This is a genomic window from Chromobacterium alticapitis, assembly GCF_002924365.1.
Taxonomy (GTDB): domain Bacteria; phylum Pseudomonadota; class Gammaproteobacteria; order Burkholderiales; family Chromobacteriaceae; genus Chromobacterium; species Chromobacterium alticapitis.
On record NZ_PQWB01000032.1, the window covers coordinates 63063 to 119739 of the forward strand.

Below are 56677 nucleotides of genomic sequence, written 5' to 3' on the forward strand. Positions count from 1 at the left end.
CATCAGCCACAGCACGTTGCGCCGTCCCAGCCGGTCCGCCAGCTTGCCCACCCAGGCGGACGACCATATCCCCACCATATAGAGCGAAAACACCCAGGCCAGCATGCTTTGGCTCAGATGAAACGGCGCGGCCAGCAGGCGGAAGCCAAGGTAGTTGTACAGGCTGACGAAACAACCCATCAGCAGAAAGGCCGCCAGAAACAGCCAGGGCAAACCGCCGTCGCGGAAGATGGCCGCCAGCTCGTCCCGCATGCGGCCGAAATCCTGCCGCCGCGGCTGGAAATGGCGCGATGGCGGCAGCCAGCGCCAGAACAGCCAGGCGCCGCCGCAGCCCAGCAGGGCCAAGGCCAGCACGGCGCCGCGCCAGCCGAAGTGATCGGCCAGCACCGCGGCCAGGAAACGGCCGCACATGCCGCCCAAGGCATTGCCGGCGATGTAGAGCCCCATGGAGTGGCCTAGCGACTTGCCGTCCACTTCCTCGCTCAGATACGCCATCGCCACGGCCGGCAAGCCGGCCAGCGCCGCGCCGAAGGCTGCGCGCAGCCAGAGAAATTGGCCAAAGCCGCCCACGAAGGCAGACAACAGCATCAGCAGCGCCCCCAAGGCCAGCGCGCCGTTCATCAAGCCGCGGCGGCCGCAGCGGTCGGACAGCAGGCTGGCCGGAATCAGGCTCAGCGCCAGCGCGCCGGTGGACATCGACACCACGCCGCTGGCCGCGGCCGGCGTCAGGCCGAAATCATGCGCGAACAGCGGCATCAGGGGCTGGGTGCCATACAGCATGGCGAAGGTGCAGAAACCGCCGACGAACATGGCGCGGGCGGTAGCATGGAAAGCCGGGGTGCCGGCTTGCAGCTTGCCCCTGGCTGCGGCCGAGGGCGCGGCGGTCGGCTGGGGCAGAGCGGCGGCGGAAACGGGGGCGGACACGGCGAATTCTCTTCAGACTGGCAACGCTGCCAGCTTAGGCTTGGCCTGACCCATGGTCCAATATATATTTCAATCAATATTGATACATAAAACATATCAAATGGAACTGCGACACCTGCGCTACTTCCTCGCCGTGGCCGAGGAGCTGCACTTCACCCGCGCCGCCGAGCGGCTGCACATCGGCCAGCCACCCCTGAGCCAGCAAATCCAGGCGCTGGAGGCCGAACTAGGCGTGACGCTGTTCCGCCGCCATCAGCGCAAAGTGGAGCTGACCGCAGCCGGCAGCCAATTCCTGCCGCGCGCGCGGCAAATCCTGGCCGACAGCGCCGCCGCGGTGGACGCCGCCCGCCGCGCCGCCGCCGGCGATATCGGCGAGTTGCGCATAGGCTTCACCTCCTCGCTGCCCTTGACGCCCATTCTGCATCGCAGCCTGCACCATTACCGCGAGGCCTATCCGGATGTGAAGCTGACGCTGCGCGAAATGTTCACCGCCGGCCAATTCGACGCGCTGGAAAAAAGGCGGCTGGACCTCGGCTTCGTCCGCTTCAACGGCCCGACGCCCAGTCCGCAAATCCGGGTGGAGGAATTGCATCGCGACCGCCTGCTGGCCGTCCTGCCCAGCGGCCATCCCCTGGCCGGCGAGCCCGCCATCGCGCTGCGGCAATTGGCCGACGCGCCGCTGATAGGCTACCCGCCGGACTCCGGCGCCGGCCTGCGCGACGTGATTCTGCAACTGGCGCGGCAAAACGGACTGGCGTTGAACGTGGTGCAGGAGGCGGGAGAGGCGATCACCCAGATCGGGCTGGTGGCGGCCGGCGTCGGCGCCGCCATCCTGCCCTCGCCGCTGGAGTGCGTGCAGATCCCCGCGGTGAGCTATGTGCCGCTGTCGGACGCGGACGCCTACCTGGCGATGGGCATCGCCACCCGCCGCGACGAGGACTCCCCGCTGGTGGCGAACTTCCTGGCCGGCGTAACGAGGGGCTAGCGGCCGCCTGTCACGATCGCCACTTTGCCGCTCATGCCTAGCTCCTGCGCAAAAACTGCTGATGCCAGCGGGTGCGCGCCGCGCGCGCCTCGCCGAACAATTGCCTCAAACCGGCCGCGTCGCCGTTTTCCAGCAAGGCCGCCAACCGGCTCAGCCCGGCCTGGTAGTCGGCCAGCTCCGCCAGCAGCGCCTCGCGGTTGGCCAGGCTGATGTCGGTCCACATTTCCGGATGGCTGCCGGCGATGCGGGTGAAATCGCGAAAGCCGGTGGCGGCGAAATCAAAACAGCGGCTGGCATCGGCCTTGGCCGCGACTTGGTCCACATAGGCGAAGGCCAATAAATGGGGAAGATGGCTGACGCTGGCGAACACGGCATCGTGCTCGGCCGGGCTCATGGCGTGGATTTCCGCGCCGCAGGCGCGCCACAGCTCGGCCACGGCGTGAGCCGCCTCGGGCAGCGTCTCATCCAGCGGCGTCAGCACCACGCGCCGGTTTTCGTACAAGCCATACTGGGCGGCGGAAGCGCCGGACAGATCCGAGCCGGCGATGGGATGAGCCGGCACGCACCACGGCAGGTGATCGGGCAGATGCTCGCGATACAGCGCCGCCACATCGCTCTTGGTGCTGCCGCCGTCGGTGACGATGGCGCCCGGCCGCAGCCCCGGCGCCAGCGCGCGCATCAGCGCGCCCATCTGGCCCACCGGCGCCGCCAGCAGCGCCATGTCGGCGCGATGCGCGACGGCGGCGATGTCCTGCGTGATCTCGTCGGCCACGCCCAGCGCCAGCGCGCTTTCCAGATTGGCCAGCGTGCGGCCCACGCCTATCACCCGGCGCACCCGGCCCGCCCGCTTGAGCGCCAGCGCGAACGAGCCGCCGATCAGGCCGACGCCCGCCACCACCAGCGTGTCTATCTGCTGCACCTGCATCCCCTTGTTCAGCCGCCACATCCGCGGCGCGAAGGCCTATCATAAACAATTTTGCCGCCCTGGCCAGTCCCGGAGACCACATGACCGCCACGCTGTACTGTTATTTCAAAGCGCCCTCCGAATCCGGCGAAACGCTGGACAAGCTGCGCGCGCTGCAAGCCGAGCTGGCCGCCGCCGGCTGGACCGGCGAACTGCTGCGCCGCTGCGACGACCCGCAGACCTGGATGGAGGTCTATCCCGGCCTGGCCGATCGCGAAGCGTTCCGCTCCGCCTGGCAGGCCGCCCGCCTGCGCCACGGGCTGGCCCTGCCCGCGCGCGAGGAATGGTTCCAGCCGCTGTAGACAAGAAAAAGGCCGGGCAAGCGCCCGGCCTAAAAACACGACTCACGAGAGAAACCGAAAACTCAACGCCCGGAAATGCGCCAGGCGACTCGGCATGCGGAGCACTATACCGAATGAAGCCGCGCCGCAAAAATCACTTGTTCTGCTATGCAAATCACTCTCAACCATTTTGCATCTCAAGCCGCGGACGCAGCGCCATCTTCTCCACCCATAGCGCGATCACGCCGTCTCCCGCCACGTTGCAGGCGGTGCCGAAGCTGTCCTGCGCCAGATAGAGCGCGATCATCAACGCCAGCGCGCCTTCGGGAAAACCCAGCACGCTGGACAAGATGCCCAGCGCCGACATCACGCCGCCGCCCGGCGCGCCCGGCGCCGCCACCATGGTCACGCCCAGCAGCAAGATGAACGGCAGCATCACGTCCCAGCCCGGCAGCGCCAGACCCTCAGTCATCAGCATGACGGCGGCGGCGCAGCAGACCAGCGTGATGGTGGAGCCGCACAGATGGATGGTGGCGCACAGCGGCATCACGAAGCTCGCCACCGGCCCCGCCACCCGCATGTCGCCGGCAGAACGCAGCGCCACCGGGATGGTGGCTGCCGAAGACATGGTGCCCAATGCCGTGAAATAGGCCGGCAACATGGCGCGCAGCAAGGAAAACGGATTACGGCCCAACAACAGCCCGCTCATGCCGTACAGCAGCGCCAGCCACACAGCGTGCAGGGCGATGGCCAGCAGCAGCACCACGGCGAAGGTCTTCAGCGTAGCGAAGGCGGTGCCCGCCGCCGCCATGTCGGCGAACACGCAAGCGATATAGGCCGGCAACAGCGGCACCAGCACTTTGGACAGCACTTTCTCGACGATGTCCTTGCCCTGCTCCGCCAGCTCGCGCAGCCGCGCCGCGCCGGTTGCGGAAATGCCCAGGCCGAACACGAAGGCCAGCGTCAGCGCCGTCATCACGTCGAACAAGGGCTTGATCTCCAGCTTGAACAGCGGCGCGGCCGCGCTTGCCGCAGCCGGCGCCTCGACCGCCGCGCCCACCCATTGCGGCAGCAGCGCCGAAGCCGCGCCGAACGCCAGCGAGCCGGACAGCACGGTGGAAGCGTATGCCAGGCCCACGGTCCAGCCCAACATGCGGCTGGAGCCGCTCTCCAGCGCAGCGATGCCGTGCATGATGTAGAACACGATGATCAGCGGGATCATGAAGCCGATGAATTGGCCGAACAGGCCCTTGAAAGTCAGCAGCAGCGACTGCAGCGCATCCGGCGCGTGCAGGCCGAGCGCCATGCCCAGCGCCATGCCGGCCAGTAATTTCAGAATCAATTTCAAAAGGCCACCTCTTAGTCTGTTTTATCAGCCCTTCGCCGCGCGCGGACAAAAGCCGCCCCTCCGGGCAGACGCCGGATGATTCGCGATCAGGGAGAAGCCCGCGCGGCGGCAGGTGAAACTCGACGCCGGTTCGTCCTCCGGCGCCAGGCTTCAGGCTTGTTGCAACAAGGCTTGCCGCAGCGATTGCAGCAAAGGGGATGGCATCCAGACGCGCTCGCCCAGGCGGGCCAGCGGCCAGATGCCCATTAGGCTATTGGAGAGAAAGGCCGCTTCCGCGTCAATCAAATCGCCAACGGAAAGTCGCGATTCAATAAATTCAAGTCCGAAATTAGAAACATTCTCCGTCAACCAATCCCGCACTGCGCCGTTCACGCCGCAGCGATCCAGCCTGGGCGTCAGGATCTGGCTGCCTCGCAGCAGGTAGATATTGCTCATGGCGCCTTCGACCAGCCAGCCGTCCTGGTCCAGCAGCAGCCCTTCCTGAATGGCCGGATCGCTCCACTCCGAGCGCGCCAGCACGCTTTCCAGCCGGTTCAAATGCTTGATCCCGGCCAGCGCCGGCTGCACAGACAGCCTCAGCTCGCACCAGCGAGCAACTACGCCCCGCTCGCCGTATTCGGCCGGATAGCCGGCCCAGGGCGCGGCGGAGACGACGCGCGTAGGCGCGCCCGCAGCCGACATCGCATAGCCGCGCGCGCCCGCGCCGCGGGTCAGCACGATCTTGCCCACCGCCAGCGCATGCTCGCGCCCCAAGGCCAGCAGCTCGTCCAGCAACAGCCCCTCGTCCGGCGCCTCCAGCCTCAGCCGCGCCGCGTCGTCGCAGAGCCGCGCGTACTGCCAGCGCCACATCCACGGCCGGCCATGGCGCAGCTGCAGCGTGCGGAACACGCCGTCGCCGTAGGCGAAGCCGCGGTCCAGGACCGATACCGCGTCCCCTGGCCGGCCGTTGACCAGCATGGCCATCAGGCCTGCTCCACGCCCAGCGCGCGCAGCAAGCCGCGCGCCTTGTGGCGGGTTTCCTGCAGCTCGCGCTCGGGGTCGGAATCGGCGACGATGCCGCCGCCGGCGCGAAAGCGCAACACGCTGCCCTCTTGCATGAAGGTTCGGATCAGGATATTGAAATCCATGCTGCCATCGCGGTTCAAATATCCCAGGCTGCCGGTGTAGGCGCGGCGCGCGCAGTTTTCCAGCTCGCGGATGATCTGCATGGTGCGCACCTTGGGACAGCCGGTGATGGTGCCGCCGGGGAACAGCGCGCGCAACACGTCCGCCGGCGCGATATCGTCGCGCAGCATGCCGCGGACATTGGATTCGATATGGTGGACATAGGCGTAGCTGGCCACCGCCATCAGCTCGTTCACCTCCACCGTGCCCGGCCGGCTGATGCGGCCCAGGTCGTTGCGCTCCAGGTCGATCAACATCACGTGCTCGGCCCGCTCCTTGACGCTGCTGATCAGCCGCTGCTTCAGCGCGGCATCCTCGATAGGATCTTGCGAGCGCGGATGGGTGCCGGCGATGGGCCGGGTTTCCGCCCAGCCGTCCTTCACCCGCACCAGGCGTTCCGGCGAGGAGCTGACGATCTGCGCGTCGCCGAAATCCGCCAATGCGGAAAACGGCGCCGGATTGGCGCGGCGCAGCGCGGCGAACAAGTCGGCCGCGGCGATGCCGTCGGCCAGCTGGGCGCGCCAGCCGCGCGAAATATTGACCTGAAACACATCGCCTTCGTAGATGTAGCGCTTGAGCCGCCGCACCGCGTCGGTATACCACTCGGGCGGATCCTCTTCCAATGCGGCCAGCGCCACCGGCGATGGCTGGAAGGACGGACGCCGGCTGACCAGCATCTCCAGCCGGTGCCAGTCGTCGGCGGTTTCGCCGACCAGCCAGGCTTCGTTTTTCACGCGGTCAACCAGCACTGCGGCCGGCGCGCGCGCCCACACCGCCAGCGGAAAGCTATCCGGCAACGCGTCCGGCACATGCGGCTCGAACTCGGAAAGCAGGTCATAGGCCAGGTAGACGAACCAGCCGCCGACAAAGGGCAGCCCATGCGGATTGGACACCGCGCGCGGCTGGAAGCCGCGGATCGTCTCAAGAAAGGCGTGCCCCTCGCCGCTGCGAAACACGCGCCGGTCCCGCTGCATCAGCAGCAGGTCCCAGCCGCTGTCGCCGGACGATTGCATCAGGTAGGGAAAATTCTCGCGATCCGAAACATGCAGCGCCAGCAAGTCGGGGATGAAGTCGAGTTTCTGCGTGAACATCGGGAATCCTGGGCCGGCAAGGCCCGGCACTGATTTGCGACTGCCGCCGGCCAGCCTTGCGCGCGGCGGCGGAAAAAAGAAAAACCGCTGCGAGTGTAGCGCAGCGGTTCGCTCTGTCAATCGAATGTTTCGACTGTCTTACACGCGCTTGAACACCAGAGTGCCGTTGGTGCCGCCGAAGCCGAAGGAGTTGGAAATGCCCACTTCGATCTTCATGTCGCGCGCGGTATTGGCCACGTAATCCAGATCGCAGCCGGCCTCGATGTCCTGCTCCACCATGTTGATGGTAGGCGGCGACACCTGGTTGTGGATAGCCAGGATGGTGTAGATCGCCTCCACGCCGCCTGCGCCGCCCAACAGGTGGCCGGTCATCGACTTGGTGGAGTTGACCACCAGCTTCTTGGCGTGATCGCCGAAAGCCATCTTGATGGCGGTCGTTTCGTTGGCGTCGCCCAGCGGCGTGGACGTGCCGTGCGCATTGACGTACTGCACCGCGTCGGCGTTGATGCCGGCGTCGCGCAGCGCGTTGCTCACGCCGCGGGCAGGACCCTCGGAGCTGGGAGCGGTGATGTGGTGCGCATCCGAGCTCATGCCGAAGCCTATCAGCTCGGCATAGATCTTGGCGCCGCGCTTCACCGCATGCTCGTACTCCTCCAGCACCAGCACGCCGGCGCCTTCGCCCATCACGAAACCATCGCGGCCCTTGTCCCAGGGGCGGGACGCGGCTTCCGGATCGTCGTTGCGGGTGGACATCGCCTTCATCGCGGCGAAGCCGCCTATGCCCAGGCGCGATACCGCGCCCTCGGCGCCGCCGGCCACCATCACGTCGGCGTCGCCGTACTGGATCAGCCGAGCAGCGTCGCCGATGCAGTGCGCGCCGGTGGTGCAGGCGGACACGATGCCATAGCTCGGCCCCTGATAGCCCTTCAGGATGGATACCTGGCCGGCGATCAGATTGATCAGCGAGCCGGGAATGAAGAACGGGCCGATCTTGCGCGGACCGCCTTCCATCAGCGCCACGCCGGTTTCCTCGATCAGCGGCAGGCCGCCGATGCCGGAGCCGATATTGACGCCGACGCGGGTCTTGTCCAGACCTGGGACGTCATCCAGGCCGGCGTCGGCGACGGCCTGCAGGGCCGCGGCGATGCCATAGTGGATGAACAGGTCGTTGCGACGCGCTTCCTTCGGCGAAATGTAGTCGCCGATATTGAAGTCCTTGACCTCGCCAGCGATCTGGCAGGCCATGTCGCTGGCGTCGAAACGGGTGATTTTGGCGATGCCGCTCTTGCCGGCCAACAGATTGGTCCAGCCGGTGGCGACGTCGTTGCCGACCGGGGACACGTGACCCAGGCCGGTGACTACTACTCTGCGTTTGGACACGAAGAATCTCCGTGAGAGATGGGAGGGCAGTCTCCCGATGAAACCACGCGCGGCTGACAAGCACAAGCCAGGTTCAAACGCGCGTTTGGAACCTTCTTAACAAAAGAACCTCTGCAGGCGAGCCGAAGCGCCACCACGCAGAGGTCCTGGTCCCGAAGAAAGGGATTACTTGTTCAGATGAGCGGTAACGTAGTCGATCGCTTGCTGAACGCTGGTGATCTTCTCTGCGTCTTCGTCCGGAATCTCGCACTCGAACTCTTCTTCCAGAGCCATGACCAGCTCAACGGTGTCGAGAGAATCGGCGCCCAGATCGTCAACGAAGGAGGATTCGTTTTTCACTTCGGCTTCGTTCACGCCCAGTTGTTCGGCGACGATCTTCTTAACGCGCGCTTCGATGTTTTCCATTTGTATAAACCCTTGACCTTTCTGATTCGGGATCACAAAACCCCGGTATTCTACAAAAAAAAATTAGAGCAGCCTACCTAAATCTTGCCTTAAATCGGGATTGCCCCGTTTTACGGCATCAGCATGCCACCGTTTACATGCAATGTCTGGCCCGTGATATACGCAGCCCGATCCGATGCCAAAAATACGACGGCATCGGCGATGTCTTTGGCGTCGCCCAGGCGGCCCAGGGCGATCTGCCCCACCAGCGCCTCGCGCTGCGCTTCCGGCAGCGCGCGGGTCATGTCGGTGTCGATGAAGCCCGGCGCCACGCAATTGACCGTGATGCCGCGGCTGCCGACTTCGCGCGCCATGGACTTGGTGAAGCCCATGATGCCCGCCTTGGCCGCCGCGTAGTTGGCCTGGCCGGCATTGCCCATCGCTCCCACCACGGAGGCGATGTTGACGATGCGGCCGCTGCGGGCTTTCATCATGCCGCGCATTACAGCCTTGGACGTCTTGAATACAGACTTCAGATTGGTGTCCATGATGGCGTCCCAATCCTCGTCCTTCATGCGCATCAGCAGGCCGTCGCGGGTGATGCCCGCGTTGTTGACCAGCACGGCTATGGCGCCGAATTCCTTCTCCACCGCCTCCACCAGCGCCTCGACCGCGCCTTGCTCGGTCACGTTCAGCACGCGGCCCGCGCCGCCCTTGCCGGACAGGCGCTCCTGAATGGCCGCCGCGCCGGATTCCGAGGTGGCGGTGCCGATGACGACAGCGCCTTCAGCCGCCAAAGCGTCGGCGATGGCCGCGCCTATGCCGCGCGAGGCGCCGGTCACCAGCGCTATTTTGCCCTGCAGACTCATAAGAGTATGTCTCCTTTTTATCGGCGCCCGCCCCGCGCGGAGCGCGGCGCCGCGAACCGGCCAGCCGCCGGTCCGCCTATTCTGTGCGTTTACAGCAGTTCGGCGCTTGCCGCTTCCAGCGCGGCGCGATCGGTCAACGTCAGGCACTTGACGTTGCCGTCAATGCGCTTGGCGAGACCCGCCAGCACCTTGCCCGGACCGCACTCGGCCATCAGCGTCACGCCGTCGCCGGCCAGCTTCTGGATGGTTTCGGTCCAGCGCACCGGCATATAGAGCTGGCGCGTCAGCGCATCCCGAATCTGATCCGGGTCGCCGTAACTGGCGACGTCGGCATTATGCAGCACCGGAATGGCCGGCACGTTAAGGTGCACATCCTTCAAGGCGGCGGCCAGACGCTCCGCGGCCGGGCGCATCAGCGAGCAATGCGAGGGCACGGATACCGGCAGCGGCAGCGCGCGCTTGGCGCCTCTGGCCTTGCATGCCTCCATGGCGCGCTCCACCGCGGCCTTGTGGCCAGCGATCACCACCTGGCCCGGCGAGTTGAAATTGACCGGCTCCACCACCTCGCCCTGAGCGGCTTCGGCGCAGGCGGCGCGGATGTCGTCGTCGGACAGATTCAGAATGGCGGCCATCGCGCCGGTGCCGGCAGGCACCGCGGCCTGCATCGCTTCGGCGCGCAGGCGAACCAGCTTGACCGCCTCGGCGAACGGCAGCGCGCCGGCGGCCACCAGGGCGGTGTATTCGCCCAGGCTATGACCGGCAACCACGGCCGGCTGCTTGCCGTTCAGGTCTTGCCAAGCCAGATAGGTGGCATAGCCGGCGGCCAGCATGATGGGCTGGGTATTCACGGTGGCATTGATGGCGTCGGCGTTGTCCGCCTGCAGCATGGCCCACAGATCTATCGACAGCGTGTCGGAAGCCTCTTGAAAGGTATGCTGCACGACCGGCAGGTCGGCGAAGCCGTCCATCATTTTCAGGCTCTGCGAGCCCTGGCCAGGAAACAGAAAAGCAAAAGTCATAGTCGACTCCACTGAATTCGACGCAAAGAATGACGCAAGACGCCCCCCGCTGCCAAGCCCGATCAGCAAAAAAACCGCTGATAATCGGCGAAATAGCAGCGAAACTCCGTTTTCGCATCACCCGCCTATCAAAAGATCAGCAGCGCGGCGCCCCAGGCGAAACCACCGCCTATGCCCTCGAGCAGCACGGTCTGGCCGCGCTGGATACGCCCATCTCTCACCGCGACATCCAACGCCAGCGGAATAGACGCCGCCGAGGTATTGCCCTGCTCCGGCAAGGTGACGATGACCTTGTCCATGGGCAGACCCAAATGTTTGGCAGTAGATTCGATGATGCGCAGATTGGCCTGGTGCGGCACCAGCCAATCGACGGCGCTCTTGTCCACCCCGGCCTCGGCCAGCGTGGACTGCGCGATCTCGGATAGCGACTTGACGGCGAATTTGAACACCGCCGGTCCGTCCATATGCAGATATGGAATACCCTGAATCTTGCCGCTGGAAATCTGCGCCGGCGTATTCAGCAAGCCCTGATAGCGGCCATCGGCAGCCAACTTGGCATGCAGAATGCCCGGCTCCTCGGATGCGCCCAGCACCACGGCGCCGGCGCCGTCGCCGAACAACACGCAAGTGCGGCGATCCTCCCAGTCCAGCACGCGCGACATGATCTCGGCCCCGACCACCAGCGCCTTCTTCGCCATGCCGCTCTTGATATAGGCGTTGGCGGTATTGAGCGCGTAGATGAAGCCGGCGCACACAGCCTGCACGTCGAAAGCGGGAATGCCGGGCAGACCCAGCTTCTCCTGCAAGATGCAGGCCGTGCTGGGGAAAATCATGTCCGGGGTGGTGGTGGCGACGATGATCAGATCGATCTCGTCCTTGGCGATGCCGGCGCTGGCGATGGCGGCCTCAGCCGCCCTCAGCGCCAGATCGCTGGTCTTGTGCTCATCGTCGGCAATATGGCGCGCGCGGATGCCAGTGCGAGAGACGATCCACTCGTCGCTGGTCTCCACGCGTTCGGCCAATTGCGCATTGGTGAGCACCTGGGACGGCAGAAAACTGCCGGTGCCGAGAATGCGGGAATAGCCCATGTATGTCAGTTCGCTTCTGCCTCGGATTGCTTGAGCTTGTCTAGTTGTGTGGCAACCCGTTCGGCAATGTGACCAATCACGTCGGAGCCGGCCTCCTCGCATGCCTGCGCCAACGCGTAACGGAATCCTGTGACATCGGCGCCGCCGTGGCTCTTCACCACGATGCCGCGCAGACCCAGCAAGCTGGCCCCGTTGTAGCGGCGCGGATCGATGCGCTTCTTGAAGAGCCCCAGCACCGGCAGCGCGGCCAGCGCGCACAAGCGCGTCCACCAGCTGCGGCTGAACTCTTCCTTCAGGAATACGGCAAACATGTGCGCCAGCCCCTCAGCTGTCTTCAGCGCCACATTGCCGGTAAAACCGTCGCAGACTACCACATCCACCGTGCCCTTGCAGATGTCGTCGCCTTCCACGTTGCCGTAGAAATTCAGCTCCGACTGGCGCAGCAGTTCGGCAGTCTTCTTGATGTTATCGTTGCCCTTGATGTCCTCGCTGCCGATATTCAGCAGACCGATGGAAGGGTTGGCCTTGCCTTGCAGGCCGGCCACCAGTTCGGAACCCATGATGCCGAACTGCAACAGTTGTTCTGGAGTGCAATCGACGTTGGCGCCCAGATCCAGCACGCAGGAAGTGCCCTTGACATTGGGCAGCAGCTTGGCGATGGCGGGACGGTCGATGCCCGGAATGGTCTTGAGGACGAAACGCGCGGTAGCCATCAACGCGCCGGTATTGCCGGCGGAAACAGCGGCCTGCGCCTTGCCTTCCTTGACCAGATTGATCGCCACCCGCATCGACGAATCCTTCTTATTCTTCAGGGCGAGCTGAGGCGCCTCGTCCATGCCCACCACTTGAGTGGCGTGCTGGATGAGGATGCGCTCACGCACGGCGCCCGCATGCAGGGCCAGTTCCGCCTCCAGGGCAGGCTGGTCTCCTACGAGAATGAGATGGGTGTCGGGGTGGTCTTGCAGGAATTGGATCGATGCCGGGACGGTAACCTTGAGGCCAACGTCACCGCCCATAGCATCAACCGCGACGGTGATAGTCATCAACGATTGCGGTAATAGTGCCTACTTAAGGATAGGATGCAAAGGACAGGAGCGAATTACTCGCCCTTGGTCTTCACAACCTTGCGGCCACGGTAAAAGCCGTTCGGGCTGATGTGGTGGCGCAGGTGGGCTTCACCGGTGCTGGCTTCAACTGCCAGGGCCGGGGCGGTCAGAAAATCGTGTGCACGATGCATGCCGCGCTTGGACGGGGACTTTTTGTTCTGTTGAACAGCCATGGTCGACTCCTAAGAAATTCAAGTAGATTCTAATGCGAATCCGGGTTACTCGGACTTGGGTCTCTTAAGCGCCGCCAGCACCGCAAACGGATTGGGCTTGTCAGCCTTGGCGAGCGAGAGAGTATCCCTGCCGCAGTCGTCGTGTTTCGGCGAATGCGGCAAGCCCATGATGATTTCGTCTTCGATCAGCGCAATAGCGTCGAGTTCGGGCTCGGCGAGAATCGCATCCAGCGTGTCGTCCTGTTCGCAGGCTTCTTCCAGTTTGTCCTGGCTTGTGAACAGCGTGAGCACCGAATCGGTGTCCAGGCTGAACGGCATGCCGTCCAGACAACGCTGGCAAGTGACGCTCAGCGCGGCGGTCAGACGAATGCGCAACGCGGGGCGCCGCACTTCATCGATGAAACCGTCGAGCTGGTACGACACTTCGCCGGAAGCGTCTGCTAGGTCGCTGCGAATGCGCTCGTCCAATTCGCCAACCGGCGCTTTGCCAGCCAGCGAACGCCCCTCCCGGGCGAACTTGAGCGGATCGATCAAAATCGGTTTAGACATAAACTCCGCATGGTACAATCCATTCCCCTGATTTGTCAAAAGAAACAAGGCAAGCCCGAGCCATCCGCCGCCGCCGCGCGGACGGAGCGCGCCGCGCGGCCGAAACCAGGCAAGAACCATGCACATCGTACTGGCATCCACCTCCCGCTACCGCCAAGAAATCATCGCCCGCCTGGGCCTGCCGTTCAGCGCCGAACCGCCCATCTGCGACGAAACGCCGCTTCCCGGCGAAACCGCGCTGGAAACCGCGGTGCGCCTGGCGCGCGTCAAGGCGCAGTCGCTGTCCGGCAAATACCCGAACGCGCTCATCATAGGGTCCGACCAGGTGGCGCTGCTGGACGGCAAGCAGATAGGCAAGCCCGGCAGCTTTGAAAACGGCGTGGAAATGCTCAAGTGGATGAGCGGCCGTACCGTGGTGTTTCATTCGGCGCTGGCGTTGCATAACAGCCACACTGGCAGACTGCAGGAATGCGTGGGCATCACCCGCGTGACTTTGCGTCAGCTGAGCGAAGCGCAAATCCGCAACTACCTCACCCGCGAGCCGGACGCGCTGCACTGCGCCGGCAGCGCCAAGAGCGAAGGCCTGGGCGGCGCGCTGCTGGAAAAAGTGGAATCTGACGATCCCAACGCGCTGATCGGCGTGCCGCTGTTCCAGCTGATCACCCTGCTGGCCAATGAAGGCGTGGAGGTGCTGAAATGAGCGGCACGCTGTTCCTGATCCCCGCCCCGCTGGGCGACGAAAACATCGCCTGGCTGCCGGAAGGCGAGCGCGCCAAGGTGATCCACATCACCCACTTCGTGGTCGAGGCGGAAAAAACCGCGCGCAAGCACCTGAAGGCGCTAGGCGTGACGACGCCGATCCGCGAGCTGGCCATGAGCACGCTGAACGAGCACACCAAGGAGGCGGACGTCGCCGCCTTGCTCGCGCCGCTGAAAGCCGGCCACGATGTCGGTCTGATCTCCGAAGCCGGCTGCCCGGCGGTGGCCGACCCCGGCGCGCAACTGGTGGCGCTGGCGCACCGCCACGGCATCCGCGTCGAACCGCTGATCGGCCCCTCGTCCATCCTGCTGGCCTTGATGGCCAGCGGCGCCAACGGCCAATGCTTCGCCTTCCACGGCTACCTGCCGGTGGACGCCGCGGAAAAGGCCAAACTGGTGAAGGAGCTGGAACAACGCTCGCGCAAGCACAACGAGACCCAGCTGTTCATCGAAACGCCGTACCGCAACAACGCGCTGCTGGCGCAGCTGCGCGAAACGCTGGCGCCCGCCACCCGGCTCGCGGTAGCCTGCGACTTGACGCTGCCGACGCAGACCATAGTCAGCCACCGGGTGCAGGACTGGCCCAAGGACGCGCCGGACCTGCACAAGCGCCCGGCCATCTTCGTGATCCACGCCGCCTGAGACGCGCAGCCATGTCCAAGACCACGCCCATCATCCACTCGCTGCTGGATACCGACCTCTACAAGTTCACCATGCTGCAAGTGGTGCTGCACCAATTCCCGGCCGCCCATGGCGAGTATGAATTCCGTTGCCGCAACCATCCGGACACGCCGCTATCCCTGCTGAAGGCGCAGTTGGAAGCGCAACTGGACATGCTGTGCCAGCTGCGCTTCCAGCAGGACGAGCTGGGCTATCTGCGCAGCCTGCGCTTCATCAAGAGCGATTTCGTCGATTATCTGGAATTGTTCCACCTGCAGCGCCGCTTCATCACCGTCAGCGAAGACGCGGGCCAGCTCGCCATCCATATCAAAGGCCCGATGGTGCAGGCGATGTTCTTCGAGATCTTCGTGCTGGCCATCGTCAATGAGCTGTACTTCCGCGCGCTGGACAGCGAAGCGGTGCGCCAGGAGGGCCGCCGCCGACTGGAGGCTAAGATAGACGCGCTGGAGCGCTTCCAGCGCGAAGAGGCCGCCGGCCAGCGCTTCCCGCTGCTGATAGCGGACTTCGGCACCCGCCGCCGCTTCAGCCGGGACTGGCAAGCCCACGTCGTGCAAAGGTTGAACCATGCCCTGCCGCAAGTGTTCCGCGGCACCAGCAACGTCTACCTGGCGCGCAAGTTCGGCATCACGCCCATAGGCACCATGGCGCATGAATTCTTCCAGGCCTTCCAGGCCCTGGGCGTGCGGCTCAGAGACTTTCAAAAAGCGGCGCTGGAATCCTGGGTGCAGGAATACCGCGGCGACCTGGGCATCGCCCTGACCGATGTGGTGGGCATGGATGCCTTCCTGGCGGATTTCGACCTGTACTTCGCCAAGCTGTTCGACGGCCTGCGCCACGACAGCGGCGACCCTTATGCATGGGGCGACAAGGCCCTCGCGCATTACCGCAAGCTGCGCATAGACCCGGCCAGCAAAATGCTGACCTTCAGCGACGGCCTCAGCGTGGACAGCGCGCTGGAGCTGCAGCGCCACTTCAGCCCGCACATCCAGGTCAGCTTCGGCATCGGCACCCACTTCACCAACGATATGGGGCTGGAGCCGCTGCAGATCGTGCTGAAGCTGGTCAGCTGCAACGGCCAGCCGGTGGCCAAGCTGTCGGACAGCCCCGGCAAGACCATGTGCAGCGACGAGACCTTCCTCGCCTACCTGCGCCAGGTCTTCAAGCTTCCCCAGTCCAACTAGCCCCCTCCAGCAGCGCGCGCATTTCGCCGCGCGCTGGCTCGGCCAGCCGCTCGCCGGCCAAGGCCAGCGTTTGCAAGCCCATGGCCCGATACGCCGCCTCCGCGCCAGCGTCGGGCAGCACGGCCAAGTGCCCGGCCACCGTGCCGGCATCGCCGCGCAAGACCGGGCCGGTCAAGGCGCGATACGGCCCCAGCGCCAGCGCATTGTCCAGCGTCTGCCGCATCAGGCCGCCCAGCAAATCGCCGAGCAAATCGTCCGGCACGCCCGCCCTGCGCTCCAGCGCCTCCGCCATCGCCGTCAGCGCCACCAGATAATTGGAAGCCACCGACAGGCCGGCGTGGTACGCCGCCTTGCCGCCAGGCGCCAGCCGGAACGGCCTGCCGCCCAATAGTCGCGCCAGACCTGCCAGACGCTCGCAGGCAGCCTCATTCCCTTCCAGCGCGCACAGCGTGCCGGCAAAGGTCTCGACGGCTCGTTGCGGATCGGCGAAAGAAAACGCCGGATGCAGGCTGGCAGTCAGCACGCCGCGCCTAGCCAACGGCGCCAGCAACGCAGCCTCCCCCGCCCCGCTGGCATGAAACGCCACGCTGCCCGCGGGCAACGCATCCGCCTCGGCCAGCGCGCGCGCGCAATCAGCGATCGCCGCGTCCGGCACCGCCAATAGATAGAAGTCCGCCGCGGCCAGCCCTCGCCAGTCCGACACCACATTCCCGGCGCCGATGAAATCGCGCGCCGCTCGCAGCGACGCCTCGCTCCGCCCCGCCACATCCACCATCCGGCACGCGCCGGACAGATGCGCCAGCCGCGCCAGGCTGCGCCCCAGCCTGCCCGCGCCTATCACGCTCAGCTTGACCATATATATACCTCTCCATTCCCCGCCAAAGGCCAGGATCGCAACAGTTTCACTTTGGAATTTCCGCCTTTAAAACGCAATTCTTCATTTCAAAACAAAATCTTAGCCAGACAATCGTCACCTACATGAAACAAATTTGGAATATTTTCTCCATTTACATAGCTGGCGCTTTCTTTTATCATGTTCGTAAGCGAATTCAAGCAGATGCAATCTGCTTCGCCTGGATTCACTTCAAGTCACGTTGATTTTTCAAGCCCGCCCTAGCCGCGGGCTTTTTTTTCGCCCGCAAGCCGCGCCAAACCCAAGCAATCCAATCATCATCAGCCAATATAAGCGTTTGATGCATTTTTGCAACATCAACCCCACCCCAGCGCACACCCATCACAAACCAAGACAATTCAATCACTTACAAAGAATAAAAACGAAAAACATCATTTCCAAAATGGAACATTAGTTGCTTGTCAGCAACACTTGCAGCCACCTGTAGTTGCATTTTCACAACCCAGCCAATAGCATTTGCTCACATTCCTAAACCTAATAAAGGATGACTTGACCATGAAAAAGAGTCTGATTGCCCTGCTGGTAGCCACCCTGCCGGCCGCTGCTTTTGCTGACGTAACCATCTACGGTAAGATCAAGGGCGGCGTTGAAAACGTCGACAATGGCACCACCAAAGTTACCAACGTTGACGATCTGGGTTCCCGCATCGGCTTCAAGGGCGCTGAAGACCTGGGCAACGGTCTGAAGACCATTTGGCAAGTTGAGACCGGCTTCGGCATCGACGGCCAAGCTCGTGATGGCTCCTCCAGCGGCACCTTCGCCAACCGCAACTCCTTCATCGGCCTGCAAGGCAGCTTCGGTACCGTGCGTCTGGGCAACGTGTCCAACTTCCAAGACAGCGACATGGGCACGGTTGACACCTGGGAATACCGCAACAACGCGCTGGGCCTGGGTCTGTTCACCCGCGACGGTGACCGTCTGAAGAACTCCGTGCGCTACGACCTGCCGGCCGTGGTTCCGGGCCTGACCGCCGCCTTCCAGTACGGCACCAAGGAAGACAAGTCCGCCAACAGCACCGCTCGCGAAATCTACAACCTGGGTCTGGGTTACGAGAACAGCGGCTTCTTCGGCAAGTACGACTACGAATACGGTAGCCACGTTGCCGGCGCCATCGCTAAGAGCGATAAGGGCAACCGCAAGCACCAACTGGAAGTTGGCTACAACGCCAACAACCTGTTCGTAGGCTTCGGCTTCAAGCAGAACCAAGGCGACCTGAGCACCACCGCTCTGAGCGTCCTGGCTACTCCGGCTCAAATGACTGCCATCCAAGCCGTAGTTGGCAACGCAGTTGACGTGAAGACCACCGAATACGCTCTGACCACCAGCTACTCCTTCGGCGCCATCACTCCGAAGTTCACCTATGCTCACGGCGACAACCTGAAGGCAAACGGCGCGACCATCGCCAACTCCAAGTACGACCAGTTCGTGCTGGGTGCTGACTATGCTCTGTCCAAGCGCACCACCATCGGCGCGCAATACGGCGAAATCAAGCTGGGCGACAACGCTGCCGCTCTGCTGATTGGCAACAACCAGGACAAGATCAAGGCCTTCGGCCTGAACATGGTTCACGCCTTCTAATTCAAGGGCTCGACGCAAGAGCCTGCGAACTAGACGAAAAAAGACCCGCTTCGGCGGGTCTTTTTCTTTGCCTCATCGCTGCGCGACAGCGGGCGACAAAAAACCGCTGCGGCCGGCAGCGGTTTTCGTCGTTCGCAACAGCGAATCAGAATGGCAGCTGGTACACCGGGTTGCGCGTATCCGCCCCCTCCTGCCGTATCCGCTCCAGCTCGGTCTTCAACGCCGCCTGCAGCCACTGTTCGCGCATCTTGTCGCCTTCCGGATGCTCGGCCAGGGTGCGATACAGCGCCATGCCGTGCATAGTGGTCATCATGGTCAGCAGCGTGGCGAAGAAGCCCGTGGAAATGGCGTAGCGCGGAAACAGCGAGGCCATCATCGCGACGAAGCGGTCGCGGAAATAAGTGCTGGCGCTGCCCAGGAAGATATCGCGCAGGTCCGGCGTGGTGCGTGCCGCCATCAACAGCTCCAGCAGCACGATATGGCGCGGCGCCGTCACCAGCGCCCGCATCAGGCCGACAATGCGCTCCTCCTCCGGCATGGATGGGGACTGCTGCCCGGCCAGCGCCAGGGCGACATCGAAAATATCGTCCACCACTTTGCGGCCCACCGGCAGCATTAGCTCGTTCTTGGTGGCGAAATGGCGAAACAGCGCGCCTTGCGACACGCCGGCGCGATTGCAGATCAGCTGCACGCTGGTGCCGTGATAGCCGCTCTCCATCAGGCATTCTATGGCCGCCTCCACCAGCTTTCCTATGGTGGACTCCCTGCGGCTTTGCTGTGTTCGTCTGGTTTGCATCTTGTCATTTATCATTTATCGGCCCATGCCCGCGCGGGACGCGAGACAGGCCGCGCGCATGCGAGGGTGGGCGCATTCTAAGAACAAGCAAGACACGCCAGCCATCGGCGTTCCTCTCTCCCCTTGCGCGGCCATTCGCAACCAGCCGCTCCCTACATACTACCAAAATCGACCGCCGCGCAGGCAAGACTATGCGCCCGGCACAAACCGCGAATCACCAAGCCCCGCAAGGCTCAGCGACGAAGCGGGCGCTACAGCCCGCTCGCCTTCCCTCATCCGGCTTTCCGATGACAACAATATATCAAAAAGCGATTGCTCTATTTCAATTTATCGCAAGCAATGGCCTGTATCGGCTATTTCAATACCGCTGCGCCAAAATCGACCCGGCCATACGGGCTGACAGCCAGGCCCGACACCTCCTTGCGCGTCAGCGCATAGGCGGTAGGATGCGCCAGCGGCAGCCATAGCGCCTGCTCATGGATGATGCGCTGCGCGCTGCGATACAGCTTGCTCCTGCTTGCGAAATCCGCCGTCTTCTTGCCGTCGCTGATCAGCCTGTCCAACTGCGGATCGCAGTAGCGCGCGAAATTGGTGCCGGACTGCACCGCAGCGCAGGAAAACTGGGGCGTCAGGAAATTGTCCGGATCGCCATTGTCACCGGCCCAACCCATGAACAGCATCTGGTGCTCGCCGGCCTTGCCGCGCTTGATCAGCTCGCCCCATTCCAGGGTCTGGATGCGCAGGCGCACGCCCACCTTGGCCAGATCCGCCTGCAGCATTTCCGCGCCGGCCTTGGGATTGGGATTCAGCGTGCTGCCGCTGGGGCGCACCCACACGTCGACATCGAAGCCATTGGGATAGCCCGCCTGAGCCAACAGCTTCCGGGCCCGCGCCGCGTCATGCGGATAAGGCTGGATAGTCTTGTCGTAGCTCCAGGTATTCGGCGGATACACCAGATCCGCCGCGCTGGCGCTGCCGCCGAACACAGCCTTCAGATAGCTCGCCTTGTCGAACGCCAGATTGATGGCCTGACGCACCCGCGGATTGTCCAGAGGCTTCTTCTGGCTGTTGAATGCGACGAAGGCGGTCATGAAGGCAGGCGTCCGCAGCACCCGCAAGCGGCTGTCCGAACTTGCCGCCTGCACGTCTTGCGGCTTGGGCGACAGCGCGATCTGGCATTCGCCGGCGCGCAGCTTCTGCAGACGCACGCTGGCGTCCGGCGTGATGGCGTAAATCAACGCGGACGCCTTGGGCTTGCCGCCGAAATACGCCGGGTTGGGCAGGTAGCGCACCTGGGCGTCCTTGGCGAAGCTCTTGAAGATGAACGGCCCGGTGCCTATGGGTTTGCTGTTCAGATCCGCCGTCTTGCCGGCCGCCAGCAATTGCGCCGCGTATTCTGCCGAATAGATGGAGGCGAAGCCCATGGTCAGGCTGGACAGGAAGGTGGCTTCCGGATAATTCAGCTCGAAGCGCACGGTCTGCGCATCCACCTTGGCCACCGATTTGATCAGCTTGGGAAACTGCATGGACTGCGCGTGCGGATAGCCGGCAGGCGCCGTCTTGTACCAGGGATGATCCGGATTCAGCATGCGCTCGAAAGTGAACACCACGTCGTCGGCGTTCAGCGGGCGCGTGGGCTTGAAATAATCGGTGCCATGGAAGGCCACGCCAGGCCGCAGGTGAAAGGTATAGCTCAGGCCGTCCGGACTAAGCTCCCAGCTGCTCGCCAGGCTGGGCCGCAATTTGCCGCTGGACGCGTCATAGTCCAGCAGGCGATTCATCAGCACATCGGCGGAAGCGTTGGTCGTGACCAGCGAATTGTACTGCACTACGTCGAAGCCTTCGGGATTGGCGTCAGTGCAGACAGTCAGAGGTTTGGCGGCATGAGCCGCCAGCGGCAGCCAGGCCGCCAGCAGGGCGGTGGTCAGGGCTTTCATCGGATTCTCCTTGCCGCGCCCGCAAAATGCCGGGCGCATGAATGGCCTAGAGTAAGCCAATCCGCAAGGAAAACCAACGAATTAATACGCCTCGCTATAGCACCAATTGAGCAAACAAATGAGACGGCAAGGCCGGGCTGCACAGGAAGCCCTGATACTCCTGACAGCCGCGCTCGGCCAGCCAGCTCAGCTGCTGCGGCGTCTCCACGCCTTCCGCCACCATATTGAGGCCCATCATCCGGCACAAGGTGGTGATCATCTCGGCGATGGCCGGCCGCCGTTCCAGATCGGAGACGAAGGAGCGGTCTATCTTCAAGGAGGTCAGCGGATAGCGCTGCAGATACGCCAGGTTGGAATAGCCCGTGCCGAAATCGTCCACCGCGATGCGAACGCCCAGCGCCCGCAGCGACTGCAAGGTCTGCATCGTCTGCTCGTCGTCGCCCAGCAGCACGGACTCCGTGATCTCAAGCTCCAGCCTGTCCGGCTGGCAACCGCTGTCCCGCAGCACCTGCTCCACCATGCCGGCCAGGGCCGGATCGATGAACTGGCTGGGCGACAGATTGACCGACACCATCAGCTCCAGGCCGCGATCGCGCCACTGCCGCTGCTGACGCGCAGCCTGGGTCAGAATTTGCCTGCCCAGCTCCCTGACCATGCCGCCGTCTTCGCACAGCGGAATAAAGGTATCCGGCATCAGCACGCCGCGCAGCGGGTGCTGCCAGCGCGCCAGCGCCTCCGCGCCGATGATGCGCCCGCTCGCCACGTCCACGCGCGGCTGGAAATAGGCGATGAATTCGCCGCCGTCCAGGCCGCGCCGAATATCGCGCTCCAGCGCCAGCTGCGCCTGGCTGCGCTCTTCCAGCGAGGGCGCGAAGAACATCAGATTATTGCGCCCGGCATCCTTGGCCGCGTACATGGCCAGATCGGCGTGGCGCATCATGCGCTCGATGTCCAGCCTCCCCTCGCCGCACACGCTGATGCCGATGGAGGCGGACACGCTGACGTCCATGCCGCTCAGCCGCATAGGCATGGACAAGGTCTGCAGGATGCGGCGCCCCAGGGTCTCGGCCCGTTCCGCCACATCCGGCGCCGCCAGCATGACCAGGAACTCGTCCCCGCCCAGCCGCGCCACTTTTTCATCATGGCCCAGCAGCTGCGACAGGCGGCCGCTCATGCGGATCAGCATTTCGTCGCCGCTGGCATGGCCCAGCGAATCATTGACGTTCTTGAAGCGGTCCAGATCGATGAACATCAGCGCCACTTGGCGGCCATCGCGCAAGGCTTGCTGCAGATAAGGCAGCAGTTCGCTGCGTATGCCGTTGCGGTTAGGCAGCCCAGTCAACACATCGTGATTGGCGAGGAAGCTGGCGCGGGCCTCGGCATGCTTCAAATCCGTGATATCCACCTCGGTGACCAGCAACGCGTCCTGGCCGGACACGCCGTCGCGGCAGGCCCGCACGGCGATCTCATGCCAGCGCATGCCCTGCCGCGTATGCACTTGCGCCAGCTGCCGCGCCTCGCCGGTCGCGGCGATGCCCTGCTGCAGCGCCTGCCAGTCGCCGTCGTGGATGAAATGCTGGCGCCAGGTTTCGCTGGAGTACGCCACCTTGGCGCGAGCGGATGGATTGCGGTACAGCACCATGCCGGCCGAGTCGTACAGCGTGACCAGCATGGAAGTATGCATCAGCGCTTCGGCGCTGCGCAGGGTGGTCGGATCGACCGACAAGTTGTTCTGCGCTTCGCAGAACATCATCATCCGCCCTTCCACCAGAATGCCGCGGAACACCACCTTCAGCAGTCGGGGCTGGCCCTTGGGATAGAGCGTCCAGCTTTCGGAGAAGACCGCGTTGTCGCGCTCGAAATCCTGCCGGTATTGATTCAGCCGCTGCGCTACGGAAACCGACATATCGCGGGACATATCGCGCGATTGCAACTCCAGCAGGCTGTCGGCGCCCCACACTTCCAGCGCAGCCTGATTGGCCCAGAAAACGCGGCGGTGATCGATATCGAATACCCAAAGCGGCAGGCTCAACGCCTCCAGCATCGGCAAATTGTCTCCCTGCCAGGAGATGACGTTCTTCATCGGCATGATTGCCGTTAACCTTTTATTTATCCATCAAAAAATCGGCTCGCCATCCAAATGGCAAGACCGGGCATTGTAGCAAACCAGCCGCCTGCGCTGCCGAAATTTTACTCACTCCCGCCGCGCGCGATATGGCCGGCGCAGCGGGCATGAAAAAAGCAGGGCCGACGCCCTGCTTTTCAGGTTCAAGTCCCCGCGCGAACCGCGCTTGCTATGAGATCAGCGGCTTGCGGGCGAACAATCTGGCCATGCTGTGGTGATGCGCCCAGCCATGGCTGAGGTCCAGCGCGTATTCCTCTTGGTAGGCCAGAACTTCCAGCCGTCCAAACTGCCGCCGCAACTCGCCTGACTGGTAATAATGCCGGATATAGGCCGCCGTCTCGCTTGCCTTGCCGCCCTGGCCGCTGCAGCCGGGATCATCCTCCAGGAATACCGCGGCAAACAAGAAACCGCCGGGCGCCAATCCCTCCATCATGGAATGCGCCAGCCGCTGTCCGGAATCTTCATTCAGATGATCCAGCAAGGTATAGGCGACAATGAGCTGATATCGTTGCGGCTCGATATCCACTTCGATCACATTGCCCAGATCGGCCACCCGGCCGCTGATGTCCAGATGCTGCACATCGGCCTGCGCGCCCAGCCTGGCAACCGCCTCCGCCGACTGATCCACCCCGCGCATGGAAAAACCGCGGCGCGCCAGATACAGGGAGTTGCGGCCCTGGCCGCAGCCCAAATCCAGCCCGCAGCCTTCGCCTCTCACATTGTATTTATCCAGGTAATACACCAGCGACAAGGCCGGCCTATCTCCGTAAAACGACGCGTTATTGCGATAGAAACCATCAAAATCTGCAGCGCCCATATCATTTGCCCCTGCTCTTATTACCGTCCCGAAATCACCGCCGCCTGTACTTTTTAACGGCGGACTGAAACCACTTCCTAGTAATAGTTCGCATGAGAAATTGTTACCACTTAGATATACTTACGTAAGTATTTACACGTACAGCATTCCCGCCACACCTGATCTCCCCCGTTTCGCCCCTCAAGTCATGGCTAGCCGCGCCAGAGCGCCCCGCCCTTGACCCACGCAAAAAAACAGCCCTGCGGGCTCTCGCCGGCAGGGCTGTTGGGACGGCAGTCGGGACTGCCGCGCCGCTACCTTACATATAGCTTTCCGTGCTCGGGCAGCTGCACACTACGTTGCGGTCGCCGTAGACGTCGTCGATGCGGTTCACGCTCGGCCAGAACTTGTTTTCCAACACATAAGGCAGCGGGAACAGGCCCTGCTCGCGGCTATATGGACGGTTCCACTCGCCAGCGATGTCGGCCTTGCTGTGCGGCGCGTTGCACAGCGGATTGTTGTCCGCCGGCCATGCGCCGGTCTGCACTTGGTCGATCTCAGCGCGGATGGAGGCCATCGCGGCGATGAAGCGGTCCAGCTCGGCCTTGGGCTCGGATTCGGTCGGCTCTATCATCAGCGTGCCCGGCACCGGGAAGCTCATGGTCGGCGCATGGAAACCGTAGTCCATCAGGCGCTTGGCCACGTCCACCTCGGTCACGCCGGAGGCGGCCTTCAGCGGGCGCAAATCGATGATGCACTCGTGCGCCACGCGGCCATTGGCGCCGGTGTACAGCACCGGGAAGTGCTCGCCCAGGCGAGTGGCCAGATAGTTGGCGGACAGCAGCGCGTTTTCAGTCGCCTGCTTCATGCCTTCCGCGCCCATCATCGCGATATACATATAGGAGATGGGCAGGATGGAGGCGGAGCCGAACGGCGCGGCGGACACCGCGCTCTGGCCCTCTTCCGCGCCCGGCACCGAAGCCACCACATGATTGGCCATGAACGGCGCCAAGTGGGCCTTCAGGCCTATCGGGCCCATGCCCGGTCCGCCGCCGCCGTGCGGGATGCAGAAGGTCTTGTGCAAATTCATGTGCGACACATCGGCGCCGATGTCGGCCGGACGGGTCAGGCCCACCTGAGCGTTGAGGTTGGCGCCGTCCATATAGACCTGGCCGCCGTGGCTGTGCACGATCTCGCAAATCTGCTTGATGCCCTGCTCGAACACGCCGTGAGTGGACGGGTAAGTGATCATCAGCGCGGCCAGGTTGGCGGCGTGCTGCTCGGCCTTGGCCTTCAGATCCGCCACATCCACGTTGCCGGCCTCGTCGCACTTCACCACCACCACCTGCATATTCATCATCTGCGCGGTGGCCGGGTTGGTGCCGTGCGCCGATTGCGGGATCAAGCAGATATTGCGATGGCCATCGCCGCGCGACTCATGGTAGCGGCTGATCGCCAAGAGGCCGGCGTATTCGCCCTGGGCGCCGGAGTTCGGCTGCATGGAGATCGCGTCGAAGCCGGTAATCGCCTTCAACTGAGCCTGCAGGCCTTCGATCATCTCCAGATAGCCCACGGTCTGCTCGCGCGGCGCGAACGGGTGCATATTGGCGAATTCCGGCCAGGTGATCGGAATCATCTCGCTGGTGGCGTTCAGTTTCATGGTGCAGCTGCCCAGCGAGATCATCGAGTGGTTCATCGCCAGGTCGCGGTTTTCCAACTTCTTCATATAGCGCAGCATTTCATGCTCGCTATGGTGGGTGTTGAACACCGGATGGGTCAGGATGGCCGACTCGCGCTTCAGCGCGGCCGGGATCGCGTCCAGGGCGGCGGCGTCAAGCTGGGCGATGTCCGCCGGTTTGCCGGTGAACAGCTCGATCAGCTTGGCCAAGTCCGCTTCGGTGGCGGCCTCGTGGAAGGCCACGCCCAGCACGGTCTTGCCCACGCGGCGCAGGTTGTAGCCAGCGGCCAGCGCCGCGGCGTAGATGGCGTCGGCCTTGGGCGCGTCCACTTGCACGGTGTCGAAGAAACGGTCGAACGCCAACTTGCCGCCGGCGCTTTGCACGGCGTGGGCGAAGATGGCGGCCAGGCGATGGATGCGGGCGGCGATGCGCCGCACGCCTTCCGCGCCGTGGTAAACGGCGTACAAACCGGCGATATTGGCCAGCAGCACTTGGCTGGTGCAGATATTGGAGTTGGCCTTCTCGCGGCGGATGTGCTGCTCGCGGGTCTGCAGCGCCATGCGCAGCGCGGTCTTGCCCTTGGCGTCGATGGAGACGCCGATGATGCGGCCCGGCGCCGAGCGCTTCATCTCATCCTTGAACGCGAAGTAAGCCGCGTGCGGGCCGCCGAAACCCATGGGCACGCCGAAGCGCTGGGTGTTGCCCAGCGCGATGTCGGCGCCCATCTCGGCCGGCGACTTCAAGGCCACCAGCGCCATCACGTCGGCGGCGACGGCGACGACGCCGCCCTTGGCCTTGATGGCCGCGATGTGCGGAGTCAGGTCGATCAGATCGCCGGCTTCGCCCGGATACTGGAACAGCGCGCCGAAGTAGTCGCCGTTGCCGGCTTCTTCCGGATGGCCGGACACCAGCTCGAAGCCGAAGTACTTGGCGCGGGTCTTCATCACGTCCAGCGTCTGCGGCAGCACGCGGCTGTCGACGAAGAAGCTGACGGATTTGGACTTGGACACGCGTTTGGCCATCGCCATCGCCTCCGCGGCAGCGGTGGCTTCGTCCAGCAGAGAGGCGTTGGCCATTTCCAGGCCGGTCAGGTCTATCACCATTTGCTGGAAGTTCAGCAGCGCTTCCAGGCGGCCTTGGGCGATCTCAGCCTGGTACGGGGTGTAGGCGGTGTACCAGCCCGGATTTTCCAGCACATTGCGCAGGATGACGTTGGGCGTCAGCACCGGGTAGTAACCCAGGCCGATGAAAGACTTGTTGACCACGTTCTTGCTTGCCACGGCCTTCAAGGCGGCCAGCGCCTCGGCTTCCGGCTGCGGCGAGGGCAGATCCAGGCGGCGGTTCAGGCGGATATCGGCCGGCAGGGTCTGGTCGACCAGGGCATCGATGGACGGCGCGCCGACGACGGCCAGCATCTCGGCGCGTTCTGCGTCGGACGGTCCGATGTGGCGGGCGATGAATTCGTGGCGATTGAAGAGTTCGGAGAGCGACATGCGTGGGACTTTCTTCGTTGCGGCGGCTCATAACAGAGCCGGGCTGGAAAAAACAACGCCCCGGCGTCTTGCGACGGCGGGGCGGTCAGGCGATTAGGCGCCGATTTCCTTGGCGTAGGCGGCGGCATCCATCAGGCCGTCCAGATCGGCGGCGTTAGCCGGCTTGATCTTGAAGAACCAGCCGTCGCCATAGGGCTCGTTATTGGCGAGATCCGGCGCGCCTTCCAGTTCAGCATTCACCTCCAGCACTTCGCCGGCGATAGGACAGTAGACGTCGGAAGCGGCCTTCACCGACTCCACTACGCCGGCCTGCTCTTCCTTGGCCAAAACCGCGCCCACTTTCGGCAGCTCGACGAATACGATGTCGCCCAACAGCTCTTGAGCGTGCGCGGTGATGCCCACGGTCACGGAGCCGTCGGCTTCCAGGCGCAGCCATTCGTGGCTGTCAACGTATTTCAGTTCGGCGGGGATATTGCTCATCTCGGTTTCTCCAGTCGTAGCTATGATCGGGGTTGGCGGCGCATAGCGCCCGCCGGTTTATTCGAATACTTTCTTGCCGTTGCGCACGAAGGGCATCTTCACCACGCGCACATCGGTCAGCGTGCCGCGCAGGTCCACCTGGGCGGTCGCGCCGATGGCGGCCGGCACGCGGGCGATGGCGATGGAGTGTTTCAGCGTGGGCGAGAAGGTGCCGCTGGTGATCACGCCTTCGCCGACGCCCTCCACCACCACCTTCAAGCCTTCGCGCAATACGCCGCGGCCTTCCAGCACCAGGCCAACCTGCTTCATCTTCACGCCGGCGGCCTTTTGCGCTTCCAGTGCCTCGCGGCCGTTGAACTTGCGTTCGGCCGGCTCCCAGGCGATGGTCCAGCCCATGCCGGCTTCCAGCGGCGACACGGTTTCATCCATGTCGTGGCCATACAGATTCATGCCGGCTTCCAGGCGCAGCGTGTCGCGCGCGCCCAGGCCAATAGGCGCGACGCCCACGGCTTGCAATTGATTGAAGAAGGCGATGGCCTGATCGGCCGGGATCATGATTTCCAGACCGTCTTCGCCGGTGTAGCCGGTGCGGGCGTAGAACCACTCGCCCTGGGGCAGGCCCTGGAACACTTTGAGCGCGCGAATGGCATCTGCCAGCTCCGGCTTGATGGAACAGACTTTTTCAATGGCCTGCGGGCCTTGCACTGCCAGCATCGCCAGGTCGCGGCGCACCTTCAGCGCCACGTCGAAGCCAGCCTTCTGGGCCTCCATCCAGGCCAGGTCTTTTTCGGTGGTGCCGGCATTGACCACCATGCGGTAGCCGTAGGAAGTGAGATAGACGATGAGGTCGTCGACGACCGTGCCTTGCGGCGTCAGCATGCCGGAATACAGGGCCTTGCCCTCGAAGCCGAGCTTGGCCACATCGTTGGCGATCAGCTTCTGCAGCCAGGCTTTGGCGTCGGAACCGGTGATGTCGACCACGGTCATGTGGGATACGTCGAACATGCCGGCGTCGCTGCGGACGATTTCGTGCTCTTTCAGCTGGGAACCGTAATGGATGGGCATTTCCCAACCGGCGAAATCGACCATCTTGGCGCCGGCGGCGATATGGGCATCAAACAGCGGAGTACGTTTCGGGGCCGTCATGGCGCGGTTCCTTAGAGAATAGTGTGGATAGCCTCATCAACCACACCCCTCTGTCCCTGCACCTGAGATTTTCCGGCCGGATCGGCCGTTAGCCCCTTCGGTGGACGCCGCGCGGGCGCCGCTCTCCAGATTGCGCAAGCCGGCAGCCGCCGGCCAGATGATACAGTCCTTTTGCCTGAGCGATTAGCGGGTGCGCTTGCGCCTTCGGCGGCGGCCTAGAGCCGCTCTCTCCTGTATGACCCGGCGATTATGGTGGCGATGTCCCCGCCTTGGCAAGCCGTGTTTATTTCGATGTAAAACAGTCAGCGGAAATGTTTTTCAAAGAAAATAATCGCACTCATTTTTTAATAAAATACATTCGAAAACGAAAAAAGCGCAGGCTGCCGCGCTGCGCTTTTCCATCCATTGCCCAATAGGGTCAGACTGCCGAGTGTCGCTCCTTGATCTGCCAAACATAAATAGGCAGGCCCAACAACAGCAGCAGCATGCCCCACATCACGATGTCTGCGCCCGAGCCGTACAAGGCCCACAAGGAGTAGACGAAGCCAATGCCGGCGAAGAAGCCCGGCGCGACATAATCCTTGGGCGCGAACGCTTTGCCGCGCATCAGCATGATGGCGATCAGCGCCATCGAGCAGAAGGCATAAGGCAGCAAGGTGGTGGCGGTGGCCAACAGGATGATGAATTCGAAAATCTTCACGCCGCTGTCGCCGCCGGCATACTTCATCGCCATCAGGATGGTGACCAGGCTGCTGGACAACACCAGGCCGAAGATGGGCACGCCGGCCGCGTTGCGCTGCTTGAAACGGCTTGGGAACAAGCCATCCTTGGCCGCCGCCGCAGGCACGTGCGCCTGCATCAGGCTCCAGCCGTTCAGCGCGCCGAAGCAGGACACCACGGCGCCGAAGCCGACCACCCAATAGCCCCAATCGCCCCACATCAGCTTGGCGGCATCGGCGAACGGCGCCTGCGAGGCCGCCAGCATGTCGGACGGCATCAGTCCCATCAGCGACACGGTGGACAGGATGTACAGCACGGTAGCCAGCAGCGTGCCTATCACCGTGGCGCGCGGAATGGTCTTCTCCGGCTGATCCACATCGCCTGCCGGGACCGAGGCCGACTCCAGGCCCAGGAACGCCCACAGCGTCAGCGCCATGGTGGCGGACAGCGAAGACATCAACGGCTTGTGGTGCGGATTGAAAGCCAAATTTTCCACATGCATGTGGAAAAATCCGATGAAGGTGACCGCGGCCAGCGGCAGCAACTTCAACAGCGTGGTCACCACCGCCACCACGCCGGAGCTGTGCGCGCCGCGGCTGTTGATCCAAGTGACGATCCAGATCAGGCTGATGGCGAAGCCGCCGGCCAGCAGCTCGTTATGGCCCAGCGCCGGGAAAAAGACCTGCATATAACTGGTGGCAGCCACCGCCAGCGCGGCATTGCCCGCCCACAGCGCAATCCAGTAGCCCCAGGCGATCCAGAAACCGGCGAAATCGCCGAAGCCGGCGTGAATATAAGCATAAGGTCCGCCCTCGCGCGGCAGGATGGCCGACAAGCGGGCGAACACCAGCGCCAGGCAGATGGCCCCGCCCGCCGTCAACACCCATCCCAGCAGCGAAATGCCGCCGAACGGCGCCAGAGAGGCCGGCAGCAGAAAGACGCCGGAGCCTATCATATTGCCCACCACCAGGGCGGTGCACATCCAGACTCCCAGCGAGCCTTTCTTGGAAGAGGAACTGTTTTCGCTCAAACCTGATTCTCCATCGCGAACGGAAAGCCGCGCGCCGGCGGATCGCGCCGCGCGCCCAGCATGCGTGAGACAGACGGGACAAAGGCCGACCGCTGGCTCATGGCTTCAACATAGTCGAAGCGAAGACGCCGGGCGGCATGGATAACGGTGTCACGCCGAAAAAAAGGGCGCATTTAAACACAGTTTTGATGTGAAAACATGTCGCATCGTCATTTTTTTTCATGAAAAAAGATGTGTGCGAACAGCGGTTTATGCAAATAAAATACCAAGATTCAATCTAGTCCGATCTGCAGAGGTCCGCGCGGCACGCGGCCTAACGACCAGTTGGCCAAGGCCCAGGCCCACACTTCGCTCAGGCCCTGGCAGTCCTCCGGCGGCGCATGCCCCAGCCGGCTCAGCGCCACACGCAACTGGCGGGCAGCATCCGCGCCGGAAATCGCCGGCGCCAGGGTCTGCTTGGATAGCTTCTCGCCCGCGCCATTGGTCAATACCGGCAGATGGCAGTACTCCGGACGGGCCAGACCCAGCGCATCGTAGACCGCCAACTGGCGCGGCGTGGAAACCAGCAGATCCGCGCCGCGCACGATATCGGTCATGCCCTGTTCCGCGTCATCCACCACCACCGCCAGCTGATAGGCCCAGAATCCATCCGCTCTCAGCAAAATGAAATCGCCGATGTCCCGCGCCAGGTCTTGCCGGCAATCGCCCTGCAGCCTGTCATGCGTCGTCCACTCGCCGTCCTCCACCCTGAGCCGCCAGGCTCGGCCCTCGCGGCCGTCAGGACAACCTTTGCGGCAGGTCCCGGGATAGACATAGCCATCCAGCCCCCGCCGCGCAGTCGCCGCGATCTCCTTGCGCGTGCAGCAGCAGGCGTAGGCATGACCGGAGGCGATCAACTGCCGCAAGGCCTCGCGATACAGATCATGACGCCGGCTCTGATAGACCACCTCGCCGTCCCACTCGAAGCCGAACGCCTCCAGCGTGCGCAAAATGGCGTCGGCCGCGCCCGGCATTTCACGCGGCGGATCGAGGTCCTCCATGCGCAGCAGCCATTGGCCGCCGCGGCTGCGCGCTTCGAGATAACTGCCTACGGCGGTGCTGAGGGAACCCGCGTGCAGCAGGCCGGTGGGACTGGGGGCGAAACGGCCCCGATACGGTGCATGGGACATCTGAATGAAATGAAGCGAAAAGGCTTGTTCGATGATTTCTGGCTAAAATGACGATTGATCCGAACCCGAGCCAGCCTTAAGAAGGATACAAGAATGGCCTACGTTGTAACCGATGCCTGTATCAAATGCAAATACACCGACTGCGTCGAGGTATGCCCTGTGGACTGCTTCCACGAGGGGCCGAACTTCCTGGCGATAGACCCCGACGAGTGCATAGACTGCTCGCTATGCGTGGCTGAATGCCCTGTCGGCGCCATCTACCCGGAAGACGATGTGCCCAAGGGCCAGGAAGCCTTCATTCAGCTAAACGCCGACCTGGCCAAGAACTGGCCCGGCATAGTGAGCCGCATCGACCCGCCAGCGGACCACGCCGACTGGGCCGAAGTCAAAGACAAGCTGCGCTTTCTAGAACGCTAGCAAGCGCGCGGCGTCGCCTCCGCCAGAAGAAAGAATTGGCCAGCCGCCGCGCCGCAGGGCGCGGCCAGCCATCGTCAACCGGCCTGCCTAATCGTAAACATCTTGTTGAAGCAAGCGATCTCGAATACCTGCATCACCGCCTCGTGGCAGTTGATCAGCACCATGGTCTTCTTCTGCGCCGCGGCGCGTTCCTTGAGCAGCAGCAGCATGCCCAGCGCCGAGCTGTCCAGAAACGGCACTTGGTCAAAGTCGACGCGGATTTCCTGCACCGCGCCGTTGTCCAGCAACTCCTGGCTCGCCTGGCGAAAATCCTTGTGCAGATTGAAATCGAACTGCCCAATCAACATCATCGTGCCGACATTCCCCTCGACTCTCACAATCGGTCTCATCGCAGCCCCTCGTCTTTCCTGGATTGATTCGCTGACAAACGGCGCGGACGATCAGCCCGCCCGCGGCAATTTCAACTCGAAGCAGGCGCCGCCCGATGCCTTGTTGTAACACCGGACATCGCCCCCCAACTCTTCCGCCACCTTCTTCACGATAGCCAAGCCCAGGCCAGTACCGCCAGGCCGCGACGTGAAAAACGGTTCGAAAATCCTGTCCATGACAGACGGATCCACGCCTGGGCCGTCATCCTCCACCTGAAACAAAACGGCCTGCGCATCATCCAGCACCCGCAAGGCGATCTGCCCGCCCGACGGCGTGAATTGCAAGGCGTTTTCCAGCAGATTGATCAAAGCCCCCTGTAAAGCCTTGCGATCCACCAAAACCGTTATGGCAGAAACCGCATGCGGATTGCAATCGAAATGTACGCCCTTGTCATGGCACTGCGGCGCCATCACCGCGCAGACATCCTCCAGCAAAGACGCCGGCTCCGCGTCCTCCAGCGAGGATACCTGCCCCCTGACAAAGCCGAGCATGTTTTGTATCAAGCCCTCCAGCGCCCGCATTCTGGCCAGGCTTTTGTCGACGAAACGCGCCCTATCCTCGGGTCTGGGAATATCCTGCTTCAAGTTGGCGGTGTACAACATTGCGCTCGCCAGCGGCGTGCGCAGCTGATGCGCCAGCGAGGCCGCCATGCTGCCCATTGAGGCCAGTTTTTGCTGCCTGGCCAGCTCGCTGGTCAACTGATGCAGGCGCGACACATCGTGAATAAGCACAATTCGCCCGCCTGATGCCGGCAAATCCTGATACTGCAGCGTCAACCTGCGCGCGCCCTCCTCCTCCGCCGAGGCGTAGGTATCATCTGCCTCGCACCGTTGCAGCTTTTCCAGCGCGTCGCTCCAAGACTCACCAATATAACAACCGCTTAGCAAGGACTCCGCAGCCAGGTTCTGCGCGATCACCTCGCCCAGATTGGACAGTTCCACCACGCCCGCAGGCAACACTTTCAACAATAATCCCAGCCTCTCAGCCAACGCGGCGTTCTCGTCTCGTTGTTTTCGCAACTGGTTGTTCGCCTCGTCCAATTGCGCATTCAACACGTTAACCTGAACCTCAAGTTGTCTATATGCATCAATGAGTTGGCTGGAAACCGCGTTGAACTGTTCGAATGCCGCCTCCAGCTGTTGCTGATCGTTCAGGCTTGAAACCATAGCTGCCGCCGCCTCACTGTCATTTGTAAAAACCACTTAAACGGTATGATAATGACCAATCTACGGTGAGCCAACTTGCGACGGGAGCGGCTGCAAGCAAAAAAAACCGGGAAAAACTCATATCTGGGCGTATAAAGGGAAGTAGTGCGCCATTCCAAAAGATGCTGCGGAGGTTTTTGTGTCAGAGCTTCTCAAAAAAATCGACGCCAGAACCAAACTGGCAGGCACCAACAAGCTGGAAATCCTGCTTTTCTCTCTGGGGCATGATCAGCGTACCGGCCGCAAAGAGGTGTTCGGTATCAATGTGTTCAAGGTCCGCGAGGTAATGCGCACGCCGGAGATCACTTCGGCGCCGGAAATGCCTTCCTCCGTAGAAGGGATGGTCAGCCTGCGCGGCGCGCTGGTCCCGGTGATAGACCTGGCCAAATACGCCGGCATCGTCACTAGCAATCGTCCCGAAATCATGATCGTGACCGAGTACAACGGCCACACTCAGGGCTTTCTGGTCGAGGCTGTCGATACCATCCTGCGCCTGGATTGGTCCGCCATGCGCGTGCCGCCCGACATGATCACCAACCGCATGGCAGGCCTGGTGACGGCCGTCACCGAGCTGGATAACGGCACGCTGGTGATGATGATGGACGTGGAGAAAGTGCTGGCGGAAACCAGCGTCATCGACGATGGCCACAGCTTCATCAACATCGAGCCAGTCAAGGAAGACCGGCGCATCTTCTTCGCCGACGACAGCGCCGTGGCGCGCAAGCAGATCGAGCGCACGCTGGAGGCGATGAACATCCGCTACAGCTACGCCATCAACGGCATGCGCGGCTGGGAAGACCTGCAGAAAATGGCCCAGCAGGCCGAGGCGACCGGCCGCAGGCTGTGCGACGAACTGCACCTGGTACTGACCGACGTGGAAATGCCGGAAATGGACGGCTACATGCTGACCAAGATGATCAAGAGCGATCCGCGCTTCGCCGGCATCCCCGTGCTCATGCATTCGTCGCTGTCCGGCTCGTCCAACCAGAAGCTAGGCGAATCGGTGGGCGTGGACTCCTACGTTTCCAAGTTCGAGCCGCAAAAGCTGGCCAGCAAGCTGCGCCAGATGCTGAAGCTGGAACCCAGCAACTAATCACGGCCTTTTAAGAAATCAAGGGATAGGGATCACGACATGCCTAGCACCGACGCCTCCTTGCTCGCCAGTGTGGACGCCAGGACCAAGCTGGCCGGCTCCAACAAAATGGAAATCCTGCTGTTCTCGCTGGGGACGCGTGAGACATTCGGCATCAACGTATTCAAGGTACGCGAAGTTTCGCAGACGCCGGCCATCACCAAGGCGCCCAATATGCCGTTCGGCGTCGAAGGCGTGCTGTCGTTGCGCGGCAACATCATTCCGGTGATCTCGCTGGCCAAATTCATCGGCTATCAGAACGCCGGGAACAAGTTCGACACGATGATCGTGACCGAGTTCAACAAGAGCACCCAGGCCTTCCTGGTAGACTCGGTGGATCGCATCATCCGCGTGGACTGGGACAAGGTGCGCGCGCCGGAAAACATCATGGCGGCCGCCGGCACCAACCAGAACCTGATCACCGCCGTCACCGAGCTGGAAAACGGCAAACTGGTGTCCATTCTTGACGTGGAACAGATCCTGGCCAGCGTCGTCGGCGAACCTCGCCTGCCGGACGTGCCTACCGCCCAACTGGAAAGCGATCAGTACATTTTCTTCGTCGACGACTCCGTGGTGGCCCGCAAGGAAATCACCGGCGTGCTGGAAAAAATGGGCATCAAGTTCCAGCAGGCGACCAATGGCCGGGAAGCATGGGATCGCCTGCAGGTGCTCGCCGGACGCAACTGGGTCGATGGCGAGTGTCTGCACGACTACCTGAAAATCATTCTGGTCGATGCCGAAATGCCGGAAATGGACGGCTACGTCCTGACCAAACTCATCAAGTCCGATCAACGCTTCAAGGGCATCCCGGTTATCATGCACTCGTCCTTGTCATCCAACGCCAACCGCGCCATGGGTTCCAGCGTAGGCGTGGATTCCTATGTCGCAAAGTTCGATCCGGGCGTGCTGGCCGAAACTTTGATTCCATTCCTGCAAAGGTAGTCGCTACAATGTCTGCCTTGATCGAACATAGATAATTCAGGATATACCTCGATGTCAGACAAGAATATGCGATTTCTGGTCGTGGACGACTTCTCCACCATGCGCAGAATCGTTCGCAACCTGTTGAAAGAGTTGGGGTTTACCAACGTGGACGAGGCCGAAGACGGCCAGGTCGCCTTGCACAAACTGAAAACCCAGCACTTTGACTTTATCGTTTCCGACTGGAACATGCCCAATATGACGGGCATCGAGTTACTCAAGGCAGTACGGGCAGATCCTCAGCTGAAGCATCTCCCGTTCATGATGGTGACTGCGGAGGCCAAGCGCGAAAACATCATAGAAGCCGCCATGGCAGGCGCCAGCGGCTATATCGTGAAGCCTTTCACCGCCGCCACCATGGAAGAGAAGATGAACAAGATCTTCCAGAACATGAACAAACCAGCCTGAGCACCAGAACAAGACCGCCCGCGTCAGCATTGAGGAGGATAGAACGTGCCCGACCATATTTTGGAGAATGGAGACTCGCCGGAGCTTGAAGCCCTGTTCGAAAGCATCTCCCGCCAACATCAGCAGGAAGAGGAAGTCGCCGCGGCGCCAGTCGCCGAACAGATGATGGCCGCGCCGGGCGCGGAACCGACCCCTACTACGATGTACGAACAGATCGGCCAATTGACTCGCAAAATGCACGATGCCTTGCGCGACCTCGGTTACGACAAATCGCTGGAGAAAGTGGCCGAAGCCATTCCGGACGCCAAGGACAGGCTGTCCTACATCGCCTCGCTGACGGAAAGCTCGGCCGAGCGCGTGCTGAACGCCACCGACATCGCTAAACCATTTCAGGACGCGCTGGAAAACCAGGCCAATGCCTTGAGCGAGCGCTGGGAAAAGTTGTACGCGAATCTGTTGAGCGTGGAAGAATTCAAGATGCTGGCCGCAGAAACCCGCCAGTATCTGAAGGAAGTACCGAGTCAGACCCAGGCCACCAACACCCAGCTGCTGGAAATCGTCATGGCTCAGGATTTCCAGGACCTGACCGGCCAGGTCATCAAAAAAATGATGGGCATGGTCAAGATTCTGGAAACCGAGCTGGTGCACTTTCTGATCGAGTTTTCCCCGGACAACAAGAAGGGCGAGTTGAACAGCAGCTTGCTCAACGGCCCGGTGATCAATCCGGAAGGCAAAGCCGACGTGGTCACCAGCCAGCAGCAAGTAGACGACCTGCTGGAAAGCCTGGGTTTCTAAGAGATACGCAAGCAAGACAACGCACGATGAAGCGTGGGGTGGAAAAATGAGCGAATTTGGCGGCATGGAAGAGTTGCTTCAGGACTTCCTGATGGAGTCCACCGACCTCCTGTCCGATGTGGACAATAAACTGGTCGAGCTGGAAAAGCGCCCGGAAGACAAGGCTCTGCTCAATGACATTTTCCGCGGTTTCCATACCATCAAGGGCGGCGCTGGTTTTCTCAACGTCATCCCCATGGTCAATCTGTGCCATCGCACTGAAAATCTGTTCGACAAGCTGCGCAACGGCGAAATGCATATCACGCCGGAAGTGATGGACGTCATCCTCGATGCCACAGGCATCGTTCGTGACATGTTCGGCACTCTGAGCCAGGGCCTGATGCCGGGAGACGCCGATTCGCGCACGCTATCGGCGCTTGATGCCGCGCTGGCGGGCCAACCGCTGGTGGCCGAAGCCACGGCTCACCACACTCACGCCCCGGCAGCCGCCGCAACCGCGGCGCCGGCTGGCAATGGTCCAGACTGGAACCAGCTGTATCAGGCAGTCGCCCCCGCAGCCACTGCCGCCGCTCCGGCGCCTGCCGCTCCCGCCAGCGCGGCGCCCGCGCCGCAACCGGCCGCCCTGGCTCCAAGCGCGCCTCGCGCGGAGGCTCCCGCGCCCGTGCCGGCTCCAGCCAAGGCCCCGCCCCCGTCCAAACCAGCTGGCGGCCCGGTTGCCAGCGGCCCGCAGGAAAACACCATACGCATAGACACCGTGCGCCTGGACATGGTGCTGAACCTGTCCGGCGAGATCGGGCTGACCAAAAACCGTCTAACCACGCTGCGCACGGAAATCCTGCAGGGCAATCGCGACACCAATACGCTGCGCTCGCTGGACGAAGCCATCAGCCAGCTTGACCTGCTAGTCGGCGACCTGCAAAACGCGGTGATGAAGACGCGCATGCAGCCTATCGGCCGCCTGTTCCAGAAATACCCGCGCTTGGCGCGCGACCTGGCCCGGCAACTGGGCAAGGAAGTCGAACTGGTGCTGTCCGGCGAAGAGACGGAACTCGACAAGACCATGATCGAGGACTTGAACGATCCGCTGGTCCACTTGGTTCGCAACGCGGTCGATCACGGCATTGAGTCCCCGGAAGACCGTATCGCCTCCGGCAAAAAGCCGCAGGCGCTGGTGCAGCTGACCGCCGAGCAGGTGGGCGATCACATCCTGATCGAGATCACCGACGACGGCAAGGGCATGAACCCGGACGCCCTGCGCCGCAAGGCCATAGAGAAGGGCCTGATCGACCAGGAAACCGCCAATACGCTTGACGAGAAGCAGTGCCTGCAGTTGATCTTCCTGCCCGGCTTCTCGACCAAGGACCAGATTTCCAGCGTGTCCGGCCGCGGCGTCGGCATGGACGTGGTGCGCACCAACATCCAGAAACTGAACGGCCGCATCGATATCAACTCGGTAGCCGGCGAAGGCACCCGCATCAGCATCTCGCTGCCGCTGACCCTCGCCATCCTGCCGGTGCTGGTCGTGCGCGCCTGCAATCAACCGTTCGCCGTGCCGCTGGCCATGGTGCGGGAAATCATCACCATCGACGGCAACGCGATCCAGGAGGTCTCGGGCCGCCCCACCATCGTGGTGCGCGACGAGATCCTGCCGCTGAAGACGCTGGCCGGACTGCTGGGCTGGGAACCTACCCAGAAGCCCTACTTCGGCGTGCTGATGCAATCTGCGGAAAAATCCTTCATCCTCGCGATCGACTCCTTCGTCGGCCGCGACGACGTAGTGATCAAACCGCTGCAGAACATCCGCCCCAAGGGCGTGGCCGGTGCCACGCTGTCCGGCGACGGGTCCGTCGTGCTCGTGCTCGACATGGAGGATTTGCTGACCTCCAGCGAGGGCAACAACGTGCAAACACGGACAACGGATATGATTGCCTCCTAAACCCAGGGTGCAAGAATGACCTCCAACACCGCCTTCATAGGACGGCAGCCGGTCTTGAACCGCAACCAGCAGCTCATAGGTTATGAGCTGCTTTTTCGTCCCAGCAGCGATGCCCTCGGCGTCGGCAAGCACAGCGAGCTGCAAGCCGACACCGATGTGCTGGTCAATACGCTGAACAATATGGGCACCAGTTGGCTGATAGGCAACAAGCTGGCCTTCATCAATGTCGGCGAGGCGATGTTGAACAGCGAATTCCTGGAACTGTTGCCGCCTCGCCGCATCATCCTGGACTTGTCGCCGCGCATCGCGCCCAGCAATGAATTGCTGTCGCGCGCGCGTCATCTGCGCTCCATGGGTTTTGGCATCGCGCTGGATGACTTCAACTTTGAATCCCCGGCCGCTGCGTTTCTGGAGCTGGCAAACTACGTCAAACTGGACATACAAAGCCAGGATGCCACCCGCTTCCAGATGCAGGCGGCGCGCCTGCGCAGCTATCCCTTGATCCGCATCGCCGAGCGCGTGGAAACCCATGCCCAGTTCCATCTGTGCAAGGAGCTCGGCATGGACGGCTTCCAGGGCTATTACTTCGCCAAGCCGGAAACGCTGGCGGCCAAGGTCATCCATCCCGCGTTCAGCAACACGCTGGAGCTGCTGAACCTGCTGCGCCTGGACGCCGATATCCGCGACATCGAGCAGGTGCTCAAGCGCGATGTGGCGCTGTCGTACAAGCTGCTGCGCTATGTCAACTCGGCCGCGGCCGGGCTCAACACCGCCATTAGCTCGTTCTCGCATGCGGTGACCGTGCTGGGCTACCAAAAGCTCTACCGCTGGCTGACTCTGCTGCTGGTCACTGCCTCTGACGACAACAACGCCCCGCCCGCCCTGCAGAAAACCGCCATTACCCGCGGCCGCTTCATGGAGTTGCTGGGCATGGCGCTGGGCGAGCGCCACGACTTCAATGACAACCTGTTCATCGTGGGCCTGTTCAGCCTGTTGGACGTGCTGTTCGACATGCCGATGGACAAGATCATCGAGCATCTGCAACTGCCCACGCCAGTGTCCGACGCCCTACTGCATGACCGCGGCGCGATGAGCCATTATCTGAAACTGGCGCGCGCCTGCGAGGATGGCAAGCTGGATGGCGTTCCTCAGTTATGCGCGCAATTGGGACTTTCTTCCGAGCAATTGAACGAAGCCCACATCTCCGCGCTCGCCTGGGTGGAGGAACTGGGCTTATAATTCCCAACCCTGCAAGGTTGTAGCAAGCCCAATGAAACTGTTAGCCCTAGACACCTCCACTACCTATCTGTCGCTGGCTTTAAGCCATGGCGACGACATGCTTGTTTTTCACGAGTGCGTGGAACAGAAGCATGCCGAGCGCACATTGCCCGAGGTGTCGCGGCTGCTCTCCGAGGCTGGCTGTTCATTATCGTCGCTGGACGGCATCGTGTTCGGCCAAGGGCCCGGCTCCTTCACCGGACTGCGCATTGCCTGCGGCATCGCCCAAGGCCTGGCCTACTCGGCGAATCTGCCGGTCATCGCCATCCCGACGCTGGACAATCTGGCGCACCAAGCCGGCGAGGGCCAGGTGTTGGTCTGCTTCGACGCGCGGATGCAGCAGGTGTACAGCGCGCTTTACCGCACCGGCCCGGCCTGGGAGCGCCTGAGCGCCATCAGCGTGGCCTCGCCGGAAGAGATTGCGCTGCCGGCTGGCACCACCCTCCTGGCAGGCGATGGCTTCGACAGCTACCCGCAGCTGCTGGCGCAATCTCGCGACCAGTTGACGCTCTCTCCGCATGCCCGTCCCCACGCCGCAGCCTATCTCGAACTGGCGGCCAGCGGCCGCTACCCAGCCGTCCATCCGCGCGATACTGAGCTGCTCTATGTTCGCAATAAAGTCGCGCTGACCTCCGCGGAACAGCAACAGGCCCGCCAGCGATGAGCCAGGTCCGCCGCTTCTCCCCCGACGATGCCCAGCTGCTGGCCAACCTGGAACAGCAAGCCACGCCGCATCCATGGCGCGTGGGCCAATACCGGGACAGCCTGGAGGCCGGCTACCCATGCTACGGCCTATTCGACGCCCAAGGCGCGCTGCAAGGCTTCGCCCTGATCATGCGCGTGCTGGATGAAGCGGAAATATTGAATATCGTCATCGCCCATGAGCATCAAGGCCAAGGACTAGGCCTGCAACTGATGCAAGCCGTGCTGCAGGATCTGCGCGAAGACTGCTGCCGCCGCCTGTTTCTGGAAGTTCGCGAAAGCAATGCCATCGCGCGCAAGCTTTATCAGCGCTGCGGCTTCCATCAATGCGGACTCCGCAAGAATTACTACCCAGCCGCTCATGGCCGCGAACACGCCATTCTGATGGAGGCCGCGCCATGAGCCGCAGCCATCTATTGCGGAAGGAAATGGGACTGGGCCCGGCCTGGCAGGCGCGCACGGGCTGGTTCGAGCAGCATCCCGCCCAACTGGCGCGGCTGCAAACCTTGGCGAGCCAAGCAGAAGACACCCACTCCAAAGAGCCCGTCGTCGCAGCTGCGCCAATCATCACGGAGCCCTTCACCGCAGAGGCGCGCGCCGCCGAACCAACGCCCAAGCACACAGAACCCGCCGCCGCGCCGGCAATGGAAACCGAGCACGCGGAAATCCACGCTGAAGCGCCCCTGCTCGAATGGCCGCAGCTGGAACGCGAAGTCTCCGCATGCCAGCGCTGCCGCCTGTGCGAGACCCGAACCCAAACCGTATTTGGCCGCGGCAATCCGCAAGCGCGCTGGATGCTGATAGGCGAAGCGCCGGGCGAGCAGGAGGACAAGCAGGGCCAGCCCTTCGTCGGCCGCGCCGGACAACTGCTGGACAATATGCTGGCCGCGACAGGCCTGGATCGCGAGCAGGACGTCTATATCGCCAACGTGCTCAAATGTCGCCCACCAGGCAACCGCAACCCTGCGCCGGACGAAATCGCCGCCTGCAACGGCTATCTCTTGCAGCAGATCCGCCATATCCAACCCGCGTTGATTGTCGCGCTGGGCCGCTTCGCCGCGCAAACGCTGCTGGAAACGGAAGACTCCATCGGCCGGCTGCGCGGCAAAGTGCATACCTATCAAGGCGTGCCGCTGGTGGTCAGCTACCACCCCGCCTATTTGCTGCGCAATCTGCCGGACAAGGCCAAGGCCTGGCAAGACTTGCTGCTGGCGCGCAAGGTTTACCGCCAGTCGGGCAACTGACTCGTCGCTCACAAAATACCAATACAAAAAAGCCAGTCTCACGACTGGCTTTTTCTGCGCACTCCCCTTGGACATGAGCCCATGGGTAAAATAAAAAACCCTTCTCCGTGCACCAGAGAAGGGCTCTTCAACCAACCGGAAACAAGGCTTACTTCAGCTTGGTTTCTTTGTACAGAACGTGCTTGCGGGCAACGGGATCGAACTTCTTGATCTCCATCTTTTCCGGCATAGTGCGCTTGTTCTTGGTGGTGGTGTAGAAGTGGCCGGTGCCAGCGGTGGATTCCAGCTTGATCTTATCGCGCATGATGTATTCCTCTGTGCGTTATCTAGTTAGACCGCTTAGATCTCGCCGCGAGCGCGCAGATCAGCCAGCACTGCATCGATGCCAACTTTGTCGATGGTACGCAGTGCGGCGTTGGATACGCGCAGACGCACCCAGCGGTTTTCGCTTTCTACCCAGAACTTGCGATACTGCAGGTTCGGCAGGAAACGACGTTTAGTCTTGTTGTTGGCGTGGGAAACATTGTTCCCGGTCATCGGACGCTTGCCGGTGACTTTGCAAACACGCGCCATGGTTAAACTCCCAAAACCGGTAAAAGCTGGCTTTATAACATAGAAAAAGCCAGTAATTCAAGCGGAACGCGCACCCGACGCAAGACGGGCGCGCTCTCGTAATGAAACAGTCGGGGCACATTGTAACGGATTCGCCACATCAGCGCGAGCTTTATCGCCGGCCGTCTATAGTGAGTGTTGCATTCTCCTCCGGACGCAGGGCGCAACAAGATGCAGCAAGTGATTCAACTTCGTCCGATTTCAGGGTAAAATCCCGGATTCCCACAGAGCCGTAATCTCATGACCAAGTACATCTTCGTAACCGGTGGCGTGGTGTCCTCCCTGGGTAAGGGCATTGCCGCTGCGTCCATCGCAGCCATCCTCGAATCCCGCGGGCTGAAAGTCACCATGCTGAAGCTCGACCCTTACATCAATGTCGATCCGGGCACCATGAGCCCCTTCCAGCACGGCGAGGTGTTCGTCACCGAAGACGGCGCGGAAACCGACCTTGACCTGGGCCACTACGAGCGTTTCATCCACGCCAAGATGAAGAAAAGCAACAACTTCACCACGGGCCAGGTGTACGAATCGGTCATCACCAAGGAACGCCGCGGCGATTACCTGGGCGGCACCGTGCAGGTCATCCCGCACATCACTGATGAAATCAAGCTGAAGATGAGCGAAGGCGCGGCTGACGCCGACGTCGCCATCGTTGAGATCGGCGGCACCGTAGGCGACATCGAGTCCCTACCCTTCCTGGAAGCCATCCGCCAGATGCGCTCCAATCATGGCCGCAAGAACACGCTGTACGTGCACCTGTCCTACGTGCCGTACATCGCCACCGCCGGCGAGATCAAGACCAAGCCGACCCAGCACTCGGTGAAGGAGTTGCGCGAGATCGGCATCCAGCCGGACGTGCTGCTGTGCCGCATGGACCGCGAACTGCCGGAAGACGAAAAGCGCAAGATCGCGCTGTTCTGCAATGTCGAGGAAAACGCGGTCATCGGCTGCTATGACTCGGACTCCATCTACAAAGTGCCGGCCATGCTGCACGCCCAGGGCATCGACGACATCATCGCCGAACAGCTGCAACTGGACCTGCCCAAGGCCGACCTGTCGGTATGGAGCGGCATCATCGACGCCATCGAACACCCAGACCACAGCATCAACATCGCCATGGTGGGCAAGTACGTCGACCTGACCGAATCGTACAAATCGCTGACCGAAGCGCTGAAGCACGCCGGCATCCACACCCGCACCAACGTCAACATCATCTACGTCGACTCTGAAGAGATCGACCGCGACGGCGCGGAATCGCTGAAGAGCATGGACGCCATTCTGGTGCCGGGCGGCTTCGGCAAGCGCGGCGTGGAAGGCAAGATCAAGGCCGTCAAGTTCGCCCGCGAGAACAACATCCCCTACCTGGGCATCTGCCTGGGCATGCAGATCGCGCTGATCGAATACGCTCGCGACGTGGCGGACATGGCCGGCGCCAACTCCACCGAGTTCGACCTCGACACCAACTTCCCGGTGGTGGCGTTGATCGACGAGTGGGTCAACCACGATGGCAAGATCGAGAAGCGCGACGAAAACTCGAACCTGGGCGGCACCATGCGCCTGGGCGGCCAGCAGTGCGACCTCGTAGACGGTTCCCTGGCCGCGCGCGTGTACGGCAGCTCCGAAATCACCGAGCGCCACCGCCACCGCTACGAAGTCAACAACTACTACATCCAGCGCCTGGAACAAGCCGGCCTGACCATCAGCGGCCGCTCCGCCGGCCATGAAAAGCTGGTGGAAACGATAGAGCTGGCCAATCACCGCTGGTTCTTCGCCTGCCAGTTCCACCCGGAGTTCACCTCCACGCCGCGCGACGGCCACCCGCTGTTCATCGCCTACGTCAAGGCCGCACTGGCCTACCAGGCCGACAAGCGGGGCAACTGACGCCGATGAAGCTGTGCGGATTCGAAGTCGGCCTTGACCAGCCGCTATTCCTGATCGCCGGCCCCAGCGTGGTGGAAAGCGCCCAAATGGCGCTGGACACCGCCGGCCAGCTCAAGGAAATCGCCGATGAACTGGGCATCCCGTTCATTTACAAGTCCAGCTACGACAAGGCCAACCGGCCTGCCATCGACGCGTTCCGCGGCTTCGGCATCGACCAGGGTCTGCGCATCCTGGAAGACGTCCGGCGGCAGATAGGCGTGCCCATCCTGACCGATGTGCACACCGAAAACGAGATGGTGCAGGTTGCCAGCATAGTGGACGTGGTGCAGACACCGGCCTTCCTGGCGAACCAGGCCGACTTCATCCGCGCGGCCGCTCAATGCGGCAAGCCGGTCAATATCAAGAAGGGCCAGTTCATGGCCCCGGAAGAGATGCAGCAGGTCATCTTGCGCGCCCGCGAAGCGGCCCGCGAGGCAGGCCTGCCGGAAGACGTTTTCCTGGCCTGCGAGCGCGGCACCTCCTTCGGTTACAATGACCTGATCGCCGACACGCGCTCGCTGGCTGTGATGCGGCAAACCGGCTGCCCCGTCGTCTTCGACGTCAGCCACTCGGCGCAATTGCCAGGCCGGCAGGCCGACGACGCGAATCCGCGCCGCTTCATGCCGGTGCTGGCGCGCGCGGCGGTCGCGGCCGGCGTGGCAGGGATTTATCTGGAAACCCATCCCGATCCCGAACGCGCGCTGTGCGACGGCCCGATCGCCTGGCCGCTTGCCCGCGTCAAGGAATTGCTGACCACGCTCAAGGCGCTGGACGAGTTGGTCAAGCATAATCCCTGGCTGGAGCACTCGCTGTAATAGACAGCCGGTAGAGTCGGTCCGGCAAGCCGGACCGACCGCCTCTGCAAGTTCAACCGAAAGCTATGAAGGGAAAGACAATGAGTTCGATCGTTGACGTGGTAGCTCGCGAAATCCTGGACTCCCGCGGCAATCCGACCGTGGAAGCGGATGTATTGCTGGAATCCGGCGTGATGGGCCGCGCCGCTGTGCCGTCCGGCGCCTCCACCGGCACCCGCGAAGCCCTGGAACTGCGCGATGGCGACAAGAGCCGCTACCTGGGCAAGGGCGTGCTGAAGGCTGTTGACAATATCAATACCGAGATCTGCGAAGCGATCATCGGCCTGGACGCTTCCGACCAGACCTTCATCGACAAGACCATGATCGAACTCGACGGCACCGAGACCAAGTCCCGCCTTGGCGCCAACGCCATCCTGGCCGTCTCCATGGCCGTGGCCCGCGCCGCCGCCGAAGACGCCGGCCTGCCGCTGTACCGCTACCTGGGCGGCGCCGGCCCGATGGCCCTGCCCGTGCCGATGATGAACGTCATCAACGGCGGCGAGCACGCCAACAACACCCTGGACATCCAGGAATTCATGATCATCCCGGTAGGCGCGCAAACCTTCCGCGAAGCGCTGCGCATGGGCGCCGAGATCTTCCACAACCTGAAGAAGATCTGCGACAAGAAGGGCTACGCCACCACCGTCGGCGACGAAGGCGGCTTCGCGCCCAATCTGGAAAGCCACGAAGACGCGATCAAGCTGATCCTGGAAGCCGTGGACGCCGCCGGCTACGTGGCCGGCCAGGACGTGATGATCGCGCTGGACTGCGCCGCATCGGAATTCTTCCGCGACGGCAAGTACCACCTGACCGCTGAAAAACTGTCGCTGAGCTCGGAAGAGTTCGCCGATTACCTGCAAAACCTGGCCGACAAGTACCCGATCATCTCGATCGAAGACGGCATGGCCGAGCAGGACTGGGCCGGCTGGAACCTGCTGACCGAGCGCCTGGGCCAGAAGGTTCAGATCGTGGGCGACGACGTTTTCGTCACCAACCCCAAGATCCTGGCCGAAGGCATCGCCAAGGGCGTGGCCAACTCGCTGCTGGTGAAGGTGAACCAGATCGGCTCCCTGTCGGAAACCCTCAAAGCAGTTGATCTGGCCAAGCGTTCCCGCTATACCTGCGTTATGAGCCACCGCTCGGGCGAAACCGAAGACAGCACCATCGCCGATCTGGCAGTCGCTACCAACTGCATGCAGATCAAGACCGGTTCCCTGTCCCGCTCCGACCGCATGGCCAAGTACAACCAGCTGCTCCGCATCGAAGAAGAGCTGGGCGACGCCGCCTACTATCCGGGCCGCGCGGCCTTCTATCACCTGAAGTAATTGCATGCGCTGGCTGACCGCGACCCTGTTATCCGTGATCCTCGCCTTGCAATGGCCGCTTTGGTTCGGCAAGGGCAGCTGGTTCAGGGTGTGGCAGCTGGACAAGCAGCTGCAGGAACAGCGGGCAATCACCCAAAAGCTGGTTGCCCGCAACGCCGCCTTGGACGCTGAAGTGCGCGATTTGAAACAAGGCAGCGACGCCATAGAGGAAAGAGCTCGCAACGAACTTGGCATGATTCGCGATGGTGAGGTATTTTTCCAGTTGCTGGATACCAGCAAGCTACCTTCGCCGGCGAGTCACCCGTTAACGGACCCTCACACTCGCTGAACAATTCAATGATGGCTGGCCGCCTTAAAAGCACCAAGGTTTGGGCAATGACGACACAAAACCCTATCGAAGTGGCACGTGAAACCCTGAAGCAGCTGTCCTTGCGCAAACTGCTTCCGACGCCGGAGAACTTCGAGCGGGTTTACCACGAATTGACGCAAACCCCGATGGCGCGCGACAACAAGCTGGCCATTCTCTTATTGCGCGCTTTGGAAACGCTGCCTCAGGAAAACGTTCAGGCCAAAGTCACTTTCAATCGACTGAAACAGGTCTGCGACGACAGCCGCTGGGAACAGGCGCCGCAACTGATCATAGATTTTCTGCGCAGCAGCTTCTCCAGCCAGCAATTGACGCAAAGCTGGGGCCTGTTGCTGCAAAACCTGATCAAGAGCTGGGAAACCCGCCAGCCCGATCTCCCGCAGCACCACAAGCAAAGCACGCTGGAACGCGTGCTGATCAATTACGGCAACCAGCCGGAAGAACTGAACCAGAAGCTGGTCGCCCTGCTGCAAAACTGGAACGCTTCGCCCGCCGCGCGCGAAACCATGCCGGCGCTGGAAATACCGAGCGCCGTCGATGGCGCCCCCCCCGCCAGCGCGGGCAGCTGGCAGGCCTGGCAAAGAACGCTGGCCTTCGCGCTCAAACACGGCCTGGAGCCCCGCCTGGCCAGCTATCCAGACCTGGTGGACAATCTGGAGTCGCTGCTGAAGGAGCTGGACAGTCTTGTCGACGAAGACAGCCTGAACGCTTTCATGCCCAAGCTGCGCGCCTTCATGATCAAGCTGGAGCTGCAATCGCAGCAGGAAGGCCGCCTGGCCACCGGCCTGACCAATCTGCTCAAGCTGATGCTGGACAATATCGCCGAGCTCAACCGTTCCGACGACTACCTGCTGGGCCAGGTTGGCTCCTTGCAGGAGATGCTGAGCCAGGAACCGCTGTCCATGCAGCAGATCTACCAGCTGGAAAGCAGCCTGAAAGAAGTGATCCGCAAGCAGGGCATGCTGAAGAGCTCGCTGGACGAAGCCGCCAGCTCCCTGCGCGCCCTGCTCGACCGCTTCGTCAGCCGCCTGGCCGCGATGACTGACAGCACGGATGAATTCCACGCCAAGATTCAGAATCACAGCGAGAAGCTCAAGCAGACCAGCAATGTCGACGACCTGGGCGGCATCATCAGCGCGCTGATGGAGGACACCTCCATCATGCAGCTGGACCTGAGCAAGTCGCGCGATGAACTGCTGTCGGCCAAGGAGCAGGTGGAAGCCGCGGAGCACCGCATCCACGAACTGGAAAGCGCTTTGGAGGCCGCCAGCGCCAAGGTCAAGGAAGACCAGTTGACCGGCGCCTATAACCGCCGCGGCCTGGCCGAATACTTCCAACGCGAGATCGGCCGCGCCGAGCGCACCGCCGCGCCGCTGTCCATCGCGCTGATCGATGTGGACAATTTCAAGCAGCTGAACGACCGCTACGGCCACCTGGCCGGCGACGACGCCCTGAAATACCTGGTGGACACCATCAAGCACAGCCTGCGCCCGGCCGACATCGTCGCCCGCTTCGGCGGCGAAGAATTCGTGATCCTGATGCCGGACACGCCGGAGCTGGAAGCCGTGCAGACGGTGCAAAGGCTGCAGCGCGAGCTGACCAAGACCTTCTTCCTGGCCAACAACGACAAGCTGCTGATCACCTTCAGCGCCGGTGTGGCGCGCTGGCATCTTGGCGAACAGGAGTCCGACGTGCTAGAGCGCGCCGACCACGCGATGTACCAGGCCAAGATCAACGGCAAGAACCGCGTCTGCTCGGCCGAAGACATGCCTAGCTGACGCAGGACGCTGTCGACGCGCGAAAAAGGGATGGCGAGCGCCATCCCTTTTCTCATCCACGCGGCAAACGAATCAGCCGCCCTTCTTCATCCTCTTGCCCGCCTCCGCGCGTTGACGACGCACTTCTTTCGGATCCGCCAGCAGCGGGCGGTAAATCTCCACCCGATCGCCCTCGCGCAACGGCGCGTCCAGCTTGACCGCCTTGCCGAATATGCCCAGCTTCAACGCCGTCTCGCCCAGCTCCGGGCACTCCGGCAAAATGCCCGAGGCCCGCACCGCGTCCAACGCGCAAGCGCCCGCCGGCATCGCCACGGCGCGCAACCACTGTCGGTCCGGCCTGGCGTAGGCCACTTCGATATTCAACGTCTCAGTCATCGCCGTATTTCCTGTCCGCTTCCTTGATGAAGGCATCCACCAGCGTGCCGGAGATATGGCCGAATACCGGACCAATGATCTTCTCCAGAATGCGGCTGGAAAATTGGTAGCGCAGGCTGAACTCTATCTTGCAGCCAAAATCGCCCAGTGGCTTGAAATGCCACAAGCCCTCCAGCGACTCGAACGGCCCGTCCACCAGCTCCATGCGGATGGATTCGTTCTCCACATTGCGATTGCGCGTGGTGAATTGCTGCTTCACTTTCAGGTAATCGATATGCAGGCTGGCCACCACCTCGCCGCCCTCGCGCGAAAGCACCTCGGTCCGGCCGCACCAGGGCAGGAAACGGCTGTAGTGCTCGATATCGTCCACCAGCGCGTACATTTGCGCCGGCGTGTGCGCCACCAGGACGCTTTTTTCGACTTGCTGCATCGGCAAAAACCCGGCGCGCCGGGGTCTCGGATCTAACAATCAAGCCGCAATTCTAACAAAAAAACGCCCCCCCCGCCGCGCGCCGCCCCGCGGCTGGAAAATGACGCGAATATCTTCACCTCAAGCCACTGAAAAGGCACGACTTTGGTTGCGCGCCGGCTTCTGTTACAATGGCGGATTCAAAGGAACCCGCCACACATGAGCATCATCCAGAACCGCAAGGCTTTCCACGACTACTTCATCGAGGAAAAACTCGAGGCCGGGCTTGTGCTGGAAGGGTGGGAAGTCAAGGCCATCCGCGCCGGCCGCGTCCAGCTCAAGGAAAGCTACGTAGACTGGAAGAACGGCGCCTTCTGGCTGATAGGCTGCCACATCACCCCGCTGCAATCCGCCTCCACCCACGTCAAGCCGGACCCTGTGCGTCCGCGCAAGCTGCTGATGTCGCAGGAGCAAATCAATCGTTTCATCGGCAAAGTGGAACGCTCCGGCTATACCATGATGGCGCTCGACCTGCACTACACCAAGGGCAATATCAAGGTCGAAGTGGGCCTGGCCAAAGGCAAAAAACTGCACGACAAGCGCGATACCGAGAAGGACCGCGAATGGCAGCGCGAGAAACAACGCGTGATGAAGAACCAGCGGGGCGCGGCATGAAGCGCGGCGCCGCCCTGCCCATCGCCCTGATCTGCATAGGCGGCGTCTGGCTGCTGAAAAGCGCCGCCTGGCTGCCCAACACCCCCACCCTGCTCGCCCTGCTGCTATTCGCGGCGGGCGTGTTGCTATTGGCCGTGGACGGCTTCAACAAATCTACGCTGCTCAGCAGCCCGCTGCTGGCCTACGCCGGCGCCAGCATCTACGCCATGGACCAACTAAACCTGGCCGCCAGCCACTTCGTGGCCTTCGGCATGGTGCTGGCCGGCGTGCTGCTGCTGATCGCGCGCAGCGACCGCGTGCCGGAGAGGCGGGAACCGCCCCGCCGCTTCCCACGGCAAGACGATTAGCGATTTTGGGCGCGCCGCTCGCGGCCTGAAATCACAGAATTATTTGCAGCATTGACGATAATGGCCTTAACGGCCTGCATTACTTTTCAAGGATAGGCATGGACAAGATCCTCATTCTCGACTTCGGCTCCCAGGTCACCCAGCTGATCGCCCGCCGCGTACGCGAAGCTCACGTTTACTGTGAGCTTCATTCTTTCGACATGCCCATCGAAGAGATCAAGGCCTTCGCGCCCAAAGCCATCATCCTGTCCGGCGGCCCCAACTCGGTGTACGAGTCCGATTACCAGGCCGATCCCAAGCTGTTCGAGCTGGGCGTACCGGTGCTGGGCATCTGCTACGGCATGCAGTTCATGGCCCAGGCCCTGGGCGGCAAGGTGGAAAGCGGCGACAAGCGCGAGTTCGGCTACGCCCAGATCAAGGCCCGCCACCACTCCAAGCTGCTGGAAGGCCTGCAAGACCAGATCGACGACGCCGGCAACGGCTTCCTCGACGTCTGGATGAGCCACGGCGACAAAGTCACCGCGCTGCCGGCCGGTTTCCAGGTGATCGCCGAAACCCCGTCCTGCCCGTACGCGGCGATGGCGGACGAAGCCCGCGGCTTCTACGGCGTGCAATTCCACCCGGAAGTGACCCATACCAAGCGCGGCACGGAAATCATCCACCGCTTCGTGTTGCACGTGGCCAGCTGCAAACCCAGCTGGACCATGCCCAACTACATCGACGAAGCGGTGAAGAAGATCCGCGAGCAAGTGGGCGACGAAGAAGTCATTCTCGGTCTGTCCGGCGGCGTGGACTCCTCCGTGGCCGCCGCGCTGATCCACCGCGCCATCGGCGACCAGCTGACCTGCGTCTTCGTCGACCACGGCCTCTTGCGCCTGAACGAAGGCAAGATGGTGATGGAAATGTTCGCCCAGAACCTGGGCGTCAAGGTTGTCCATGTGCAGGCCGAAGCCGACTTCATGGCCAAGCTGGCCGGCGAGAGCGACCCGGAGAAGAAGCGCAAGATCATAGGCGCGGAATTCATCGAGGTGTTCGATCGCGAATCCGGCAAGCTGACCAACGCCAAGTGGCTGGCCCAGGGCACCATCTACCCGGACGTGATCGAATCGGCCGGCGCCAAGACCAAAAAGGCGCACACCATCAAGAGCCACCACAATGTGGGCGGCCTGCCGGAAGACATGAACCTCAAGCTGCTGGAGCCGCTGCGCGAGCTGTTCAAGGACGAAGTTCGCCAGCTGGGTGTGGCGCTCGGCCTGCCGCACGACATGGTCTACCGCCACCCCTTCCCGGGCCCGGGCCTGGGCGTGCGCATCCTGGGCGAAGTGAAGAAGGAATACGCCGACCTGCTGCGCCAGGCCGACGCCATCTTCATCGAAGAGCTGCGCAACACCGTGGACGAGAAGACCGGCAAAAACTGGTACGAGCTGACCAGCCAGGCCTTCGCCGTCTTCCTGCCGGTGAAGTCCGTCGGCGTGATGGGCGACGGCCGCACTTACGACTACGTCGTCGCATTGCGCGCCGTGGTGACCAGCGACTTCATGACCGCGCACTGGGCGGAGCTGCCGTACAGCCTGCTGGGCCGCGCCTCCAACCGCATCATCAACGAAGTCCGCGGCATCAACCGCGTGGTCTATGACGTATCCGGCAAGCCGCCGGCCACCATCGAGTGGGAGTGATTCCACGTCCGGCAGTGACTGGTAACACCAAGCACTGAAACACAGCTAAGCCCGCGATTATGCGGGCTTTTTTCATTTCCCATATAGCACTGACTGGCAATATCTGGCACGTCCAAGCAAACTTTTTCATGGCATCCTGAATGGTACTATGTGTCATTGATATCATGTCACAGTCTGATACTATGCCATGCATCCACAAGCCATCATGGTATTAAAATTTTTTAAGCTATTGATTTTAAAAAATTAAATTGCTTAAAAAACCAAAAAATAAAACATGCTATCGGAGACTAACTAGGACCGAGAACATGCTGACGTGCCACCGCTCTGGTCGTCTTGCCACTAGAGAAGCTCTCGACCGCAATCGACGCCTTCACGTCATCAGGCCAGTCCCGTCGGCGCAGATATGCTCACTCGCACTCTTCGCTTGTTCTCCCCTATAATGACAATCAGGTATTGATTCAGAGGCTCAGATGCTGGAAGTAGACAAGAAACGCGAAGCGACAGCTTCGATCAGGGGGTATTTTTACCAACTCGACGCTACCTTGCTCGAAATCCTGAAGGCGGACCCTGATGATGGCATAGTCATAGAGGGAATTGAGGACTTCGACCGCTACACCGATGAAGGCGTAATTTACGGCCAGGTAAAATACTACGCGGAGCAGAACCTGACAGAATCGATACTGCGTGATCCCCTGCATAAGCTCTTTGTTCATTTCCAAGGGCTCAAAGAGGCACAACGGGAAGGTCGAAAATACCAGCTGTACGGGCACTTTTCAGAAGTTAAGCTCGATACTGGTGAGCTTTCCGTCGAGCGATTTAAATCGGTGATGGAATACCGGAAGGAAGTGAAGACTGCTGACGGTAAGAAAACATACGAGAAGAAGTCCCTACTCGACGGAATGGCAGCACCTGATGAATTGATTGGGGCATTCTGCAAAAATTTCAGCATAAAAATTTCGCCGGAATTTTCTGAACATCGCAACAGCGTCATCGAGGCAATACGGAAGAGCCAAGGCGTCTCAGCGGTTGAGGCCGAAGGCTTTCACTATCCAATAGCCCTTGATTACATCGCGACACTAGCCACAAAAAAGGATCACAACGATCGCAAGACCACCCGTCGTAATCTGCAGGAAGTGCTCAAGGGCACCCAAGCTGTCCATAATCGTTGGCTTCTCCGAGAGAAGGAAGCAACCGAGTATGCGAAGCATATGAAGCACCTGTATTTCTCGCACACGAATGGCGCAGGAATCGTCCGCGCTTTCATCATTGAATGCGATGCGGCAACAGACCCTTCGGTTGTCTGCGACCAACTCAGGGCAATCGGCAACAATTGGAGTTCGGCTAAGATGCGCCGCATCCAGAATTCCGACCGCTATGCGCCATTCATCCTGCTACGCGGCGCGGATGAAAAACTTACCACGCAAGTGAAGAACGAGCTTTTCGATACTGGAACAGTTTTCGTAGACGGCTTCCCATATCGCGGATCGCCATTCCGCATCGATCACGTCCATAGCCTACAAACCCAAGAGCACCAGATCGAAATTCGTTTTGTCGACGACGAAATCCAGTTACGGGAGGTCCTCGATGGGATGGGACGGAAGTTGTGCTACATCTATGACTTCTTCCTTGAACGTCCTGCGACCATGGCTATGCCGTACCCAAAGAGTCGGATGTATTCGATCCCCGTCAGCAGCATCTCCACAATCAAGAAAATTATCTGAGGACGTACAATGACTGAGGAAATCGCCAACGCCGAGGTTGTCGCCGTTTACCCTAACAAGGTTCGAGTGGCCGTTGATAATCTGTTGAACTTCCAGACGGTGGGTGAATCTCTCCGCGTTGGGTCCTTTCTCAAAGTCTCCGACAATGAAAACGTTTCCCTCATCTGCATCATCGAAAGTTTTTCAATCGAAATGAAAGAGGTTAAAGGCGATGGAGGCACTGACTACAAGCGCGTCTATATGATCGACGCCTATCCTCTCGGGACCCTTAAGGACGGAAAATTCAATCGTGGCGGCGACGAATTAGCTATTCCACCCAAGAAGGTGGTCCCGGCGACGAAAGCCGAAATCGCAGCCATTTATGCCGACTGCTATGCGGCTGAAGAACGCTTTTGCTTTTCTTCGCTGACTCGGCAACGTGATATCGTCGTACCTGTTCATGGCGACCGGTTCTTCAACAAACATATTGCCGTTGTCGGTGCTTCGGGATCGGGCAAATCATCGAGTGTGTCGTCAGTTCTGCAAAAGGTGATATCTGCCAAAACCGGCGAATACCAGGGACTCAACAACTCCCATATCCTGATATTCGATCTTCATTCCGAATATGCCAAGGCGTTTCCAAAGGCGAATGTCATCACCGTCGATGACCTCGTCCTGCCATATTGGCTTCTCAACGAAGACGAGATGGAGGACATGTTCCTTGAGTCGGGGGACAACAACAATTACAACCAAGAGTCGCTGCTCCGTTCCGTAGTGACAATCGCCAAGAAGATCAGCAATCCTGCCGTCGAGAAGGTCAATTTCGACAGTCCGCTTCGATATGACATTCAGCACGTAGCGAACGCTTTCCGCAACCTGACGCGGGAAACAAAAGATGCAGAGAACTCACTGCATATCAAGTTTAAGGACGGCACGACCGAAACGTTCGATGACGTGGAGGGGCAGCTTGAGCATTATTGCAAGGCGTTGCGGGAATTCGCGGCCCCGGAACGCAGCAAAATCAACAAAGGCCCCTATGCCGACGGTAGCATCGACAAATTCGAGCGTCGGATTAGATCAAAGATATCCAACTCCCGGCTTGACTTCATATTCGGTGCGAAGGCCAAAGCAGCGACCCTGGAGCAGGTACTTGAACAGTTTACCGGCTACAAGGCGGGAGCCGAGTCGAATGTCACCATCATCGACCTCAGCGGCATCCCCTTTGAACTGCTCAGCATTACCGTTTCGCTGATCTCCCGTTTAATGTTCGATTTTTGCTATTATGCTCGGCGCGTTGAAAGCAAGACTGAACAGCCATTCCTGATGGTTTATGAGGAAGCGCACAAATACGCGCCAAAGAGTGGCCTTGCTCGCTACAAGGCTTCCCTGGCTGCAATCGAACGCATCGCCAAAGAAGGCCGAAAGTACGGCATTAGCCTTCTCATTTCGAGCCAGCGACCGTCTGAAATTTCAGAAACTATTTTTTCGCAATGCTCCAACTTCCTGGCAATGCGTCTCACCAATCCCGATGATCAAAGCTATGTCCGTCGACTACTGCCGGATACGCTCGGCAATCTGACCGAGGGCATGCCCGCGCTGGAGCAAGGAGAAGCGCTTCTGATCGGGGACGCTGTCATCATGCCGTGCGTCGTGTATGTGGAGAAATGCGACCCCGAACCCTCGTCCAGTGATGTGAAATATCTCACGCTCTGGAAAGCGGGGTGGAAGAATATCGACTTCAAAAAGCGTGCCGATAACTGGCGAGGGTGAGTAGCAGCTTTCCCGCACTCATAGATCAAGACCTGCCAGTCCCCTAACTAGCGGCGGTATCCACCTCATCGGCAAACCACAGATGAAATGCCATTGCAATAACAAGAGGCGTAAGATGGCTCTTTTTCCCAAGGAGCCCGTCATGCGCCTGCTCTCCTCCGCCCTCCTGCTCGCCTCACTGGCCGCCCCCGCGCTAGCCGCCTCCGACCAGCCCATCGCGCTGGATACCGCCAGCGGCCGCATCGCTGGTTCGCTGTTGTTGCCGGATCACGCCGACAAGCCTCCGGTGGCGCTGATCATTGCTGGTTCCGGCCCCACCAACCGCGACGGCGACAATCCCGGCCTGCCCTATGGCAGCGGCGGCTATTTGAAGCAGCTGGCCCAGGCGCTGGCGGACGCCGGCATCGCTTCGGTGCGCTACGACAAGCGGGCGATAGGCGAGAGCCGAGCGGCGGGACTGGATGAGGCCGCGTTGCATTTCGACGATTACGTGGGCGACGCGGCCGGCTGGGTGGCCAAACTGAAGACGGACCC

General features: G+C 61.7%; 56 protein-coding genes and 2 riboswitches (1 of these 58 running past the window's edge). Of the genes, 27 read left to right on the forward strand and 29 right to left on the reverse strand.

What is annotated here, in order from left to right; genetic code table 11:
• The coding region (locus tag C2I19_RS09035) for an MFS transporter (protein ID WP_233201153.1) at nt 1-924 on the reverse strand (924 nt) is incomplete at its 3' end.
• A gap of 100 nt (nt 925-1024) precedes the next feature.
• On the opposite strand from C2I19_RS09035, the gene C2I19_RS09040 reads away from it, so the two are divergent.
• Complete coding sequence (locus C2I19_RS09040; RefSeq protein ID WP_103902376.1) at nt 1025-1909, forward strand: LysR family transcriptional regulator; 885 nt, start codon at nt 1025-1027, stop codon at nt 1907-1909.
• Between the two features lie 37 nt (nt 1910-1946).
• On the opposite strand, the gene C2I19_RS09045 is transcribed toward C2I19_RS09040, so the two are convergent.
• A complete protein-coding gene (locus tag C2I19_RS09045; RefSeq protein ID WP_103902458.1) occupies nt 1947-2834 on the reverse strand; it encodes a prephenate dehydrogenase in 888 nt (295 codons plus the stop codon).
• An 80-nt stretch (nt 2835-2914) separates the two neighbouring features.
• Here C2I19_RS09045 and C2I19_RS09050 point away from each other — a divergent pair, with 80 nt between their 5' ends.
• Complete coding sequence (locus tag C2I19_RS09050; RefSeq protein ID WP_103902377.1) at nt 2915-3175, forward strand: DUF4936 family protein; 261 nt, start codon at nt 2915-2917, stop codon at nt 3173-3175.
• Nucleotides 3176-3335: 160 nt separating this feature from the next.
• Here the strand turns inward: C2I19_RS09050 and C2I19_RS09055 are convergent, their stop codons facing one another.
• The 11 genes from C2I19_RS09055 to C2I19_RS09105 all read right to left on the reverse strand — a co-directional run bounded on the left by C2I19_RS09055 (nt 3336) and on the right by C2I19_RS09105 (nt 13451).
• A complete protein-coding gene (locus tag C2I19_RS09055; RefSeq protein ID WP_103902378.1) occupies nt 3336-4502 on the reverse strand; it encodes a dicarboxylate/amino acid:cation symporter in 1167 nt (388 codons plus the stop codon).
• A 150-nt stretch (nt 4503-4652) separates the two neighbouring features.
• Complete coding sequence (gene pabC, locus C2I19_RS09060) at nt 4653-5465, reverse strand: aminodeoxychorismate lyase (protein ID WP_103902379.1); 813 nt, start codon at nt 5463-5465, stop codon at nt 4653-4655.
• The gene (locus C2I19_RS09065; protein WP_103902380.1) at nt 5465-6757 is read right to left on the reverse strand and encodes an aminodeoxychorismate synthase component I; all 1293 of its coding nucleotides are present in this window, start codon (nt 6755-6757) and stop codon (nt 5465-5467) included. Before C2I19_RS09065 ends, pabC begins: the two co-directional genes overlap by 1 nt.
• Nucleotides 6758-6895: 138 nt before the next feature.
• Nucleotides 6896-8137, reverse strand: coding sequence for a beta-ketoacyl-ACP synthase II (fabF, locus tag C2I19_RS09070; protein WP_103902381.1), 1242 nt, complete (start codon nt 8135-8137; stop codon nt 6896-6898).
• Between the two features lie 165 nt (nt 8138-8302).
• On the reverse strand, nt 8303-8542 hold the full coding sequence (gene acpP / locus C2I19_RS09075; RefSeq protein ID WP_103902382.1) for an acyl carrier protein: 240 nt from the start codon (nt 8540-8542) through the stop codon (nt 8303-8305).
• 110 nt (nt 8543-8652) lie between these two features.
• Nucleotides 8653-9390 carry a 3-oxoacyl-ACP reductase FabG gene (fabG, locus tag C2I19_RS09080; RefSeq protein WP_103902383.1) on the reverse strand — a complete coding sequence of 246 codons (738 nt, stop codon included), beginning with the start codon at nt 9388-9390 and terminating at the stop codon, nt 8653-8655.
• A gap of 89 nt (nt 9391-9479) precedes the next feature.
• Nucleotides 9480-10409: an ACP S-malonyltransferase gene (gene fabD / locus C2I19_RS09085; RefSeq protein WP_103902384.1), complete on the reverse strand. Its 930-nt coding sequence runs from the start codon at nt 10407-10409 to the stop codon at nt 9480-9482.
• A gap of 128 nt (nt 10410-10537) precedes the next feature.
• Nucleotides 10538-11497, reverse strand: a complete 960-nt coding sequence (locus C2I19_RS09090) for a beta-ketoacyl-ACP synthase III (protein WP_103902385.1) — start codon at nt 11495-11497, stop codon at nt 10538-10540.
• A 5-nt stretch (nt 11498-11502) separates the two neighbouring features.
• Nucleotides 11503-12540, reverse strand: coding sequence for a phosphate acyltransferase PlsX (plsX, locus tag C2I19_RS09095; RefSeq protein ID WP_103902386.1), 1038 nt, complete (start codon nt 12538-12540; stop codon nt 11503-11505).
• Nucleotides 12541-12596: 56 nt separating this feature from the next.
• Nucleotides 12597-12776: a 50S ribosomal protein L32 gene (gene rpmF, locus C2I19_RS09100; protein WP_011136965.1), complete on the reverse strand. Its 180-nt coding sequence runs from the start codon at nt 12774-12776 to the stop codon at nt 12597-12599.
• 45 nt (nt 12777-12821) lie between these two features.
• Entirely contained in the window at nt 12822-13451 is a 630-nt protein-coding gene (locus C2I19_RS09105) for a YceD family protein (RefSeq protein WP_233201154.1), read from the reverse strand.
• On the opposite strand from C2I19_RS09105, the gene C2I19_RS09110 reads away from it, so the two are divergent.
• Genes C2I19_RS09110 through pncB form a run of 3 tightly spaced genes read left to right on the forward strand, consistent with a single transcriptional unit; the run spans nt 13444 to nt 15946 of the window.
• A complete protein-coding gene (locus C2I19_RS09110; RefSeq protein ID WP_103902388.1) occupies nt 13444-14025 on the forward strand; it encodes a Maf family protein in 582 nt (193 codons plus the stop codon). The two genes, C2I19_RS09105 and C2I19_RS09110, sit on opposite strands and share 8 nt — an antisense overlap.
• Complete coding sequence (locus C2I19_RS09115) at nt 14022-14726, forward strand: SAM-dependent methyltransferase (RefSeq protein ID WP_103902389.1); 705 nt, start codon at nt 14022-14024, stop codon at nt 14724-14726. The genes C2I19_RS09110 and C2I19_RS09115 overlap by 4 nt, the downstream gene beginning before the upstream one ends.
• An 11-nt stretch (nt 14727-14737) precedes the next feature.
• A complete protein-coding gene (pncB, locus tag C2I19_RS09120) occupies nt 14738-15946 on the forward strand; it encodes a nicotinate phosphoribosyltransferase (RefSeq protein WP_103902390.1) in 1209 nt (402 codons plus the stop codon).
• Here the strand turns inward: pncB and C2I19_RS09125 are convergent.
• On the reverse strand, nt 15924-16802 hold the full coding sequence (locus tag C2I19_RS09125; RefSeq protein WP_103902391.1) for a Rossmann-like and DUF2520 domain-containing protein: 879 nt from the start codon (nt 16800-16802) through the stop codon (nt 15924-15926). The genes pncB and C2I19_RS09125 overlap by 23 nt on opposite strands.
• Nucleotides 16803-17354: 552 nt before the next feature.
• Here C2I19_RS09125 and C2I19_RS09130 point away from each other — a divergent pair.
• On the forward strand, nt 17355-18437 hold the full coding sequence (locus C2I19_RS09130; protein WP_103902392.1) for a porin: 1083 nt from the start codon (nt 17355-17357) through the stop codon (nt 18435-18437).
• Nucleotides 18438-18582: 145 nt separating this feature from the next.
• On the opposite strand, the gene C2I19_RS09135 is transcribed toward C2I19_RS09130, so the two are convergent.
• The 9 genes from C2I19_RS09135 to gluQRS all read right to left on the reverse strand — a co-directional run bounded on the left by C2I19_RS09135 (nt 18583) and on the right by gluQRS (nt 31808).
• Nucleotides 18583-19233 (reverse strand): TetR/AcrR family transcriptional regulator, encoded by a 651-nt coding sequence (locus C2I19_RS09135; RefSeq protein WP_158253673.1) that lies wholly within the window; start codon nt 19231-19233, stop codon nt 18583-18585.
• A 353-nt stretch (nt 19234-19586) separates the two neighbouring features.
• A complete protein-coding gene (locus tag C2I19_RS09140; protein ID WP_103902394.1) occupies nt 19587-21170 on the reverse strand; it encodes an ABC transporter substrate-binding protein in 1584 nt (527 codons plus the stop codon).
• A 94-nt stretch (nt 21171-21264) separates the two neighbouring features.
• On the reverse strand, nt 21265-23253 hold the full coding sequence (locus C2I19_RS09145; RefSeq protein WP_103902395.1) for a putative bifunctional diguanylate cyclase/phosphodiesterase: 1989 nt from the start codon (nt 23251-23253) through the stop codon (nt 21265-21267).
• A 211-nt stretch (nt 23254-23464) separates the two neighbouring features.
• Nucleotides 23465-24112, reverse strand: coding sequence for a class I SAM-dependent methyltransferase (locus C2I19_RS09150; protein WP_103902396.1), 648 nt, complete (start codon nt 24110-24112; stop codon nt 23465-23467).
• Nucleotides 24113-24410: 298 nt separating this feature from the next.
• Nucleotides 24411-27263, reverse strand: coding sequence for an aminomethyl-transferring glycine dehydrogenase (gene gcvP, locus C2I19_RS09155; RefSeq protein WP_103902397.1), 2853 nt, complete (start codon nt 27261-27263; stop codon nt 24411-24413).
• 93 nt (nt 27264-27356) lie between these two features.
• The gene (gcvH, locus tag C2I19_RS09160; protein ID WP_103902398.1) at nt 27357-27743 is read right to left on the reverse strand and encodes a glycine cleavage system protein GcvH; all 387 of its coding nucleotides are present in this window, start codon (nt 27741-27743) and stop codon (nt 27357-27359) included.
• Between the two features lie 57 nt (nt 27744-27800).
• The gene (gene gcvT / locus C2I19_RS09165; protein ID WP_103902399.1) at nt 27801-28889 is read right to left on the reverse strand and encodes a glycine cleavage system aminomethyltransferase GcvT; all 1089 of its coding nucleotides are present in this window, start codon (nt 28887-28889) and stop codon (nt 27801-27803) included.
• 40 nt (nt 28890-28929) lie between these two features.
• Nucleotides 28930-29028, reverse strand: a riboswitch (glycine riboswitch).
• A 14-nt stretch (nt 29029-29042) separates the two neighbouring features.
• Nucleotides 29043-29133, reverse strand: a riboswitch (glycine riboswitch).
• Nucleotides 29134-29307: 174 nt separating this feature from the next.
• Entirely contained in the window at nt 29308-30639 is a 1332-nt protein-coding gene (locus C2I19_RS09170) for an amino acid permease (RefSeq protein ID WP_103902400.1), read from the reverse strand.
• A gap of 272 nt (nt 30640-30911) precedes the next feature.
• Nucleotides 30912-31808 carry a tRNA glutamyl-Q(34) synthetase GluQRS gene (gene gluQRS, locus C2I19_RS09175; protein ID WP_103902401.1) on the reverse strand — a complete coding sequence of 299 codons (897 nt, stop codon included), beginning with the start codon at nt 31806-31808 and terminating at the stop codon, nt 30912-30914.
• 93 nt (nt 31809-31901) lie between these two features.
• Here gluQRS and fdxA point away from each other — a divergent pair, with 93 nt between their 5' ends.
• Nucleotides 31902-32225 (forward strand): ferredoxin FdxA, encoded by a 324-nt coding sequence (gene fdxA / locus C2I19_RS09180; RefSeq protein WP_103902402.1) that lies wholly within the window; start codon nt 31902-31904, stop codon nt 32223-32225.
• Nucleotides 32226-32299: 74 nt separating this feature from the next.
• Here the strand turns inward: fdxA and C2I19_RS09185 are convergent, their stop codons facing one another.
• On the reverse strand, nt 32300-32614 hold the full coding sequence (locus C2I19_RS09185; protein ID WP_103902403.1) for an STAS domain-containing protein: 315 nt from the start codon (nt 32612-32614) through the stop codon (nt 32300-32302).
• 51 nt (nt 32615-32665) lie between these two features.
• Nucleotides 32666-33856 (reverse strand): sensor histidine kinase, encoded by a 1191-nt coding sequence (locus C2I19_RS09190; RefSeq protein ID WP_233201156.1) that lies wholly within the window; start codon nt 33854-33856, stop codon nt 32666-32668.
• 142 nt (nt 33857-33998) lie between these two features.
• Here C2I19_RS09190 and C2I19_RS09195 point away from each other — a divergent pair, with 142 nt between their 5' ends.
• From C2I19_RS09195 to C2I19_RS09235, 9 genes are read left to right on the forward strand one after another with little or no spacing between them, the layout of a single operon-like run.
• Nucleotides 33999-34952, forward strand: coding sequence for a chemotaxis protein (locus C2I19_RS09195; protein ID WP_103902404.1), 954 nt, complete (start codon nt 33999-34001; stop codon nt 34950-34952).
• 39 nt (nt 34953-34991) lie between these two features.
• Nucleotides 34992-35933, forward strand: a complete 942-nt coding sequence (locus tag C2I19_RS09200; RefSeq protein ID WP_103902405.1) for a chemotaxis protein — start codon at nt 34992-34994, stop codon at nt 35931-35933.
• A gap of 51 nt (nt 35934-35984) precedes the next feature.
• Nucleotides 35985-36380: a chemotaxis response regulator CheY gene (gene cheY, locus C2I19_RS09205; RefSeq protein WP_103902406.1), complete on the forward strand. Its 396-nt coding sequence runs from the start codon at nt 35985-35987 to the stop codon at nt 36378-36380.
• 45 nt (nt 36381-36425) lie between these two features.
• The gene (gene cheZ / locus C2I19_RS09210) at nt 36426-37175 is read left to right on the forward strand and encodes a protein phosphatase CheZ (RefSeq protein WP_103902407.1); all 750 of its coding nucleotides are present in this window, start codon (nt 36426-36428) and stop codon (nt 37173-37175) included.
• A gap of 46 nt (nt 37176-37221) precedes the next feature.
• Complete coding sequence (locus C2I19_RS09215) at nt 37222-39111, forward strand: chemotaxis protein CheA (protein WP_103902408.1); 1890 nt, start codon at nt 37222-37224, stop codon at nt 39109-39111.
• Between the two features lie 15 nt (nt 39112-39126).
• On the forward strand, nt 39127-40350 hold the full coding sequence (locus C2I19_RS09220; protein ID WP_103902409.1) for an EAL and HDOD domain-containing protein: 1224 nt from the start codon (nt 39127-39129) through the stop codon (nt 40348-40350).
• A 31-nt stretch (nt 40351-40381) separates the two neighbouring features.
• Complete coding sequence (tsaB, locus tag C2I19_RS09225; RefSeq protein ID WP_103902410.1) at nt 40382-41053, forward strand: tRNA (adenosine(37)-N6)-threonylcarbamoyltransferase complex dimerization subunit type 1 TsaB; 672 nt, start codon at nt 40382-40384, stop codon at nt 41051-41053.
• Entirely contained in the window at nt 41050-41493 is a 444-nt protein-coding gene (gene rimI / locus C2I19_RS09230) for a ribosomal protein S18-alanine N-acetyltransferase (protein ID WP_103902411.1), read from the forward strand. Before tsaB ends, rimI begins: the two co-directional genes overlap by 4 nt.
• Nucleotides 41490-42335, forward strand: a complete 846-nt coding sequence (locus C2I19_RS09235) for a uracil-DNA glycosylase (protein WP_103902412.1) — start codon at nt 41490-41492, stop codon at nt 42333-42335. Before rimI ends, C2I19_RS09235 begins: the two co-directional genes overlap by 4 nt.
• 148 nt (nt 42336-42483) lie before the next feature.
• Here the strand turns inward: C2I19_RS09235 and rpmG are convergent, their stop codons facing one another.
• Nucleotides 42484-42639 (reverse strand): 50S ribosomal protein L33, encoded by a 156-nt coding sequence (gene rpmG, locus C2I19_RS09240; RefSeq protein WP_017506994.1) that lies wholly within the window; start codon nt 42637-42639, stop codon nt 42484-42486.
• 35 nt (nt 42640-42674) lie between these two features.
• On the reverse strand, nt 42675-42908 hold the full coding sequence (gene rpmB / locus C2I19_RS09245) for a 50S ribosomal protein L28 (RefSeq protein WP_103902413.1): 234 nt from the start codon (nt 42906-42908) through the stop codon (nt 42675-42677).
• A 279-nt stretch (nt 42909-43187) separates the two neighbouring features.
• Here rpmB and pyrG point away from each other — a divergent pair, with 279 nt between their 5' ends.
• The 5 genes from pyrG to C2I19_RS09270 all read left to right on the forward strand — a co-directional run bounded on the left by pyrG (nt 43188) and on the right by C2I19_RS09270 (nt 49191).
• Complete coding sequence (gene pyrG, locus C2I19_RS09250) at nt 43188-44828, forward strand: CTP synthase (protein WP_103902414.1); 1641 nt, start codon at nt 43188-43190, stop codon at nt 44826-44828.
• A gap of 5 nt (nt 44829-44833) precedes the next feature.
• A complete protein-coding gene (gene kdsA, locus C2I19_RS09255) occupies nt 44834-45682 on the forward strand; it encodes a 3-deoxy-8-phosphooctulonate synthase (RefSeq protein ID WP_103902415.1) in 849 nt (282 codons plus the stop codon).
• 80 nt (nt 45683-45762) lie between these two features.
• Nucleotides 45763-47046: a phosphopyruvate hydratase gene (eno, locus tag C2I19_RS09260; RefSeq protein ID WP_103902416.1), complete on the forward strand. Its 1284-nt coding sequence runs from the start codon at nt 45763-45765 to the stop codon at nt 47044-47046.
• 4 nt (nt 47047-47050) lie between these two features.
• On the forward strand, nt 47051-47374 hold the full coding sequence (gene ftsB / locus C2I19_RS09265) for a cell division protein FtsB (RefSeq protein ID WP_103902417.1): 324 nt from the start codon (nt 47051-47053) through the stop codon (nt 47372-47374).
• A gap of 47 nt (nt 47375-47421) precedes the next feature.
• The gene (locus C2I19_RS09270; RefSeq protein ID WP_103902418.1) at nt 47422-49191 is read left to right on the forward strand and encodes a sensor domain-containing diguanylate cyclase; all 1770 of its coding nucleotides are present in this window, start codon (nt 47422-47424) and stop codon (nt 49189-49191) included.
• Between the two features lie 72 nt (nt 49192-49263).
• Here the strand turns inward: C2I19_RS09270 and C2I19_RS09275 are convergent, their stop codons facing one another.
• The gene (locus C2I19_RS09275) at nt 49264-49566 is read right to left on the reverse strand and encodes an RnfH family protein (RefSeq protein WP_103902419.1); all 303 of its coding nucleotides are present in this window, start codon (nt 49564-49566) and stop codon (nt 49264-49266) included.
• Complete coding sequence (locus tag C2I19_RS09280; protein WP_199181119.1) at nt 49559-50002, reverse strand: type II toxin-antitoxin system RatA family toxin; 444 nt, start codon at nt 50000-50002, stop codon at nt 49559-49561. The genes C2I19_RS09275 and C2I19_RS09280 overlap by 8 nt, the downstream gene beginning before the upstream one ends.
• A 171-nt stretch (nt 50003-50173) precedes the next feature.
• On the opposite strand from C2I19_RS09280, the gene smpB reads away from it, so the two are divergent.
• The 6 genes from smpB to C2I19_RS09315 all read left to right on the forward strand — a co-directional run.
• Nucleotides 50174-50650, forward strand: coding sequence for an SsrA-binding protein SmpB (gene smpB / locus C2I19_RS09285; RefSeq protein WP_255410696.1), 477 nt, complete (start codon nt 50174-50176; stop codon nt 50648-50650).
• The gene (locus tag C2I19_RS09290) at nt 50647-50997 is read left to right on the forward strand and encodes a hypothetical protein (protein ID WP_103902422.1); all 351 of its coding nucleotides are present in this window, start codon (nt 50647-50649) and stop codon (nt 50995-50997) included. The genes smpB and C2I19_RS09290 overlap by 4 nt, the downstream gene beginning before the upstream one ends.
• A 92-nt stretch (nt 50998-51089) precedes the next feature.
• Entirely contained in the window at nt 51090-52673 is a 1584-nt protein-coding gene (gene guaA, locus C2I19_RS09295; protein ID WP_103902423.1) for a glutamine-hydrolyzing GMP synthase, read from the forward strand.
• 470 nt (nt 52674-53143) lie between these two features.
• Nucleotides 53144-54394 (forward strand): DUF4297 family anti-phage-associated protein, encoded by a 1251-nt coding sequence (locus tag C2I19_RS09305; protein ID WP_103902425.1) that lies wholly within the window; start codon nt 53144-53146, stop codon nt 54392-54394.
• A gap of 9 nt (nt 54395-54403) precedes the next feature.
• Entirely contained in the window at nt 54404-56143 is a 1740-nt protein-coding gene (locus C2I19_RS09310) for an ATP-binding protein (RefSeq protein ID WP_103902426.1), read from the forward strand.
• 142 nt (nt 56144-56285) lie between these two features.
• Nucleotides 56286-56677 carry the 5' portion of an alpha/beta hydrolase gene (locus tag C2I19_RS09315; protein WP_103902427.1) on the forward strand. 550 nt of this gene lie beyond the right edge of the window, so only the first 392 of its 942 coding nucleotides appear in the window; it begins with the start codon at nt 56286-56288; its stop codon lies beyond the right edge, outside the window.

What these genes read in the sequence shown, in the direction of transcription:
- C2I19_RS09040 (WP_103902376.1), top strand. Translation starts at nt 1,025, where the DNA reads ATGGAACTGCGACACCTGCGCTACTTCCTCGCCGTGGCCGAGGAGCTG.
- C2I19_RS09045 (WP_103902458.1), bottom strand. Translation starts at nt 2,834, where the DNA reads ATGCAGGTGCAGCAGATAGACACGCTGGTGGTGGCGGGCGTCGGCCTG.
- C2I19_RS09050 (WP_103902377.1), top strand. Translation starts at nt 2,915, where the DNA reads ATGACCGCCACGCTGTACTGTTATTTCAAAGCGCCCTCCGAATCCGGC.
- pabC (WP_103902379.1), bottom strand. Translation starts at nt 5,465, where the DNA reads ATGGCCATGCTGGTCAACGGCCGGCCAGGGGACGCGGTATCGGTCCTG.
- C2I19_RS09065 (WP_103902380.1), bottom strand. Translation starts at nt 6,757, where the DNA reads ATGTTCACGCAGAAACTCGACTTCATCCCCGACTTGCTGGCGCTGCAT.
- acpP (WP_103902382.1), bottom strand. Translation starts at nt 8,542, where the DNA reads ATGGAAAACATCGAAGCGCGCGTTAAGAAGATCGTCGCCGAACAACTG.
- fabG (WP_103902383.1), bottom strand. Translation starts at nt 9,390, where the DNA reads ATGAGTCTGCAGGGCAAAATAGCGCTGGTGACCGGCGCCTCGCGCGGC.
- fabD (WP_103902384.1), bottom strand. Translation starts at nt 10,409, where the DNA reads ATGACTTTTGCTTTTCTGTTTCCTGGCCAGGGCTCGCAGAGCCTGAAA.
- C2I19_RS09090 (WP_103902385.1), bottom strand. Translation starts at nt 11,497, where the DNA reads ATGGGCTATTCCCGCATTCTCGGCACCGGCAGTTTTCTGCCGTCCCAG.
- plsX (WP_103902386.1), bottom strand. Translation starts at nt 12,540, where the DNA reads ATGACTATCACCGTCGCGGTTGATGCTATGGGCGGTGACGTTGGCCTC.
- rpmF (WP_011136965.1), bottom strand. Translation starts at nt 12,776, where the DNA reads ATGGCTGTTCAACAGAACAAAAAGTCCCCGTCCAAGCGCGGCATGCAT.
- C2I19_RS09110 (WP_103902388.1), top strand. Translation starts at nt 13,444, where the DNA reads ATGCACATCGTACTGGCATCCACCTCCCGCTACCGCCAAGAAATCATC.
- C2I19_RS09105 (WP_233201154.1), bottom strand. Translation starts at nt 13,451, where the DNA reads ATGTGCATGGTTCTTGCCTGGTTTCGGCCGCGCGGCGCGCTCCGTCCG.
- C2I19_RS09115 (WP_103902389.1), top strand. Translation starts at nt 14,022, where the DNA reads ATGAGCGGCACGCTGTTCCTGATCCCCGCCCCGCTGGGCGACGAAAAC.
- pncB (WP_103902390.1), top strand. Translation starts at nt 14,738, where the DNA reads ATGTCCAAGACCACGCCCATCATCCACTCGCTGCTGGATACCGACCTC.
- C2I19_RS09125 (WP_103902391.1), bottom strand. Translation starts at nt 16,802, where the DNA reads ATGGTCAAGCTGAGCGTGATAGGCGCGGGCAGGCTGGGGCGCAGCCTG.
- C2I19_RS09130 (WP_103902392.1), top strand. Translation starts at nt 17,355, where the DNA reads ATGAAAAAGAGTCTGATTGCCCTGCTGGTAGCCACCCTGCCGGCCGCT.
- C2I19_RS09135 (WP_158253673.1), bottom strand. Translation starts at nt 19,233, where the DNA reads ATGCAAACCAGACGAACACAGCAAAGCCGCAGGGAGTCCACCATAGGA.
- C2I19_RS09140 (WP_103902394.1), bottom strand. Translation starts at nt 21,170, where the DNA reads ATGAAAGCCCTGACCACCGCCCTGCTGGCGGCCTGGCTGCCGCTGGCG.
- C2I19_RS09145 (WP_103902395.1), bottom strand. Translation starts at nt 23,253, where the DNA reads ATGAAGAACGTCATCTCCTGGCAGGGAGACAATTTGCCGATGCTGGAG.
- C2I19_RS09150 (WP_103902396.1), bottom strand. Translation starts at nt 24,112, where the DNA reads ATGGGCGCTGCAGATTTTGATGGTTTCTATCGCAATAACGCGTCGTTT.
- gcvP (WP_103902397.1), bottom strand. Translation starts at nt 27,263, where the DNA reads ATGTCGCTCTCCGAACTCTTCAATCGCCACGAATTCATCGCCCGCCAC.
- gcvH (WP_103902398.1), bottom strand. Translation starts at nt 27,743, where the DNA reads ATGAGCAATATCCCCGCCGAACTGAAATACGTTGACAGCCACGAATGG.
- gcvT (WP_103902399.1), bottom strand. Translation starts at nt 28,889, where the DNA reads ATGACGGCCCCGAAACGTACTCCGCTGTTTGATGCCCATATCGCCGCC.
- gluQRS (WP_103902401.1), bottom strand. Translation starts at nt 31,808, where the DNA reads ATGTCCCATGCACCGTATCGGGGCCGTTTCGCCCCCAGTCCCACCGGC.
- fdxA (WP_103902402.1), top strand. Translation starts at nt 31,902, where the DNA reads ATGGCCTACGTTGTAACCGATGCCTGTATCAAATGCAAATACACCGAC.
- C2I19_RS09185 (WP_103902403.1), bottom strand. Translation starts at nt 32,614, where the DNA reads ATGAGACCGATTGTGAGAGTCGAGGGGAATGTCGGCACGATGATGTTG.
- C2I19_RS09200 (WP_103902405.1), top strand. Translation starts at nt 34,992, where the DNA reads ATGCCTAGCACCGACGCCTCCTTGCTCGCCAGTGTGGACGCCAGGACC.
- cheY (WP_103902406.1), top strand. Translation starts at nt 35,985, where the DNA reads ATGTCAGACAAGAATATGCGATTTCTGGTCGTGGACGACTTCTCCACC.
- C2I19_RS09215 (WP_103902408.1), top strand. Translation starts at nt 37,222, where the DNA reads ATGAGCGAATTTGGCGGCATGGAAGAGTTGCTTCAGGACTTCCTGATG.
- C2I19_RS09220 (WP_103902409.1), top strand. Translation starts at nt 39,127, where the DNA reads ATGACCTCCAACACCGCCTTCATAGGACGGCAGCCGGTCTTGAACCGC.
- tsaB (WP_103902410.1), top strand. Translation starts at nt 40,382, where the DNA reads ATGAAACTGTTAGCCCTAGACACCTCCACTACCTATCTGTCGCTGGCT.
- rimI (WP_103902411.1), top strand. Translation starts at nt 41,050, where the DNA reads ATGAGCCAGGTCCGCCGCTTCTCCCCCGACGATGCCCAGCTGCTGGCC.
- C2I19_RS09235 (WP_103902412.1), top strand. Translation starts at nt 41,490, where the DNA reads ATGAGCCGCAGCCATCTATTGCGGAAGGAAATGGGACTGGGCCCGGCC.
- rpmG (WP_017506994.1), bottom strand. Translation starts at nt 42,639, where the DNA reads ATGCGCGATAAGATCAAGCTGGAATCCACCGCTGGCACCGGCCACTTC.
- rpmB (WP_103902413.1), bottom strand. Translation starts at nt 42,908, where the DNA reads ATGGCGCGTGTTTGCAAAGTCACCGGCAAGCGTCCGATGACCGGGAAC.
- pyrG (WP_103902414.1), top strand. Translation starts at nt 43,188, where the DNA reads ATGACCAAGTACATCTTCGTAACCGGTGGCGTGGTGTCCTCCCTGGGT.
- kdsA (WP_103902415.1), top strand. Translation starts at nt 44,834, where the DNA reads ATGAAGCTGTGCGGATTCGAAGTCGGCCTTGACCAGCCGCTATTCCTG.
- eno (WP_103902416.1), top strand. Translation starts at nt 45,763, where the DNA reads ATGAGTTCGATCGTTGACGTGGTAGCTCGCGAAATCCTGGACTCCCGC.
- ftsB (WP_103902417.1), top strand. Translation starts at nt 47,051, where the DNA reads ATGCGCTGGCTGACCGCGACCCTGTTATCCGTGATCCTCGCCTTGCAA.
- C2I19_RS09270 (WP_103902418.1), top strand. Translation starts at nt 47,422, where the DNA reads ATGACGACACAAAACCCTATCGAAGTGGCACGTGAAACCCTGAAGCAG.
- C2I19_RS09275 (WP_103902419.1), bottom strand. Translation starts at nt 49,566, where the DNA reads ATGACTGAGACGTTGAATATCGAAGTGGCCTACGCCAGGCCGGACCGA.
- C2I19_RS09290 (WP_103902422.1), top strand. Translation starts at nt 50,647, where the DNA reads ATGAAGCGCGGCGCCGCCCTGCCCATCGCCCTGATCTGCATAGGCGGC.
- C2I19_RS09305 (WP_103902425.1), top strand. Translation starts at nt 53,144, where the DNA reads ATGCTGGAAGTAGACAAGAAACGCGAAGCGACAGCTTCGATCAGGGGG.
- C2I19_RS09310 (WP_103902426.1), top strand. Translation starts at nt 54,404, where the DNA reads ATGACTGAGGAAATCGCCAACGCCGAGGTTGTCGCCGTTTACCCTAAC.